The organism is Thalassospira tepidiphila MCCC 1A03514 (assembly GCF_001662875.1).
Classification (GTDB): domain Bacteria; phylum Pseudomonadota; class Alphaproteobacteria; order Rhodospirillales; family Thalassospiraceae; genus Thalassospira; species Thalassospira tepidiphila.
Genome location: NZ_JPVZ01000003.1, coordinates 574,758 through 631,673, shown reverse-complemented (window position 1 = coordinate 631,673; position 56,916 = coordinate 574,758). Strand labels below are relative to the sequence as shown.

At 53.6% G+C, this 56,916-nt stretch carries 58 protein-coding genes, 1 tRNA gene and 1 riboswitch (2 of these 60 running past the window's edge); of the genes, 21 read left to right on the top strand and 38 right to left on the bottom strand.

All coding sequences use genetic code 11. The features are described from left to right. The 5 genes in view from TH4_RS10250 to TH4_RS10230 are tightly spaced (at most 16 nt apart) and all read right to left on the bottom strand, a layout consistent with a single transcriptional unit that may run on beyond the window. Positions 1-367 carry the 5' portion of an energy-coupling factor ABC transporter ATP-binding protein gene (locus TH4_RS10250; protein ID WP_064780983.1) on the bottom strand. The gene continues 341 nt to the left of window position 1, outside the view, so 367 of the gene's 708 nt are visible here — the first part of the coding sequence; the start codon lies at positions 365-367; its stop codon lies off the left edge, out of view. Then, positions 351-1,148 carry a cobalt ECF transporter T component CbiQ gene (gene cbiQ, locus TH4_RS10245; protein WP_064780982.1) on the bottom strand — a complete coding sequence of 266 codons (798 nt, stop codon included), beginning with the start codon at positions 1,146-1,148 and terminating at the stop codon, positions 351-353. Before cbiQ ends, TH4_RS10250 begins: the two co-directional genes overlap by 17 nt. Beyond that, positions 1,145-1,741, bottom strand: a complete 597-nt coding sequence (locus tag TH4_RS10240; RefSeq protein WP_064780981.1) for a DMT family transporter — start codon at positions 1,739-1,741, stop codon at positions 1,145-1,147. Before TH4_RS10240 ends, cbiQ begins: the two co-directional genes overlap by 4 nt. Further along, complete coding sequence (gene cbiM, locus TH4_RS10235; protein ID WP_064780980.1) at positions 1,734-2,411, bottom strand: cobalt transporter CbiM; 678 nt, start codon at positions 2,409-2,411, stop codon at positions 1,734-1,736. Before cbiM ends, TH4_RS10240 begins: the two co-directional genes overlap by 8 nt. 16 nt (positions 2,412-2,427) lie before the next feature. Beyond that, positions 2,428-3,225 (bottom strand): DUF4198 domain-containing protein, encoded by a 798-nt coding sequence (locus TH4_RS10230; RefSeq protein ID WP_064780979.1) that lies wholly within the window; start codon positions 3,223-3,225, stop codon positions 2,428-2,430. A 170-nt stretch (positions 3,226-3,395) separates the two neighbouring features. Further along, positions 3,396-3,592, bottom strand: a riboswitch (cobalamin riboswitch). Between the two features lie 150 nt (positions 3,593-3,742). Between TH4_RS10230 and TH4_RS10225 the strand changes: the two genes are divergently transcribed. Further along, a complete protein-coding gene (locus tag TH4_RS10225; protein WP_064780978.1) occupies positions 3,743-4,285 on the top strand; it encodes a DUF924 family protein in 543 nt (180 codons plus the stop codon). A 60-nt stretch (positions 4,286-4,345) separates the two neighbouring features. On the opposite strand, the gene TH4_RS10220 is transcribed toward TH4_RS10225, so the two are convergent. Together TH4_RS10220 and yaaA are read right to left on the bottom strand one after the other, a co-directional pair. Then, positions 4,346-5,410 carry a glycosyl transferase family protein gene (locus TH4_RS10220; protein ID WP_064780977.1) on the bottom strand — a complete coding sequence of 355 codons (1,065 nt, stop codon included), beginning with the start codon at positions 5,408-5,410 and terminating at the stop codon, positions 4,346-4,348. A gap of 24 nt (positions 5,411-5,434) precedes the next feature. Then, positions 5,435-6,211, bottom strand: coding sequence for a peroxide stress protein YaaA (gene yaaA, locus TH4_RS10215; protein WP_064780976.1), 777 nt, complete (start codon positions 6,209-6,211; stop codon positions 5,435-5,437). Between the two features lie 194 nt (positions 6,212-6,405). Here yaaA and TH4_RS10210 point away from each other — a divergent pair, with 194 nt between their 5' ends. Continuing rightward, positions 6,406-6,726 (top strand): peptidylprolyl isomerase, encoded by a 321-nt coding sequence (locus TH4_RS10210; protein WP_063089685.1) that lies wholly within the window; start codon positions 6,406-6,408, stop codon positions 6,724-6,726. A gap of 77 nt (positions 6,727-6,803) precedes the next feature. Here TH4_RS10210 and TH4_RS10205 read toward each other — a convergent pair whose 3' ends face one another. The 3 genes from TH4_RS10205 to TH4_RS10195 form a co-directional block, all read right to left on the bottom strand. Further along, positions 6,804-7,154 (bottom strand): DUF1491 family protein, encoded by a 351-nt coding sequence (locus TH4_RS10205; protein WP_064780975.1) that lies wholly within the window; start codon positions 7,152-7,154, stop codon positions 6,804-6,806. Then, positions 7,155-7,949 (bottom strand): peptidoglycan DD-metalloendopeptidase family protein, encoded by a 795-nt coding sequence (locus TH4_RS10200; RefSeq protein ID WP_064780974.1) that lies wholly within the window; start codon positions 7,947-7,949, stop codon positions 7,155-7,157. A gap of 85 nt (positions 7,950-8,034) precedes the next feature. After that, positions 8,035-8,520, bottom strand: coding sequence for a hypothetical protein (locus TH4_RS10195; protein ID WP_064780973.1), 486 nt, complete (start codon positions 8,518-8,520; stop codon positions 8,035-8,037). Positions 8,521-8,692: 172 nt separating this feature from the next. On the opposite strand from TH4_RS10195, the gene TH4_RS10190 reads away from it, so the two are divergent. Further along, complete coding sequence (locus TH4_RS10190) at positions 8,693-9,382, top strand: DUF599 domain-containing protein (protein ID WP_083997051.1); 690 nt, start codon at positions 8,693-8,695, stop codon at positions 9,380-9,382. Between the two features lie 64 nt (positions 9,383-9,446). Here the strand turns inward: TH4_RS10190 and TH4_RS10185 are convergent, their stop codons facing one another. Next, a complete protein-coding gene (locus TH4_RS10185; RefSeq protein WP_008890723.1) occupies positions 9,447-10,634 on the bottom strand; it encodes an MFS transporter in 1,188 nt (395 codons plus the stop codon). Between the two features lie 354 nt (positions 10,635-10,988). Between TH4_RS10185 and thrS the strand changes: the two genes are divergently transcribed. Continuing rightward, positions 10,989-12,926: a threonine--tRNA ligase gene (gene thrS / locus TH4_RS10180; protein WP_064780972.1), complete on the top strand. Its 1,938-nt coding sequence runs from the start codon at positions 10,989-10,991 to the stop codon at positions 12,924-12,926. Positions 12,927-13,000: 74 nt separating this feature from the next. On the opposite strand, the gene TH4_RS10175 is transcribed toward thrS, so the two are convergent. After that, positions 13,001-13,726, bottom strand: a complete 726-nt coding sequence (locus TH4_RS10175; protein ID WP_064780971.1) for a DUF4126 domain-containing protein — start codon at positions 13,724-13,726, stop codon at positions 13,001-13,003. Positions 13,727-13,859: 133 nt separating this feature from the next. On the opposite strand from TH4_RS10175, the gene TH4_RS10170 reads away from it, so the two are divergent. Both TH4_RS10170 and TH4_RS10165 read left to right on the top strand, forming a co-directional pair. Next, the gene (locus TH4_RS10170) at positions 13,860-14,327 is read left to right on the top strand and encodes a tetratricopeptide repeat protein (protein ID WP_064780970.1); all 468 of its coding nucleotides are present in this window, start codon (positions 13,860-13,862) and stop codon (positions 14,325-14,327) included. A 109-nt stretch (positions 14,328-14,436) separates the two neighbouring features. Beyond that, the gene (locus TH4_RS10165; RefSeq protein WP_064781050.1) at positions 14,437-14,820 is read left to right on the top strand and encodes a hypothetical protein; all 384 of its coding nucleotides are present in this window, start codon (positions 14,437-14,439) and stop codon (positions 14,818-14,820) included. Positions 14,821-14,920: 100 nt separating this feature from the next. On the opposite strand, the gene TH4_RS10160 is transcribed toward TH4_RS10165, so the two are convergent. Continuing rightward, the gene (locus tag TH4_RS10160; protein ID WP_157097734.1) at positions 14,921-15,262 is read right to left on the bottom strand and encodes a hypothetical protein; all 342 of its coding nucleotides are present in this window, start codon (positions 15,260-15,262) and stop codon (positions 14,921-14,923) included. On the opposite strand from TH4_RS10160, the gene TH4_RS10155 reads away from it, so the two are divergent. Continuing rightward, positions 15,243-16,379 carry an SPOR domain-containing protein gene (locus TH4_RS10155; RefSeq protein ID WP_064780968.1) on the top strand — a complete coding sequence of 379 codons (1,137 nt, stop codon included), beginning with the start codon at positions 15,243-15,245 and terminating at the stop codon, positions 16,377-16,379. The two genes, TH4_RS10160 and TH4_RS10155, sit on opposite strands and share 20 nt — an antisense overlap. On the opposite strand, the gene TH4_RS21030 is transcribed toward TH4_RS10155, so the two are convergent. Beyond that, a complete protein-coding gene (locus TH4_RS21030; protein ID WP_064780967.1) occupies positions 16,369-16,665 on the bottom strand; it encodes a hypothetical protein in 297 nt (98 codons plus the stop codon). The two genes, TH4_RS10155 and TH4_RS21030, sit on opposite strands and share 11 nt — an antisense overlap. Before the next feature lie 205 nt (positions 16,666-16,870). Between TH4_RS21030 and msrA the strand changes: the two genes are divergently transcribed. Further along, entirely contained in the window at positions 16,871-17,515 is a 645-nt protein-coding gene (gene msrA / locus TH4_RS10145) for a peptide-methionine (S)-S-oxide reductase MsrA (protein ID WP_064781049.1), read from the top strand. A 52-nt stretch (positions 17,516-17,567) separates the two neighbouring features. On the opposite strand, the gene TH4_RS10140 is transcribed toward msrA, so the two are convergent. The 5 genes from TH4_RS10140 to moaB all read right to left on the bottom strand — a co-directional run bounded on the left by TH4_RS10140 (position 17,568) and on the right by moaB (position 22,064). Then, the gene (locus tag TH4_RS10140; RefSeq protein ID WP_008890731.1) at positions 17,568-18,329 is read right to left on the bottom strand and encodes an IclR family transcriptional regulator; all 762 of its coding nucleotides are present in this window, start codon (positions 18,327-18,329) and stop codon (positions 17,568-17,570) included. 70 nt (positions 18,330-18,399) lie between these two features. Continuing rightward, positions 18,400-19,212, bottom strand: coding sequence for a hypothetical protein (locus tag TH4_RS10135; protein WP_064780966.1), 813 nt, complete (start codon positions 19,210-19,212; stop codon positions 18,400-18,402). 185 nt (positions 19,213-19,397) lie between these two features. After that, positions 19,398-20,426 (bottom strand): methyl-accepting chemotaxis protein, encoded by a 1,029-nt coding sequence (locus tag TH4_RS20960; RefSeq protein ID WP_064780965.1) that lies wholly within the window; start codon positions 20,424-20,426, stop codon positions 19,398-19,400. 275 nt (positions 20,427-20,701) lie between these two features. Further along, positions 20,702-21,469, bottom strand: a complete 768-nt coding sequence (locus TH4_RS10125; RefSeq protein WP_064780964.1) for a sulfite exporter TauE/SafE family protein — start codon at positions 21,467-21,469, stop codon at positions 20,702-20,704. A 64-nt stretch (positions 21,470-21,533) separates the two neighbouring features. Then, positions 21,534-22,064: a molybdenum cofactor biosynthesis protein B gene (gene moaB, locus TH4_RS10120; protein ID WP_040823811.1), complete on the bottom strand. Its 531-nt coding sequence runs from the start codon at positions 22,062-22,064 to the stop codon at positions 21,534-21,536. A 421-nt stretch (positions 22,065-22,485) separates the two neighbouring features. Here moaB and TH4_RS10115 point away from each other — a divergent pair, with 421 nt between their 5' ends. The 6 genes from TH4_RS10115 (at position 22,486) to TH4_RS10090 (ending at position 30,131) form a co-directional block, all read left to right on the top strand. Then, on the top strand, positions 22,486-24,438 hold the full coding sequence (locus TH4_RS10115) for an acetoacetate--CoA ligase (protein ID WP_064780963.1): 1,953 nt from the start codon (positions 22,486-22,488) through the stop codon (positions 24,436-24,438). Positions 24,439-24,932: 494 nt separating this feature from the next. After that, complete coding sequence (locus TH4_RS10110) at positions 24,933-25,955, top strand: amino acid ABC transporter substrate-binding protein (protein WP_008890737.1); 1,023 nt, start codon at positions 24,933-24,935, stop codon at positions 25,953-25,955. A 117-nt stretch (positions 25,956-26,072) separates the two neighbouring features. Next, on the top strand, positions 26,073-27,269 hold the full coding sequence (locus TH4_RS10105; protein ID WP_064780962.1) for an amino acid ABC transporter permease: 1,197 nt from the start codon (positions 26,073-26,075) through the stop codon (positions 27,267-27,269). 1 nt (position 27,270) lies between these two features. After that, positions 27,271-28,374, top strand: coding sequence for an amino acid ABC transporter permease (locus TH4_RS10100; protein WP_063089713.1), 1,104 nt, complete (start codon positions 27,271-27,273; stop codon positions 28,372-28,374). Positions 28,375-28,391: 17 nt separating this feature from the next. After that, positions 28,392-29,177: an amino acid ABC transporter ATP-binding protein gene (locus tag TH4_RS10095; protein WP_064780961.1), complete on the top strand. Its 786-nt coding sequence runs from the start codon at positions 28,392-28,394 to the stop codon at positions 29,175-29,177. 135 nt (positions 29,178-29,312) lie between these two features. Then, positions 29,313-30,131, top strand: a complete 819-nt coding sequence (locus TH4_RS10090; protein WP_064780960.1) for an ABC transporter ATP-binding protein — start codon at positions 29,313-29,315, stop codon at positions 30,129-30,131. A gap of 29 nt (positions 30,132-30,160) precedes the next feature. Here TH4_RS10090 and TH4_RS10085 read toward each other — a convergent pair whose 3' ends face one another. The 8 genes from TH4_RS10085 to TH4_RS10050 all read right to left on the bottom strand — a co-directional run bounded on the left by TH4_RS10085 (position 30,161) and on the right by TH4_RS10050 (position 38,563). Continuing rightward, a complete protein-coding gene (locus TH4_RS10085; RefSeq protein WP_008890742.1) occupies positions 30,161-30,925 on the bottom strand; it encodes a DeoR/GlpR family DNA-binding transcription regulator in 765 nt (254 codons plus the stop codon). 201 nt (positions 30,926-31,126) lie between these two features. Beyond that, on the bottom strand, positions 31,127-32,467 hold the full coding sequence (deoA, locus tag TH4_RS10080) for a thymidine phosphorylase (protein WP_064780959.1): 1,341 nt from the start codon (positions 32,465-32,467) through the stop codon (positions 31,127-31,129). A gap of 59 nt (positions 32,468-32,526) precedes the next feature. Continuing rightward, a complete protein-coding gene (locus tag TH4_RS10075; protein ID WP_064780958.1) occupies positions 32,527-33,333 on the bottom strand; it encodes a purine-nucleoside phosphorylase in 807 nt (268 codons plus the stop codon). After that, entirely contained in the window at positions 33,330-33,743 is a 414-nt protein-coding gene (locus TH4_RS10070) for a cytidine deaminase (protein WP_064780957.1), read from the bottom strand. The genes TH4_RS10075 and TH4_RS10070 overlap by 4 nt, the downstream gene beginning before the upstream one ends. A gap of 111 nt (positions 33,744-33,854) precedes the next feature. Continuing rightward, positions 33,855-34,826 carry an ABC transporter permease gene (locus tag TH4_RS10065; RefSeq protein WP_008890746.1) on the bottom strand — a complete coding sequence of 324 codons (972 nt, stop codon included), beginning with the start codon at positions 34,824-34,826 and terminating at the stop codon, positions 33,855-33,857. Next, positions 34,826-35,944, bottom strand: coding sequence for an ABC transporter permease (locus TH4_RS10060; protein ID WP_064780956.1), 1,119 nt, complete (start codon positions 35,942-35,944; stop codon positions 34,826-34,828). The genes TH4_RS10065 and TH4_RS10060 overlap by 1 nt, the downstream gene beginning before the upstream one ends. Further along, a complete protein-coding gene (locus TH4_RS10055) occupies positions 35,941-37,524 on the bottom strand; it encodes an ABC transporter ATP-binding protein (RefSeq protein WP_064780955.1) in 1,584 nt (527 codons plus the stop codon). The genes TH4_RS10060 and TH4_RS10055 overlap by 4 nt, the downstream gene beginning before the upstream one ends. 43 nt (positions 37,525-37,567) lie before the next feature. Continuing rightward, a complete protein-coding gene (locus TH4_RS10050) occupies positions 37,568-38,563 on the bottom strand; it encodes a BMP family lipoprotein (protein WP_064781048.1) in 996 nt (331 codons plus the stop codon). A 622-nt stretch (positions 38,564-39,185) separates the two neighbouring features. On the opposite strand from TH4_RS10050, the gene TH4_RS10045 reads away from it, so the two are divergent. The 3 genes from TH4_RS10045 to TH4_RS10035 all read left to right on the top strand — a co-directional run bounded on the left by TH4_RS10045 (position 39,186) and on the right by TH4_RS10035 (position 42,223). Further along, complete coding sequence (locus TH4_RS10045; RefSeq protein WP_064780954.1) at positions 39,186-40,778, top strand: bifunctional metallophosphatase/5'-nucleotidase; 1,593 nt, start codon at positions 39,186-39,188, stop codon at positions 40,776-40,778. A 157-nt stretch (positions 40,779-40,935) separates the two neighbouring features. Continuing rightward, positions 40,936-41,883 carry a carbohydrate kinase family protein gene (locus tag TH4_RS10040; RefSeq protein ID WP_064780953.1) on the top strand — a complete coding sequence of 316 codons (948 nt, stop codon included), beginning with the start codon at positions 40,936-40,938 and terminating at the stop codon, positions 41,881-41,883. 97 nt (positions 41,884-41,980) lie between these two features. After that, positions 41,981-42,223 carry an Lrp/AsnC ligand binding domain-containing protein gene (locus TH4_RS10035; protein WP_063089733.1) on the top strand — a complete coding sequence of 81 codons (243 nt, stop codon included), beginning with the start codon at positions 41,981-41,983 and terminating at the stop codon, positions 42,221-42,223. Between the two features lie 89 nt (positions 42,224-42,312). On the opposite strand, the gene TH4_RS10030 is transcribed toward TH4_RS10035, so the two are convergent. Continuing rightward, positions 42,313-42,798 carry a hypothetical protein gene (locus tag TH4_RS10030; RefSeq protein WP_245227817.1) on the bottom strand — a complete coding sequence of 162 codons (486 nt, stop codon included), beginning with the start codon at positions 42,796-42,798 and terminating at the stop codon, positions 42,313-42,315. Between the two features lie 338 nt (positions 42,799-43,136). Here TH4_RS10030 and TH4_RS10025 point away from each other — a divergent pair, with 338 nt between their 5' ends. Continuing rightward, complete coding sequence (locus TH4_RS10025; protein WP_064780952.1) at positions 43,137-43,916, top strand: GNAT family N-acetyltransferase; 780 nt, start codon at positions 43,137-43,139, stop codon at positions 43,914-43,916. A 65-nt stretch (positions 43,917-43,981) separates the two neighbouring features. Next, positions 43,982-44,794, top strand: coding sequence for a lysophospholipid acyltransferase family protein (locus TH4_RS10020; RefSeq protein WP_083997048.1), 813 nt, complete (start codon positions 43,982-43,984; stop codon positions 44,792-44,794). Between the two features lie 8 nt (positions 44,795-44,802). Here TH4_RS10020 and TH4_RS10015 read toward each other — a convergent pair whose 3' ends face one another. Beyond that, entirely contained in the window at positions 44,803-45,663 is an 861-nt protein-coding gene (locus TH4_RS10015; RefSeq protein WP_064780950.1) for a cupin-like domain-containing protein, read from the bottom strand. Positions 45,664-45,949: 286 nt separating this feature from the next. After that, a tRNA-Ser gene (locus TH4_RS10010) sits at positions 45,950-46,042 on the bottom strand. A 282-nt stretch (positions 46,043-46,324) separates the two neighbouring features. Between TH4_RS10010 and TH4_RS10005 the strand changes: the two genes are divergently transcribed. Continuing rightward, entirely contained in the window at positions 46,325-46,546 is a 222-nt protein-coding gene (locus TH4_RS10005; RefSeq protein WP_008890757.1) for a hypothetical protein, read from the top strand. 157 nt (positions 46,547-46,703) lie between these two features. Here TH4_RS10005 and TH4_RS10000 read toward each other — a convergent pair whose 3' ends face one another. The 7 genes from TH4_RS10000 to TH4_RS09970 all read right to left on the bottom strand — a co-directional run bounded on the left by TH4_RS10000 (position 46,704) and on the right by TH4_RS09970 (position 55,682). Next, positions 46,704-47,882 (bottom strand): MFS transporter, encoded by a 1,179-nt coding sequence (locus TH4_RS10000; RefSeq protein WP_064780949.1) that lies wholly within the window; start codon positions 47,880-47,882, stop codon positions 46,704-46,706. Between the two features lie 49 nt (positions 47,883-47,931). After that, entirely contained in the window at positions 47,932-48,963 is a 1,032-nt protein-coding gene (locus TH4_RS09995) for a GlxA family transcriptional regulator (protein WP_064780948.1), read from the bottom strand. A gap of 135 nt (positions 48,964-49,098) precedes the next feature. Beyond that, positions 49,099-50,787: a hypothetical protein gene (locus tag TH4_RS09990; RefSeq protein WP_063089746.1), complete on the bottom strand. Its 1,689-nt coding sequence runs from the start codon at positions 50,785-50,787 to the stop codon at positions 49,099-49,101. A 254-nt stretch (positions 50,788-51,041) separates the two neighbouring features. Next, positions 51,042-51,638: a PqiC family protein gene (locus TH4_RS09985; protein WP_083997047.1), complete on the bottom strand. Its 597-nt coding sequence runs from the start codon at positions 51,636-51,638 to the stop codon at positions 51,042-51,044. Further along, positions 51,635-53,314, bottom strand: coding sequence for a PqiB family protein (locus TH4_RS09980; protein WP_064780946.1), 1,680 nt, complete (start codon positions 53,312-53,314; stop codon positions 51,635-51,637). The genes TH4_RS09985 and TH4_RS09980 overlap by 4 nt, the downstream gene beginning before the upstream one ends. Beyond that, entirely contained in the window at positions 53,311-54,636 is a 1,326-nt protein-coding gene (locus tag TH4_RS09975; RefSeq protein ID WP_064780945.1) for a paraquat-inducible protein A, read from the bottom strand. Before TH4_RS09975 ends, TH4_RS09980 begins: the two co-directional genes overlap by 4 nt. A 146-nt stretch (positions 54,637-54,782) precedes the next feature. Then, the gene (locus TH4_RS09970) at positions 54,783-55,682 is read right to left on the bottom strand and encodes a LysR family transcriptional regulator ArgP (RefSeq protein WP_083997046.1); all 900 of its coding nucleotides are present in this window, start codon (positions 55,680-55,682) and stop codon (positions 54,783-54,785) included. Positions 55,683-55,784: 102 nt separating this feature from the next. Here TH4_RS09970 and TH4_RS09965 point away from each other — a divergent pair, with 102 nt between their 5' ends. Continuing rightward, complete coding sequence (locus TH4_RS09965; protein ID WP_064780943.1) at positions 55,785-56,411, top strand: LysE/ArgO family amino acid transporter; 627 nt, start codon at positions 55,785-55,787, stop codon at positions 56,409-56,411. Between the two features lie 20 nt (positions 56,412-56,431). Here the strand turns inward: TH4_RS09965 and TH4_RS09960 are convergent, their stop codons facing one another. Continuing rightward, positions 56,432-56,916: the 3' portion of a thymidine kinase gene (locus TH4_RS09960; protein ID WP_064780942.1), read on the bottom strand. The gene runs 94 nt beyond the window's last position; the window shows 485 of its 579 coding nt (coding positions 95-579); its start codon lies off the right edge, out of view; it ends in the stop codon at positions 56,432-56,434.

The following is a 56,916-nucleotide window of genomic DNA, read 5'->3' as shown; positions in this document are numbered from 1 at the left end:
CCTCATCCACGATCGCAAGGGCTTCCTCGCGACTGGCACCCAAGTTTAGCGGGCCAAAGGCGATGTCCTCTATCACGGTCGGGCAGAACAGCTGGTCATCGGGATCCTGCACGATAAAACCAACCCGGCAGCGCAAATCGTGAAATTCTGCATCGGTCACACGCGAGGTGCCAAAGGCACGGATTTCGCCAGCATGCGGTTTAATCAGGCCTACAAGAATACGCAAAAGCGTGCTTTTGCCAGCCCCATTCGGCCCGGCAAGGAACAGACGTTCGCCCGGATCAAGTTTCAGACTGACACGATCAAGCACATTTTGCCCTGCCCGATAACCATAGGAAATATCATTCAGTTCAATAAGCGACGACATACATTCTATCCATCAGGACCAGGGCAATAATCAGGGCAAGGAAGAAAACGGCAAATGCACCGTCCCGACGCTTGAACGCCAGATCATCTATCATCGGGAAATGACCACTAAATCCGCGGCATTTCATGGCTTCAAGCACACGTTCGGCCCGTTCAAGCGATCGAACCACCAACATGCCAAACAAATAGCCGAAAGACCGGTAGGTATGGGCATTGTTCCGTGCCTTAAACCCGCGAAGTTTCATCGCCATCCGAAGACGATGATATTCGTCATGCAGCACAGAAATATAGCGCACCGTAAACATCATCAGATGCACCAGGACCGGCGGACACTTCAAACGATATAGTGTGTGGCCAAGTGTCACCGGCGTCATACCCGAAAGCAGGCTTAGCATCATAAGCACAACCGCATTGGCCCGAATGCCTACAAGGATGGCATGCATCAGGCCTTCCTTGCTGGCCTCTGCCCCAAGGACCGAAAACATCGGTGTGCCGGGGGTCGTAAAGGGCAACATTACCAGCATAACGATAATGAACCCGTCCATTGCCGCCATGCGTTTCAGGGTTACCCGCAGTGGCAGGTCCGTCAGGCTCATGGTAATGGCGGCAAATATCAGGGCACCGAGTGCAAATTCGATCTGATGCAGGGCCACCACGACAATTGCAAAAACACAGGCCGCAACCACCCTTACCCTTGGATCGAACGTTCCGACGAATGACGGTGAATGTCCGCCACGCGCCTGAACGCTCAGAGGTTGGTCATGTCCGAAAAGGTGGCTCATGCGTTGGGTGCTTTTGCTCGTAGCCGTCGCGCAGCGATGTAATAAATGATCCCGAAGGCACCGAATATATAGCCAATGCCGCCCAGAATCGATTGAAGATCATTCTTTTCCTTATAGGCGGTGAGTTCGCGCCTGAGCGGACGCAATTCGTCACGCACGATGGTCGCAATGATTTCTTCCTGTTCGCGGGTAATTACAGGCCCAGCGTTTGATCCTGCCCCTGATGCAGTCGGCGCCTTTGACGATGCTGTTTGTACAGTCTCATCACCCCCCGCCAGATCCGCTATGGCAAATTTTGCCTCGGCAACGTGCCCTGCCCCGAGATCGGCACGAAAACGCAGATCAATCTGTTGGCTTGGTGTGTAGACAAAGAAACCATCACCGTCGGTGGTAACTTCATCAATCTTGTTGCCATCAAGATCAAAGATCTCAACAAGCGTGTTTTCGGCCATGACACCGTTGGAGAAACCGATTTCACCTTCGATGTTTGAACCACTTGGAAACAGGGATGCGATAACCTTGTGCGCCTGTGCAGGTGCTGCGCCGAACACAAGCATACCAAGCGAAAAGACCAGCATGAATGATCTAGCCATTGGATGCCTCGCCCGCCTGCTTTGCACGCAAGGTTGCTGTCGCCTGCATCTCAAAGCCCGACGTCTGATCGGCGGCCTGCAGTAAGGCCGGTTTGACCTTGGCGATCAGATACACCGATGCCGCTGAAACCAGCCCTTCGACCACCATGATCGGAATGTGGGCAAAGAAGACCAGCTTGGCCGCCGGAACAAATGCATCACCACTGAGTGCAAGCGAAATCGCGACAAACACCGTTGTCAGCGCGATGGAAAACGCACCGGCACATCCACCAAGCACGGCCGCCGTGACCGGGCTGCTGCGCGACACCATTCCCCGGAACAAAAGGCCCGCCAGCACAGCCGGAAAGGCGATATTGACCGTATTGACGCCAAGAACCGTCAAACCGCCAAAGCCAAAGAAAACGGCCTGAAGCAAGAGACCGACAAAAAGTGCCGGAAACGCGGTCCAGCCAAGCACCAGCCCGGCAAGACCGCTCATGATCAGATGCACACTGGATGGTCCCACCGGCACATGAATAAGCGAGGCAACAAAGAATGTTGCCGACAAAACCCCGGTTGCGGGAATTTTATCGATTGGCAGTTTCCGCAGTCCAAGGCTAAGCCCGGCAACTGCAAGAACACCCCCGCCAATCAAGACTTCCGGTGCCAGCGCACCATCAACAATATGCATCTGTTTTGTCCCTCGCCTATTTCACATCATAGGCGCGAACCCACAGGACTGCATCCTGTGAAAGTTCCTTGCCCTGAAATTCTTTATCAGGGCCGCTGCCAAGTGCTGCAAATCCCCAAAAGCCTGCTTTGGGAACACCAAAAGTGAAATACCCGTTTTGATCGGAAACGGCCACAACCGCACCACCGGGCATTGGCGATGCCGTTGGCCCTTTGGGTGTGTTACTGGCCATATCGGGCTCTGCGGCCATGTATTCGATTTCGACTTCAACACCGGCCACAGGTTGCCCTTCGCTTAGCACACGGCCAGTAAAGGTCGAACCGGCAATGATGTTGGTTGGTCGATTAAGCGGCAGGATTTCGGTTTTGAGACCTTGCGGTTCCATCCAGTCGGTCGGAATTTCGTTGCGGTTCACGTAGGATTTCGTGATCTGCTGGATGAAAATATCTTCGCTTTCTTCGTAATACGGCGTCGGTACCACCACCATGACGTAATCACCGCTGCGGCGCAGAGTCAAAGTTGCGTCAAAGGCCGCTGCCGAGTTGGCAATTCCGATGAAAGTAATCGGCGAAAGCGTTGATTTCAGATCAAGTTTCTCACCGCGGTTAACCGCATAAAATTCAAGCGGCTCGGCCATATCCATGACATGACCGTTTTCAAACGGGTGCCAGAAAATCAGCTTTACCGGCTGATCCCCGGCCTTGGTCACGTTTACGTCCGGCGTATAGGCCAATTGAAAATGCGCATGGGCCGGCATGGTTGCCGACAGCACGCAGGCGCTTGCAATCGCAAGCCTGCCAAGGGTCTTAAACATATAATCGTCTCTTTCTCAAACGATGCACGCAGGCCAACGGCCCAACGCACAGGGTCAGGACAAAGAACGATAGGATGGCTGGAAGCAAGATTGCGGATCTTCAAAAGACCGTTTGTACCCCTGCAACCTGACGCTCACCCCGGCGTCCAACAGTTTCATACCGGGCAATCAGCACCCGGCAGTCAAAGGCAGGTCTCCTGGCTCACGGTTTGAAAAGCAATGCGCCTTCCCGGTTTGCACCAGTGGCATATGCAATGCTCTGACCGCTTACAGTTGCGGGGGCAGCCGTGGCTTTGTCATGCATGACGCACCACGTTCCCTTTTAAGTTGGTCCAATCGGATCAACACCAAAGACAATGTCATTGTCCACGCCGGACGGATTGCTGTCAACTCCCTGCCCCATGGTCCATGACAATCTTTTTGCGGATGGCTTGACGCGCCTTAAACCGGGCGCGAAGATCACCCGCAATTTTGCCGACGGGCCGCAAAAGCCTGCAATCAGATGGGTGGAAACATTATGAAACCTGAAACGGTTCTTGTTTTCTGGTTCAAGGAACTCGAAGAAAAACAGTGGTTTATCAAGGATGAAGCCCTCGATCGCCATATCGCGGAACGCTTTGCCGATTTTCATGCCGCCGCCACGGCCGGAGAGCTTTTTAACTGGCGCAAAACCGCCCATGGACGACTTGCCGAGATCATCGTTCTTGATCAGTTTTCACGCAATATGTACCGCGATCAGCCACAGTCCTTTGCATCAGATCCAATGGCATTGGTGCTGGCACAGGAAGCTGTTTCCTTGAGGCTGGATCGCAAACTGGTCACACCGCAGGAACAGGCATTTCTGTATATGCCCTACATGCACTCGGAATCAGAAATCATTCATGAAGTGGCGGTTGACCTGTTTTCACAGCCCGGCCTTGAGCACAATTACGAGTTCGAGCTGAAACACAAGAAGATCATTGACCGGTTTGGCCGCTATCCACATCGCAATGAAATATTGGGCCGTCCATCAACGCCAGAGGAAGTGGCGTTTCTCAAAGAACCCGGATCATCGTTCTGAGCATTAAAAAAGGGACGGTTTCCCGTCCCTTTTTATTCGATCGCACTTAGGCGCAGAAAATCAGCCGACATCACGGTCGCGATTGTCCCACCAGCCCTGCACAAGGCTTTCTGCCTCATCCATGTAATCCGCCTTGCCAGCAAGGAAGGCTGCCATGGCGGCACTGCCCTTGATCTTGGCTTCGGCCGGAATTTCTTCCACCTCGCCACGCCAGACAGCCAGGAAGTGCTTTAGCGACACAGGGCTTTGGTCTTCGCCATCCTTTTCGGTTTTCGACAGCAATGCGGGCCAGCGAACATCATTTAGCTCACCATTATCAAGCATGCGCAGATCGACATGCTTGTAAGGCGTTCTTTCGGCTTCGCCACCACCGCCCTTGATCACACCGATGCGTGGAAGTTCCAAAAGCTTGCCGGTTTCACGATGGACATCAAGAAACGCCGGATGAAACACACCAAGGAAGGCTGCGCGCGCATGCAGCGGATTAAGCAAACGCAGTAACGTATTGACAGGACTGCGCAATCCAAGAAGCGGACGCAACCCAATCAGCTCTTGCAGTTTGGGATGCATGTGGCGCAGCGGCAGATATGCAAAGCCCTTCGATGCGATATCAGAACGCGCTTCTTCTGCAGACATGGCAATCGGAAGCTTAAGCGCCTTGATGGCAACTTCTGTGCTGATCCCGTTGACCAGATGCGAGTTATAGCCATGCATCAGCACCGGAACATTATTCTGTGACAGCAAAAGCGCCGACAGCACAAACCAAGGCAGACCACGGGTCCGACCGGCCGCATAGGATGGCCAATCCAGCGCAGGACGCATAAGCGCGTCATCTTTGCTGTCTTCATCCGGTTCAAGGCGCGCAGCCTTGCGAACAGCCTCGATCATGCCGGCCAATTCTTCGGGCGTCTCAGCACGGTAGCGCAACATCAAAAGGAATGCGCCAAGCTGGATCGGTTCGACCTCGTCGCGCAGGATCATCGAGAACGCATCAAATGCCTCCTCGCGGGTCAGACTGCGAGAACGGCCCGGCCCACGGAAAAACGTGCGCAGATAGCCAGAAAACGGATGCGCCTCTGGTAAGACATTCTCATCCTCGAGCTGTTCAAGATGCTCGTCGGTCATATGGTTTCACCGAAATAGTTGGTGTTACTGATCGTGAATACGCGTGAAGACCCACTCTGTCTCGGTCGAGAGGTCATCCTGATAGCGATAGCCATCAACATTAAACTTCTTGAGCTCTTGCGGGTCTTCGAGCCGATTGTCAATCATATAGCGCGCCATCATGCCACGCGCACGCTTTGCCGAGAAGCCGACAACCTTGGCCGAGCCGCCCTTCACTTCCTTAAACACAGGCGTAATTACCGGGCCATCAAGGACCTTGGTCTTGATCGATTTGAAATACTCGTTCGAGGCGAGATTGATCAGACTACGGTCCTTGTGACCTTTGGTAATCGCGTTGATTTCATTTGAAAGCTTATCATCCCAGAACGCGTAAAGGTCCTTGCCCCGCGGGTTGGAAAGGCGCGTTCCCATTTCCAAACGATATGGCTGCATCAAATCGCGCGGCTTCAGAAGGCCATAAAGGCCCGAGAGCATCCGAAAATGGCCCTCTGCCCAGTCGATGTCTTCGGCCTTCATGGTATCGGCATCAAGGCCGACATAGGTATCACCGCGGAATGCAAAGATCGCCGGTTTGGCATTGGTGCGATCAAACGGACGCGAAAAATGCTGAAAACGCTGATAGTTCAGATCGGCGAGGTTTTCGCTGATGCCCATGAGCTTCATCAGATCGCTGCGGCTTTTTTTGCGCGCGACATCAACAAGTTGTTCGGTGTCGTCCAGAAATGCGGGTTGAGAAACAGACATTTCCGGGACGTCTGTTTCGAAATCCAGCTTCTTGGCCGGGGACACAACAGCAAGCATCAATCTGCCTCTTCTCTTTCATCTCGGTTCGATTTGTCGTAACAAGCCACAAGGCATGGGCAATGTCTAGGGTCCAACCCTATGTACAGGAGTATACGGCTGTACATGGATTTGGACCCTTAGCGTTATCCATAAACTTCTAATCTTGCAGAAAATCCGTCGGTTGCAAGTTTTGACGGATGAAAGGACCCATTATGAGTGAACAAGTTCGCGCGTCGCACATTCTTCTGATGTATGCCGGTTCGGCACGTTCGACCGCCACCCGCACCAAAGACGAAGCCCTGACCGAAATCAACGCGCTGAAAGACCAGATCGCAAACGGTTCCGATTTCGCAGAACTGGCAAAAGCCAATTCCGATTGCCCGTCCGGCCAGCAGGGCGGCGACCTTGGCTTCTTTGGCCGTGGCATGATGGTTCCGGAATTCGATGCCGCTGCGTTCAGCATGGAAGTTGGTTCGACGTCTGACGTGGTTGAGACCGATTTCGGTTACCACCTGCTGCAGCGCACCGCATAAGCAATCGCTTGCGAGTGATGCAAAACGTAAAGGCTGGCATTTCATTGCCAGCCTTTTTCTTTTTTCGGGCGCGCCTGTCAGAAATCGACAACCGGGGCATCAAGTTCGTATTGTCCCTTGTGATCTTCGATCTCCAGCACCCAGACATCCGGATCATAGCCAATTTGTTTGCGCCAGTATTCATCGCAGGCAAACTCGGTTTCGCGGCCCCCATCCGGGCCACCGGCCACCAGCATCCAGCCCAGCTCCCCGTCAAGGGTCGTCACCCGTGAATAGACAAAGCACCCTGCATCAAACCGGTTGAGCTTCACAAGCACGGCCCCGGCATCTTCGTTGCCCTTGTGGGCCACCATCGCCGTAATCAGGTTCGACTGGCAAATCGCGATCTGCGCGCGCACCCATAACCCGGCTTTCAGACGCGGTTGCATCTATACCCCTTCCCGTGACGCGGTCACGTTTTCAGGCATTTGCAGGATCAGGTTCGGGTTTGGGCAGATACTTTCCCAGATGTCCCATTCTGACGGCTTGGCGGCACCAAAGAAGTCCCCTTCCCGCCCCAGCATGTCAAAGATGATCTGGAAATGCAGATGGGGGATCCAGTCGCCATTGATCGGGAAATCACCAAACCGACACAGAAGGTCACCCGCCGTGATTTCCTTGCCCTTGTAAAGCCCATCCAGGGATTCGCGGCTGAGATGACCATAGAGCGTATAGAACAGAATCCCATCCGCCGGCTCATGCTGCAAGATAATGGTCGGGCCATAATCCAAATGCAGGTTGTTATCCGCAAAGCTGTGCACAACGCCGTTCAGCGGTGCAAGGACCGGCGTATATGCCGGTGCGAACAGATCGATACCAAGATGCTGACTGCGGGCCTCGCCATCGTTTTTGAACTGTTCGGACTGATAACAAATCCGGTCCTCGCGATAACGCCCAATGCCAACCGGGGCATTGGCATCGGCCAGTTGCTGCCACATGATTTCGGTCTGGCGCGCCGGATCGCTTTCACCACCAATCACCACATCGCCGTTTGAAGAAAAGTCGTAAACGATCTTCGCGCATGTTTTGAGGTCGCATTCCATGACCGAGTGAAAAACATCGCGGTTCTCATCGATCCAGGCACGCAGGTTTGCGGCTTCTGGCATCGGCTCCTCGCCATTTGCAAAGCGGTCCTGATAGGATTTAAGACGTTGGGCAGCAGCAGTCGATCGCAAGGCAGTCACGGTGGTGGCTCCGAAACAGAAAAAGGCAGGGAACGATGCCCTGCCTTTAGCTACATTAATTTTTGCCTGATCGGCAACCCCTGGCTTACCAGTTGGTCACTTCATATTCGCAGGACACATCATCATCATCGGTGTCGGTCAGTGCAACCGTCAGGCGGCGCATCTGCGGATTGAAGCGTTTGATGAAGTTCAACAGCAGCAGGGCTTCTTCGGAGAGCTCGCCGGCGTCTTCGTCTTCTTCATCAATTTCGCAAAGCTCGACCAGTTCTAGGAACAGGGCACCAAGGGCGCGTTTGACGTCTTCGCCACCTTTAAGGCCGCCAGTAAGCTCGCCAAGGGGTGAAAGATCGATTTCGAGTTTACGCAGGTTTTTGCTCATCTGGTCGATGGCATCTTCATCAAGCACCATTTCGGCCGCGATCATGTGCGTGCCGACTTCGTTGATGTTCATGAAACCGATGAACTCGAACAGGTCGTCTTTGGTGCGACCGTCTTCCAGCAGCTTTTCGGTATGGGCTTCGAATTCTTCGAAGTCGATGTCGTCGCCAAGATCGTTTTCAAGATCGCTCATGTCGCTCTCCAATCAAAATTTGCGCTGCTGATACTCTGGATTGCGGGAAAACTCAACCCGGACTGGTGACATGACCATCTGCTATGCATCCATCACATTGCGTGGCAAACAATATTGCGAACGATAGCGCATTATCACTAGGATTAGAATAAATCTGATGGAACGGCTTTGAATGGAACCCGTTATGCCCACCTTCACGCTTCTTGATGTTGTCGCAATTTGTTGGGCGTTTGCCTGGTGGGTTGGTTATACGATTTTTGCCGATGCCAGTTCACGGCGCCGTAACTCCATCTCCGCCCACATGGCACGCAATCGCCATCGCTGGATGGAACAGATGCTTAAACGCGATATCCGGATGGTTGATACATCAATCGCCAGCAACCTGATCACCGGCATCAGTTTCTTTTCCTCTACCACCATTCTGGTCCTGATCGGCCTGATGGCGCTCCTGGGTTATACCGACAAGGCGATTGAAACTGTCTCGGCCCTGCCCTTTGCCGCCGTCACCACGCCGGCTGTCTGGGAATGCAAGGTGGTGTTGCTGATCGTGATCTTTATTTATGCCTTCTTCAAATTCACGTGGGCGTTTCGGTTATCCAACTATTGCTCCATCCTGATCGGTGCCGCCCCGGAAGCCGACGCGCCAGATGCTGCCCGAGCTGCAGCACGTGCATCACGCATGAGCATGATGTCCGCCCACAACTTCAACCGCGGAATTCGCGCCTATTTCTTTGCGCTGTCGGCATTGGGCTGGTTCTATCATCCGCTTGCTTTCATCGTCTGTGCGACCTGGGTGACGCTGGTTCTCTATAATCGGGAATTCCGATCGCACGCGCTCGATATCCTGAACGGTCATCACTGATCGGCACAGCAACGAAAAAGGGCCGCATGTGCGGCCCTTTCCTTTATCTATCAAAGTCCTGCCTTCAGGCCGCTTGTGCCTTGCGGCGGATCGCGAAGGTCGCAACGATCAGCAACACCAGACCAACCGGCAAAGCGGCACTGTACAGCAGCGTCCCCCATCCCGACCCGGCATAGATCGTACCTGCCGACAGCGATGCAATCGCAACCGTGCCAAATACGCAAAATTCGTTGATCGCCTGCACACGTGCCTGTTCGGACGGACGATAGTTTTCGGTCAGGAACGTCGTCGCACCGACAAACATGAAGTTCCAGCCAACACCAAGCAACACAAGGGACACCCAGAAATTGCCAATCAGGTCCTGTCCGGCAAGACCAACCGCAAGACAGGCAAAGTTCAGGATTGCACCGGCCTGGATGACCTTAAGCGCCCCAAATCGTTTGATCAGGTTACCGGTAAAGAAGCCGGGTGCATACATGCCCACCACATGCCACTGAATGATAAAGGCGGCATCACCGAACGCGTAATCGCAATCAAGGATCGCAAGCGGTGTCGCCGTCATCACAAAGCTCATGACCGCATAACCAAGCGCACCGGCAATGATCGCAACGATAACGGCGGGTTGCCCCATCACGGTCGATAACGGGCGTGCCGGTTCAGGATGCTTGTGCCCGCGCATATCGGGCAATCGCAGTTGACCAATGGCGATCACCAACAAGAACTGCAAGCCGATCAGGGCAACGAAGGTGCCAAGAAACGGGATCGTCTCAAACCAGTCCCGCGCAAAGCTTGCCAGGTTCGGCCCGATAAAGGCCGAGGCAAGTCCACCCAGCATGGTGTAGGAAATCGCACGTGCACGAAATTCCACCGGCGCGGCTTCTGCGGCAGCAAAGCGGTACTGCATGGCGATGGCATTCCCAGCACCAATGCAGGCACATGCCACACAAAGCAGCCAGAAATTGGCGTAGTAAACAGCGCCCATACCCGACACTGCCCCCATCATGGCGATGGTCGCCCCCATCCAGAACCCGAATTTCCGGCCCATCTTGGCCATGACAACCGCCGACGGGGCCGTCATCGCCATCATGGCAATCATCATGAAGGCGACTGGCAGGGTTGAAAGGGATTTGTCACTGGCCAGCGAAAAGCCGATCACAGCGGCGACCGTGAAAATCAACGACATCGCGCTGGCAGACAACGCGACGCACAGACTCAAAATCATGATGTTCCGGCGAACTTCCGGGCTCGACATTTGGGGCTCCCTTCGATGGCGTTGGTGGCGCCGTAATAATGCGTTGAACAAAACCTGCCTTTGGCAAAGGCTTGCGTCTTGCTCTACAAGTTTGTCCTGTTATATTAAGTCTTCACCTTACGGGATAGTATCAATGCACGGCTTTGCCGACAAAAAGTTGAATACCGCCAAAAACACTGCATGCCTGATTGGCTTTGCGGCGGTTCGTGCTGTCCCGAAAGTCGCTTTTTTCAAAGAGCGAACTTGACCTCATCCTGAAATTCCTTTTCTTGTGCATTTACCCCGCGTAAACATGCGGGTCCTATATGTGCATTCCTGAATTATGCCCGCAGATAAAGCAGAGTTGAGCCAACCATGATTGCCCTGACCCTTCCCGATGGTGCCGTGCGCGAATTTGACGGCCCGGTATCGGGTTTCGATGTCGCCAAAAGCATCAGTTCTTCGCTGGCAAAGAAGTCCTTTGCCATCATCGTCAACGGTGAAGTGCGCGACCTCGCGCGCGAGATTGACACTGACGCGACTATCGAAATCGTGACCAAGGGCCATGCGGAAGTTCTGCCGCTGATCCGTCACGATTGTGCGCATGTCATGGCCGAAGCCGTCCAGGAACTTTATCCCGATACGCAGGTCACGATTGGCCCGTCGATCGAGAACGGTTTCTATTACGATTTCGCCCGCGAAACGCCGTTTACGCCAGACGATCTGGTCAAGATCGAAAAGCAGATGCACAAGATCATTGAGCGTAACGAACCGATCGTGCGCGAGGTCTGGGATCGCAACGACGCGATCGAGTTCTTCCTTGATAAAGGTGAGAAGTACAAAGCCGAGATCATCCGTGATCTTCCGGAAACCGAGACCATTACGTGCTATCGCCAGGGCGATTTCATCGACCTGTGCCGTGGTCCGCATGCACCGTCGACCGGCAAGATCGGCAAGGCCTTCAAATTGATGAAGGTTGCCGGCGCCTATTGGCGTGGCAATTCGGATAACGAAATGCTGCAGCGTATCTATGGCACCTGCTGGGAAAGCAAGGAAGACCTGGATTCCTATCTGCACATGCTTGAAGAAGCAGAAAAGCGCGATCACCGTCGCCTTGGCCGTGAAATGGACCTCTTCCACATGCAGGAAGAGGCCCAGGGCTCTGTCTTCTGGCATGACAAGGGTCTGAAGCTTTATCGCAAGGTCGAAACCTATATCCGTGATCGCCTCGATGCGGCCGGGTATCAGGAAGTTCGTACGCCGCAGTTGGTTGATCGCGTGCTTTGGGAAAAATCCGGTCACTGGGAAAAGTTCCGCGAGAACATGTTCACCACCACCCCGGATGAAGATGATCCCGAGAAGGTGCTGGCACTTAAGCCGATGAACTGCCCGTGTCACGTGCAGATCTTCCGCCTTGGCAGCAAGTCGTATCGTGACCTGCCGCTGCGTATGGCGGAATTTGGCTGCTGTCACCGCAATGAACCGTCTGGCGGCCTGCATGGCATCATGCGTGTTCGTCAGTTCATTCAGGATGACGCACATATCTTCTGCACCGAAGACCAGATTGTCTCCGAAACCAAGATTTTCTGTGACCTTCTGAAATCGGTCTACAAGGATTTCGGCTTTACCGACATTCTTGTGAAGTTCTCCGACCGTCCGGAAGTGCGTGCGGGTTCTGACGAGATTTGGGACAAGGCCGAAGCAGCCCTTCGCGAAGCGGCGGAAGAAGCAGGTCTGGCACTTGAAGTCAATCCGGGTGAAGGCGCGTTCTATGGGCCGAAGCTTGAGTTCGTGCTTCGGGATGCCATCGGCCGTGACTGGCAGTGCGGCACGCTTCAGGCTGACTTCGTTCTGCCGGAACGTCTTGATGCATCCTATATGGGTGAAGACGGCGAAAAACACCGCCCGGTCATGCTGCACCGTGCGATCCTTGGATCGCTTGAACGCTTTATCGGTATTCTGATCGAAAACTATGCCGGTCGTTTACCGCTGTGGCTGTCACCGGTTCATGCGGTTGTCTGCACTATTACCAATGATGCCGATGATTATGCCCATGAAGTGAAGGCAGCACTTGAAGCCAAGGGCCTGAATGTTGAGCTCGATACCCGTAACGAGAAGATCAACTACAAGGTCCGCGAACACAGCCATGCCAAGGTCCCAATGATCCTTGCACTTGGCAAACGTGAAGCCGAAGAAAAAACCGCTTCGGTCCGTCGCATTGGGTTCAAGCACCAGAAGACCTTTGGCATTGATGAACTTGGTGATGCGATGGCGGCCGAAATCCGCGATCGCGTGATCGAAGCCGACTTCTGATCGACGTTAGAAACACAACCAATAAAGCCCGCAAGTCCGATACTTGCGGGCTTTTCTTTTGGCTAAACACCATCCTATTCAGGTGGGAGTTTAGGCTTATCTGATGGTGGCAAAGCTGAACCGCCTGCCCCGGATAGATTGAGTTTTGGCAGCCCCGTACCGGTGCCTGCTTGTTGCGCACGCGTTTGGGCATAGGCCACGGACGGATGACGTGCATTGCCAAACACCTGTCCAATGAACCGCCAGATCTTTGGCACCAGCCAGACCAGAAGCAGAACAAACAGCGCAAACAACACAAAGAAAACCACCGGATGAAAAGCGACCGTATACAGCGCGCCAAATACGGCGACATCCTCGGCGACTGAGGCAATGCTGTTACTAAACGGTTCAGGCGATGTATTGATTGCCGCGCGGCTGCCGGCCTTTGTAAAGTGGCTCCCAGCCGCAACCGTCCCACCAACCAGCAAGGCAATCGCAGTTTGAAGGCCGTCGCCCATGCCGGTATCAAGGCCGCTCATGGCGCCTGCGGCAAGGAGTGCGCCGGCAGGAATCCTGATGAAGGTATGAATGGCATCCCAGACGCTATCAACGATCGGGATCTTGTCGGCCACAAATTCGATCAGATAAAGGAACATGGCGAGTGCCAGCACCCACCAGCTTCCCAGGACCTGAAGCTCCGGTGGCAAATCAAGCAGCCCTAAATTGTTCAGAAGACCAAGAATAACCACTGTGCCATAGAGGTTTACACCACTGGCCCAGGCCCCGCCCATTCCCAACGCAAGAGTTTCAATTACCCCCACAGATTACGCCCTTTCAAAGCCATAATTCTCACCAACAAGTGAACAGGAAAAACGTTCAGTTGTGATAAATCACACTTTCAGCGCGTCCCGACACACGTATTAATGCCAAATCAGATCACAGAAAGGTACGACGATGGACCGTAACGGTGAAACCCCAAAAATGATCAAGGCATGTGCTGTTATGATGATGCTTGCCGCCCCGCTTCTGGCAGGCAACGCTTTTGCAATGGGCAGTTCGGATAGCTGGAGCTCGGAAGGTACCGACCTTTCCGCTGTTACGGAACTTGTTGATACCGGTATGTACGACATGGCGATCGACAAGATTGAAACCATGCTCGAAGAAGATCCGGAAAATGCCGATCTTTACAATTACCTTGCCTACAGCCAGCGCAAGATGGGTGACTTTGACAGTGCCGCGCAGAACTATGAACGCGTCCTGATGATTGACCCTGAACATGTCGGTGCTCTTGAGTATCAGGGTGAACTTTTCCTCCAGACCGGGAAACCTGAAATGGCTCAGGAAAATCTTGCGCGACTGGAACAGCTTTGTGGCATGGACTGCGAAGAGTACAAAACGCTGGCCAGCAGCATTACGAACTGATCTCTCCCGTTTGACCGCCAAGAGAACCTATTCTTTAGGATAGGTTCTCATTTTTGCGCGAACACGCCATATGTCTGTCAAAGTTGTACACGAAAAAACAGGAATAAAGATGACCGACGCGGCACTTAGCAAAAGTTATACTGTGGTTTGCCTGCGCAAGACCGGGAACCTGATGGAGCTCGAACCGGTATCGGACTACAGCGCGGCCCTGAAGACCGCCAAGGATGCGATCAGCAGCAAAGGCAATTCTGAAGTACGGATCGTTGAAAACAAGTATGACCAAGAAACCCGCAAGGAAAAGAAGCAGGTCATCAAGATTTTGACGTCCGAGAACGCGGGCGGTGCGATGGGTGCCTCGGGCAGATCTTCTCAAAGCCGTGGCATGACGCGTGAAACGGCAAACAAGGCAACAAAAGGCATCATAAATATCGTCATCGCCGTAACCGTGCTGATTCTGCTTATCGGGATCATGGTTCCATTGGCCATGCGGTGATTATATCTGCCTGCGGTTCCGCCCTTCCGAAGGCTATACCGCTTGCCGTCGAATTTGCTATCTCCCTGATTTCCAAAGACAGCTGATCATCATCGTTGCATTAGCAGGAGTTGTTTTTGCTGGCGATGAAAGATATAACTTTCTGCAATACAGCGATGATCAGGTGAAGCGTGAAAATCAGGTTTGCGACAACAAACACTCCCCTTCGACGCAACTGGGGAAGAATAACTGCCGCAGCTCTCTTGCCGCTCCTGACTGCTTGCAGCACTTCTGATTTTTCGGGCCTTTGGTTCGGTTCATCCACTGCCTCGCAAGAACTAAGTTCTCCATCGAACGAACAATTGCCTGCGGCGGAAAAAACAAGCTTTAACCGGGCCGCCTGTGGTTTGTTTTTCGGCCACACGGCTTCCACCGGCACCGGAATGGCGAAGGATGGCTCCACCCCATCCGAACCGATTTCACTTGATCGAAGCCCCGAGGATAACTTCCTGCAGGCAATTTCTTATGACATGGACGGCAACTATGAAAGTGCGCGCAAACTTTATGTTTGGCTGACCGCGACGCCGCCCGACGCCAAGATCGATCTTGATTGCGGCCAAGATGTGCGGCTTTCAGGCAGCATCAACAGCCTCGCCCAACGACGCCTTGTCACGCTTGATGCGTCTTCTCCGAAATATGCGCGATCCAAAGAAATAGATGCAGTTGTCGCATCCGCCACTGTTGCACCAGGTCCAGAATTACCAAACCCGCCAAAGGTCGAACGTGACCGCCGGTTTTATGAAACCGGTGGCGTGGTAGAGGCAGAACCCGAAGCGCCTACCAGTCCCGTGGTTCGGATGGAGATGGAAGTCAGCGAAAACACGGCGCGACTGACGCGTGTTGACCGACAGGCCGCTGCACCCAATGCGACGCCAGAAGCGACGCCCGTCCCCGCAGCTGAGCTAACCGATGGGCCGGCGAGCAGTGGAACGGAAACGGCAGTGTCGAAACTTGCCCCGGTTGCAGCCCCTGCGCCGGTGCCCAGTCAGTCAGTGCAATCCGCGGCACCGGTACCCGTCATTGCTGCGCCGACGATTGCCGGCGACGCAGCATCAACAGAACATAAGGGTGCAATGGTCACCTCAAACGCGCGCCCGACCGAACAGGGTGAACTTGATATTGTTGATCCTAAACCCGGTGCACCCATGATCGAACTTCCGATCACCTCGACAGAGCCGGTAGCAACACAAAACGCGATGGCGCCATCAACCGAAAACTCGGCGCCAGCGCAAACTGCCGGTAGCCAAACCGCACAAAGTGATAGCCCCTACTACGCTGTTCAGCTTGCAGCGTATCGTTCGCGCGGACGTGCGGAAGATGCATGGACGAAGTTCCAAAGCGCATCGCATGGCATGCTGGCGGCCGCAGACCATGAAGTCGTCAGCATCGCGATTGAAGGCAAAGGTTTGTTCTTCCGCCTGCTGACCGGAATGTATGCTTCCTCTGGCGAGGCAACGCAGGCTTGCAACAGCTTGAAATCTGCCGGGACGGATTGCCTGGTTCGACGCGTTAGTCCTTAGACCGTTGTCTGGCGGATGCCGCCATCTTTTCAGACCGCATCAAGCCATCCGGGCGGGTTTTCCGACCGTGTCTTCGAACGAAACCGGGCATCTTTGCCAAAAAAAATTCGATCTTAGTGTTGTGCCGGTAATACCGCCAACGCAGATGCTGGATAAATCGCCGCGTTCGTTTTGATCCGGCTGCCAACAATGGAATACCAAGCGCAATAAACACCATGCCAAAAAATGGTGGTGGCAATGGCAGGAACAAAAGCCCGACCAGCAAACTGAACGCCCCCAACAGCATCAAAGCTGTCGATTTCAAATGCTTGAACCTGTGCAAAGCCATTCCATCATGCAGTTCCATGAACTTTGGGTGCGGATTATCCGCGTGATCGCGGGTGCCGCCAAAAGAATGTTCAAAGACATTTGATCAAGACGGGAATTGCTATTGTGCGCTTCTGGAGTACATTGCAGGCATGAACGCAAATTCTTCTTCGGGAAATCAAGACATGTTCTCCGTGCTGAAATCAGACAAACCCAAAATGCCAACCGCTGACACCGCGCTTCCGGGACGCGAAGAAGCACTGCCGGTTGCCGATGCCAATATCGTCACAGGCAATCCGATGAAGGGCCCCTTCCCGGGTCATCTGGAAATTGCCGTCTTTGGCATGGGATGCTTCTGGGGGGCGGAACGCCTGTTCTGGAAAGCTGAAGGCGTTTACAGCACTGCTGTTGGCTATGCTGGTGGCTTCACCAAGAACCCGACCTATCGCGAAGTTTGCAGCGGTATGACAGGTCATGCCGAAGTGGTGTTGGTCGTCTTTGATCCTGCTATGACGTCCTATTCAGCGCTTTTGAAGCTGTTTTGGGAAAACCACGACCCGACTCAGGGGATGCGTCAGGGCAATGACATCGGCACCCAGTACAGGTCCGTCATCTACACCTTTACGCCTGAACAACAGCAAGCGGCCGTTCAGTCACGTCAGGACTACAACGCTGCACTGAAAGAAGCAGGTCAAGCCGACGTGACAACCGAAGTCACCGGGGCACCGGAATTCTTTTATGCCGAGGACTTCCATCAGCAATACCTTCACAAGAATCCTGATGGCTATTGCGGGCTCGGCGGCACTGGCGTTTCCTGCCCGGGTATGTAAACAGCAATCCGACTGAGCAGGATCGCTTTGGTCCGTGGAAGAACGCCGGTCTTTAGACCGGCTTTCCTCCATATTCACGGCTCAGGTCGGCGCAGACACGGCGTATTTTAAGCCCCAATTGCTCGATATGGTCGTTTGGAATACGGGCCGCGGGCCCCGAAAGTGATAATGCCGCGATTGGCAAACCCGTTTCATCACGGACAACGCCCGCAACACAACGCAGACCAACCGCGTGCTCTTCATCATCAAGGGCATAGCCACGCTGACGGCAACGCTCCAGATCCTTTTCAAGAGCTTCCTGGGTTATCAGGGTTCGTTCGGTAATCTTTGGCAACCCGTGCTTTGCGACGACCGAATGCAGTTCTTCTTCCGGCAAAAAGGCAAGCAAGGCCTTGCCAACGCCCGAGCAGTGCATCAAGGCCCGACGACCGGGTGTGACGAGCGCACGCATCATTTTGCGGCATTCGACCTGCGACAGGAAGATGACCTCCCCACCGTCTGCGACAGCAAGATTGACCGTTTCACCGCTGTCTTCCATGAGTGCGCGCATATAGGGCCGCGCAATCTGGCTGAGGTTACGATTCTTGGTAAATGAATTGCCAACGCTGAAAGCCTGAACCCCGACGAACCACAGGGTGCGCTCCCCCTCAAACGATACATATCGTTCGTGCTGCATGGTGGTCAGCAACCTGTGCGCTGTCGAGGGTGGTAATTTCACCTGATGTGAAATTTCGGTCAGGGTCATCCCGTCTTCGCTTTCGGCAAGCGCGTTGAGGATACTTAACGCCCGTACCAGTGACTGGACTTGCTGCATTCAGCGACTACTCCCTGTGTGCGGTCGATTTGACCGACCATCATTGTCGTGTTGTCTGAATGTTAGGAGATCATTGCGCTGCTTGCACGGACTTTTGGCGGACCCAGACGAAAGTGGTGTACCCGACCAGATAGACCGTGGCTGCCCCAAAGGCACACAGTGTGCCCAAGCCAAGACCAAGAACAGGGTAACCAAGGGTCACGGCAAGGATATAAACCCATAATGCCCCCATTCCCCTTGGAAAGTTTCGAATAACCGTATGCACCGGTTCTGCCCCATAGGTGAAATGAAGGATCAACATCATGGGATAGAGTGTTACGGGGAAACCTGACAATAATCCTGCCCAGCGTGGACCAATCCACGCCGCCATGCCACTGATGACCAGAACGATGATTGCCGCCAGTGAAGCGCGAAGCAAAACAACCCGCTTGGTCAGGCGAACCCGATTGAGAATACGGACATTCTCGATCTTGCGGAAAAGGATGAGTGCGACAACGATCGCAACCAGCAAAATCACCGCCGCCTGCGTCAAGCTCATCGGTGCGAGCTGAAACAGCCATGAGACCGACAGATAAGTGACAAACGCCCCGAGCGAACTGAGAAGAATCTGTGGGAAGACAGGCAGGCGAACGCATTGGCGCGACACAATGAAATAGGCATAGAGGAAGGTTAAGGTCGCAATCAGGCCGGGCAAAGCGTACACCGCGCTTTCACTTGCGAAGGCAACACCTTGCTCGACTGCAATGAAATACAAAAGGATTGCCGTTCCCAGCGGGTAACCTGACAACACGCCGGCGACACGTGGCCCTGCCCGTTCTGCAAGCATCGAAAGCCCCAGCACCGTTCCGATAGACACGGCAATTTTGGCAAGGATCAGTTCCAACAGCTTTCATCCTTCAAGGCAGACACGATGACACTTTATCAATAAAGTGACAGCATCGTTATCTCTTTTCATGCCAAGGGGCAAGCGCAAACACCTGAGCACAAAACAAAAGAAGACGAGCACCAACACAAGGTGCCCGTCTTCTTTTAGCAGATAGATATCGTGGCTCGCCTAGACGTCTACAGTTAGGCGACGGCATTTTCCGCTCGTGGTGTTTGCACGATAACCCCACGCCAGCCAAGCCCTTGATAGGTTTCGTAACCTGGCGTCAAGGCGTAGGCCACAAGGGATCCATCTTCAAGCAGATAGGCCCCGCGGGCAGGATCATCGACCCGCAGATTAAATGTTTCGCTGAGCACGCCGTGGTCATCGGAAGCAGCAAGAACCCGATTTTTTGCGTCGATCAACATCACCCGGGTACGTTCACGTTCTTCCGCGTTGAAGTTCAGCGATTTGACGATCATCGGTGCTTGGCTTTCCCAGTCAAAAAAGACGCCCAAAACACCGATCACATCGCCATCGACGGCACCGCCCCGGCGTACGGCGGTCGCATAAGTCGGGGATGCGGCGTTGTTTAGCAGTGAATTGGCTGCCACATCCGCGACGGCATAGTGTCCGCCATCGCGACAGCGCATTGCTTCCTGAAACCAGCCCTGATCAGAAACATTTTTCCCCATCACGCGATAGGAGTCCGGGCGTCCGTTGGCAATAACGTTGCCGTTCCGGTCAGCCACCCAAAGATCGAGATACACGGTATAGGAATCAAGGATCACGCCGAGCCGTTCCGAAGCACGTAATGCAAACGCAGGGTCTTGGAGATTTTCACAAACATCGACCACGGCTGCGTCGGTTGCCCACCAGCGCACATCGCAAGATCGTTCGTACAGGTTGCGGTCCATCAATTCGACAGAATAACGGGCAAGGTCGGCAAAACGATCACCACGAACCGTCTGCGCTGTTTTCTCCAGATCGGAGGCAAGCGTCAGAAACATGTCTTCAAGTTCTTCGGTAATGACGTTCACACGTTGCGAGATTTCCTTGACCTCGTTGGCAACAACACCAAACCCACGGCCCACTTCGCCTGCGCGTGCGGCCTCGATCAACGCATTCAGTGCAAGGGTTCGTGTTGCCCGTGTAACGGCCTTGATTTCGGTAATTTTATCATTGGCTTGCCCGGAAATTGCTGTCGCAACCTGCAGAATTCTTTCTGGCATTTAAATAAAGCTCCCATATGCGCATCAGGTTTCCTCCTGGCTGCTGATCGCGTGCTTTTATTCGCCATCCATTCTGCTTGTCTTTGCAGCACTGATATCTAATAAGCCACTTATACCATTACGTAAATACAGGATTATACCCGGACCACGCGGCTATCTCATTGGCGTATGCCATTTCTACCATAAAGAGAGTGGATACATCACATTAAAACCATTGATCGAAACGCCAACAGTTAGTGTGGTGCTGTAAAGTACCGCGCAAACCGATGCGATGTTCAGGCTGTAAATTCGAGGATCGAATCCGCAAACAGCTTAATCCCTGTCAGGAACAACAGGCTGTAGCAAACCCGGTAGAACAATTTGACACTGACTTTGTCATGCGCCCACAAGCCCAGCCATGTCCCGAACAGCGCGACCGGCACGAACAAAAGTGATGTTCCAAGGTTGGATGCATCGAATTGCCCAAGCAGAGCATACGGGATCAGTTTGACGTAATTGACGACAATGAAGAACATGACTGTCGTACCGACAAAGATCGATTTATCCATTCGCTGCGGCAGCAGATAAACCGACACCGGTGGCCCGCCCGCGTGGGCGACGAAACTGGTGAAACCTGCCAGTGCGCCAAGAACTGTACCCTTGCCAATCGTTGCCCTGCCCGGTGCACCGGTTTCCTTCCGGCCACGAAGCCAATGATCAAGGGTAAAGATGATCGCGATCATCGCGATGATCAGTTTGACGGCTGCCTCATTCAGGTAGCTGAAAGACAATGTCCCGACAAGAATGCCCAGCAGTGCGGCCGGCACGAGGATTTTCATGTTCCGACTGTCCCAGCGATTGCGATAGGCCCAGACATTTGCAAGGTCCATCAGGCACAAAATGGGAAGCATGATCGCCGCGGCGGCCTGTGGCGATACCGCCAACGCCATCAGAGGCACAGCCACAACACCGAGCCCGCCGCCAAAGCCGCTTTTTGAAACACCGGCGATCAAGACGGCGGGAATGCCGACAACATAGAAAAACGGATCCGAGATAAATTCCATCGGAAGTCCTTGTTAATTGGGGAATTCAGGGATCGCGAGCAATGGATATGGACGGCGTGCGCCCCTATTCTTCAAGAAGACGCGGCATGAGCTCGACGAAGTTGCACGGCCGATGGCGGATATCGAGCTGATAGGTCAGAATTTCGTCCCAGGCATCTTTGCATGCCCCGGTCGATCCGGGTAACGCAAACATATAGGTTCCCATACACACCCCTGCAGTCGCCCGTGATTGCACCGTGGATGTGCCAATTTTCTGATATGATATCCAGCGGAACAGTTCGCCGAAGCCCGGTATTTCCTTTTCGTAGATTGCCCGGTGGGCTTCTACCGTCACGTCGCGCCCGGTAACACCTGTGCCGCCCGTGGTAATGATGACATCGACATCCGGGTTTGAGCACCAAGCACCGAGCTGCTTGCGCAAGGCCAATTGATCGTCTTTCAGGATTTTGCGTTCATAAACGTGATGGCCCTTGGCGATGATGCGTTCACAAAGAACCTCGCCCGAGGTGTCGTTATGGAGATCGCGCGTATCGCTGACGGTCAATACGGCAATATTGATCGATACAAAGGGTTGGCTTTCGTCAATGCCTGCCACGGTTATCTCCATGTCTCGTGAAATGCTGTGTCAACCTAATATGCCCAGACAGGCGTGCAAGCGTTTTCACGTGCAAGACACAGCTGCATCGCAACCCAACGAATCACGATAGAACAAAAACCGGCCGCCATTTGATACTTTATTAGCTTCTCGGGCTATTGTTTAACTCCAACCCGCAATATTTTTGAGCATTACAATTTCGGATATTTATAACTTTTAAACAGACACTTATGAAGATAATTTCACTTGATATATGATGAAAAATACAGCAATTGGTATTACCAATTTAGACCATCTGCGTTACTTCACTTGCTGGTCCGCATTTTTACGCCTAGAAAAGCGGTAAAGGACTACCAATTTGGCGCCCTCAAAGGATGCGCCGACGAGATCGAAACGTTCGGCAGGAAACAGAGGACTCATGATGAGCGACTTTCTTTGGCAACCGACGAAAGAACGCGTTGAAAATGCAAACGTCACCCGCTTTCGCGACTGGGTGAATGAAAAGCATGCGCTTAACCTTCAGAGTTTCACCGAACTCTATGACTGGTCCGTTGCCGAGATTGAACGTTTCTGGCCTGCTCTTATCGAATATGCCGATCTGAAAGCGGAAACATGGGGCGACCGTGTCCTGATCGACGGCAACAAAATGCCGGGCGCCCAGTTCTTCCCGGATGCGCGTCTGAACTTTGCCGAGAATCTTCTGGTCCGTGATGACGACACCGACGCGCTGATTTTCTGGGGTGAAGACAAGGTCAAAAGCCGCCTATCCTGGGCGGAACTTAATATTGCGGTATCGAAATTCTCGCAGGCCCTTCGCGCAGAGGGCGTTGGCAAGGGTGATCGCGTGTGCGGCTATATGCCAAATATGTCTGAAACCGTGATTGCGATGCTGGCAACGGCAGCCATCGGGGCAACCTGGTCCTCCGCCTCGCCGGACTTCGGCGTTCAGGGTGTTGTAGACCGCTTTGGCCAGATCGAACCAACCGTGATGATCACCGTTGACGGTTATCACTATAACGGCAAGCAACACGACATCCGCGAAAAGGTTCACGATGTTGTCGAGCGGATCGACAGCCTTAAAAAGGTCGTCATCGTGCCCTATGCCTTTGACGGCGCCAACACGACGGATATCCGCAGCGCCGTCACCTATGACGACTTCATTGCCCCCTTCCGGACCGAGAAAATCGTCTTTGAGCAAGTCGAGTTCAATCACCCGCTTTATGTAATGTTCTCGTCTGGGACGACGGGCAAGCCGAAATGCATTGTTCACGGCACGGGCGGAACGCTGCTGAAACAGGTTTCGGAACATATCCTGCATTGTGATGTCGCGCCCGGTGATCGCGTTTTCTATTTCACCACTTGTGGCTGGATGATGTGGAACTGGTTGATGGCGGGCCTTGCGGCCGGTGCAACCCTTCTGCTTTATGATGGCTCGCCCTTCTATCCGAGTGGCAATATCCTGTTTGATTATGCCGATGCAGAAGGCATGACGCTGTTTGGCACATCTGCCAAATATATTGATGCGTTGGCCAAGGCCGAACTCAAACCGCGAGAAACACACGATCTGTCCACTGTGCGTGCGATGACGTCAACCGGCTCGCCGCTTGCACCGGAAAGCTTCGATTACGTTTATCGCGACATCAAAGAAGACATCCATCTGGCGTCCATCTCAGGCGGCACAGATATCCTTGGCTGTTTTGTGCTTGCGTGCCCTGTCCTGCCGGTCAAACGTGGCGTCATCCAGACCCGTGCCCTTGGTGTTGCTGTCGACGTGTTTGATGACGATGGCAACTCCTTGCGGAACGAAAAAGGTGAACTGGTCTGCACCAAACCATTCCCATCGATGCCGGTCGGCTTCTGGAACGACCCGGATGGTTCGCGGTATCACAGCGCCTATTTTGACCGGTTTGATAACATCTGGTGCCATGGTGACTATGTCGAGCTTGATGATGATGGCGGCATGGTCATTTATGGCCGCTCGGATGCGACCCTTAACCCCGGCGGCGTTCGTATCGGCACGGCAGAGATTTATCGGCAGGTAGAAAAACTACCTGAAATTCAGGAATCGATTGTGATCGGCCAGGACTGGGATAACGACGTTCGGGTGATCCTGTTTGTTGTGCTCCGCGACAATTACGAATTGGATACCGCACTGATCGACAAGATCAAGAAGCAGATCCGCAACAACTGCACCCCGCGCCACGTCCCTGCCAAGGTACTTGCGGTTGCCGATATCCCGCGGACAAAATCGGGGAAAATTACCGAACTTGCAGTTCGTGATGTTGTCCACGGACGGCCGGTAAAAAATCAGGAAGCCTTGGCCAACCCAACAGCATTGGAACTGTTTTCCAACCTGTCGGAACTGAAAACCTGATCAAGACAAGCCCCGCATCCCGAAGCGGGGCTTTTTCATGTCGATCCGGTTTTGCAAGATGCTCGGCCGAGCTGCTTAAAGAATGCCGCCTCCGATTCCGCAGTGCGGTGATGCATATTTTTTAAACAGTGTGAACTGATGCACTTTTTTTGATCATGACCGATTGTTTGATGAAAAAAAGTTCGTGCAATTTTCGGTCTTGCCGGTGATCAGAATGAAACTACCGCTAGGTTATTGAATATATGAGACAAACAAAGTTTTGTATATCTTATCTAATCGTATCTCCGCACGATATAACCGCAGAAAAAGCCTCAATTTTTAGCCAGCACCGCCGGTTCTAATGTTGCCAAATTTTTTTCACACTTGACACAAGGCGGCCTAAAATTTCTTAATTTGGCGGTCCGATCTTCTTCGGACAGATGGATATGCGGCTGTGCATATCCAGGGTGGCACAAAAGCTAAAAACAATGCTTTGCTAACAAGGGAGCTATCTTATGAAAATCCAGACGATCCTTGCCGCTGGCGCAATGACCGTTGCAGCCGTTGCCGCACAGAACGCACAGGCAGGTGCCGTGCTTGACGGCATCAAGGCCAAAGGTTTCGTTCAGTGCGGCGTGAACACCGGTCTTCCTGGTTTCTCCGCTGCCAATGCCGAAGGTAAATGGGAAGGTATTGACGTTGACGTCTGCCGTGCAGCAGCTGCTGCAGTTTTTGGTGACGCGAACGCCGTTCAGTACACCCCGCTGACCGCAGCACAGCGCTTCACGGCTCTGCAGTCCGGTGAAATCGACATCCTGTCGCGTAACACCACTGCAACCACCACCCGTGATGCGAAACTGGGTCTGACCTTTGTCGGCATCAACTACTATGACGGTCAGGGCTTCCTGATCCCGAAAGCTCTCGGCGTTTCCAGCGCAACCGAGCTTGACGGTGCGACCGTCTGCGTTGAGCCGGGCACCACGACCGAGCTGAACCTCGCTGACTACTTCCGCGCCAAAGGCATGTCCTTCGAGCCGGTCGTTATTGAGAACATCAACGAAGCAACCGCTGCCTTCTTCTCTGGTCGTTGCGACGTTTACACCACCGATGCTTCGGGTCTTGCTTCCATCCGTACCCAGATGGCTGAAAATCCGGCTGACTACGTGATCCTTCCGGAAATCATCTCCAAAGAGCCGCTCGGCCCGGTTGTCGCCCAGGGCGACGAACAGTGGTCGGACGTTGTTCGCTGGGCTTTTGCTGCAATGGTTGAAGCAGAAGAGTATGGCGTCACCATGGAAAATGTTGACGACATGAAAGCAAACAGCACCAACCCGGGCATCCAGCGTCTTCTCGGCGTTTCGCCGGGCATGGGTGAAGCTCTTGGTCTTGACGAAGCTTGGGCATACAACATCGTCAAGCAGGTCGGTAACTATGGCGAAAGCTATGAGAAAAACGTTACCGCCAAGCTCGGTCTTGAGCGTGGTCTGAACGCTCTGTGGACCGATGGTGGCCTGCAGTACGCATGGCCGGTTCGCTAATCGCTAGCAAACCGACTGCCTAAACCTACGAAGCTCCGCCCCACTGCCTGAACGCATGGGCGGAGCTTTTCGTTAGGTGCTTGCTGATTTTGGATACAATCTACACCTGAGGGTCATATGAGTAAGCCTCAAAATGCCCCGGGGGATGTTCGTTCCAAGGGCCTCGTTGATTATCTCAATGACGAAAACGTCCGTGCGGTGCTTTATCAAGTCGTCGCAATTGGACTGATCGTTCTTGCGGGCTGGTACCTGGTGTCCAACACCTTGTACAACCTTGAACAACAGAACATCTCAACCGGTTACGGGTTCCTTGATCTTGAAGCTTCCTTCGAGATCAGTGAAACCATGATCGACTACAGCGCCCAAAGCGACTATGCGACGGCGTTGATGGTCGGTCTTCTGAACACTGTGAAGGTGTCACTGCTTGGGATCATTTTGTGTACGATTATCGGGACAATCTTTGGCGTTGCGCGCCTGTCCTCGAACTGGATCGTTCGCAAACTTGCGACTGTGTATGTTGAAACGTTCCGGAACATTCCGGTCCTGTTGCAACTGTTCTTCTGGTACGCACTTATTCCAAGCGCTTTCCCGCATCCACGCGACGCGCTGGAGCCTCTGCCCGGTGTTTTGCTGACGTCGCGCGGTATGTATTTGCCGGTGCCGGAACCGGATAACGCCTATACCCTTATGACCATTGCGGCCGTGATTTCCTGCGTTGTGATCTATTTTGTCAAGAAATGGGCCAAGAAACGCCAGGACGCCACAGGTCAGCCCTTCCCGATGCTTCTTGCCGGGATCGGTATTTTTGTCGGTCTCGTCCTTGCTGCCTATCTGGCAGGTGGCGCACCGACCGACATGAGCATGCCAGCCCTCAAAGGCTTTAACATTCAGGGTGGCTACAACATTTCGCCTGAATTCATGGCGGTTCTGATCGGGCTTACGGTTTACACCTCGACCTATGTTGCCGAGGTTGTTCGCTCCGGTATTCAGGCTGTTCCGAATGGCCAGTGGGAAGCGGCCGACAGTTTGGGCATTCGCCGTTCTATTGCGCTTCGCAAGGTGATCTTGCCGCAATCCATGCGTGTTGCGATCCCGCCTCTGACCAACCAGTATCTCAACCTGACCAAGAACAGCTCTTTGGCTGTTGCCGTCGGTTATCCGGATCTGGTTTCTGTTTCCAACACGACCATGAACCAGACAGGTCAGGCGATCGAGGCCATCTCGATCTTCATGTCGATCTATCTTGGTTTGTCCTTGTTGACCTCGCTCTTTATGAACTGGTTCAACAAGAAAATGGCACTGGTGGAGAGGTAACATGTCAGAAAACGCAAAATTACCTCCTCTTCCGACCGGCACTTTTTCCGAGCGTGCCGTGGCATGGTCGAAGAAGAACCTGTTTGATGGATGGTTCAATACCCTCCTGACCCTTGGTTCGATTGCATTCCTCGTTTGGCTGATCCCGCCAATCGTCGAGTGGGCCATCATCAATGCGACGTTGGCGCCATCAATTGAGGCCTGCGCGGAAGCGACAGGTGCCTGCTGGGGGTTCGTTAATGCCAATTTACGACTGATCCTGTTTGGCACCTACCCGTTTGAAGAACAGTGGCGGCCGCTTCTTGCCATGATCCTTCTGATGGGCATCATTTGCGGCAGTCTGGGTGCGGTTAAGTATCCAAGCCTGCGCAAGGCAATCATCCCGATGTGGGTCATTGGTGTGCCGATTATTGCCATCCTCATGTGGGGTGGTGTGTTTGGCCTTACCTATGTCCAGAACAGCTATTGGGGTGGCTTGCCGCTGACCCTGATCCTGTCCTCGATCGGTGTGATCTTTGCCTTCCCGTTCGGGCTGCTGCTGGCACTTGGTCGTCAGTCGCACATGCCGGCCATCAAAACCGTTTCCGTGGTTTACATCGAAGTCATTCGTGGTGTGCCGCTGATTACGGTTCTGTTCATGGCATCGGTTATGTTCCCGCTGTTCCTGCCAGATGGGGTTACCATCGACAAGCTGCTGCGTGCGCAGATCGGTATCATCCTGTTTACCGCCGCCTACCTCGCCGAGGTATTCCGTGGTGGTCTGCAGGCCGTTCCGCGTGGTCAGTTTGAGGCTGGTGACAGTCTTGCGCTGTCTTACTGGCAGTCAATGCGTCTGATCATTTTGCCGCAGGCACTGCGTCTGGTGATCCCGCCGACCGTTAACAGCTTTATCTCCATGTTCAAGGACACCACACTGGTCGTGATTATCGGCCTGTTTGACTTCCTTGGCACGGTGAAGCTGGCACTGCGCAGTGACCCGGCCTGGACCAAATATTACGTCGAAGGTTACGCCTTCGCCGCGGCAATATTCTTCCTGATCTGTTTCTCGATGGCGAAATATTCCGCCTATCTTGAAAAAGAGCTTCGCAAAGGCGAACAAAGGTAAGGAGTGAGGAAAAAACAATGACTGTAGCAACTGAACCCACTACCGGCGCTGTGCCTCCTCCGTCCAAAGAGGATGTCATCACCGTCAACAAGATGAACAAATGGTATGGCAATTTCCATGTTCTTCAGGATATTGACCTGTCTGTTCGCAAAGGTGAGCGTATTGTTATCTGCGGCCCGTCCGGCTCAGGTAAATCGACGCTGATCCGCACCCTGAACCGCCTTGAAACCTATCAAAGCGGTGAAGTTTACGTCGACAGCATCTTGCTTGGCGACGATGTCAAAAACATCGAAGCCGTGCGCCGCGAAGTCTGCATGGTGTTCCAGCACTTCAACCTTTTCCCGCACATGACCGTGCTGGAAAACCTGACGCTGGCCCCGATCTGGGTTCGCAAGATGCCCAAGAAGCAAGCCAACGAACTGGCCATGCATTACCTTGAGCGTGTGCGAATTGCCGAGCAGGCCCACAAATTCCCGGGTCAGCTTTCCGGCGGTCAGCAGCAGCGTGTGGCGATTGCCCGTTCGCTCTGCATGCAGCCGAAAATCATGCTGTTTGATGAACCTACCTCGGCGCTTGACCCGGAAATGGTCAAGGAAGTTCTCGACGTGATGGTCGAACTCGCCAAGGAAGGTATGACCATGCTTTGCGTGACCCACGAGATGGGCTTCGCCAAAGAGGTTGCTGACCGTGTGATCTTTATGGATGCAGGCCAGATCGTCGAAATGGCTGGTCCGAAGGAGTTCTTTGATAACCCGAAAAGCGATCGTACAAAGCTGTTCCTCAGCCAGATCCTGTCGCATTAATCGGCTATCAAGTACCCGATCTTTGCAAAACGGCCCCCATTTGCGGGGCCGTTTTCATTTTTGTAAAAATGATCCTTGCCCAGACCCGCTCAATTGCCGAAACTCGGCCCAACACGTTCATCATCCGGATTGCCAATGACCACGCCTGAAACCAGCTCCGCGACCCATCCGGCCTTTATCTCGGTTGAAAATCTCAGCAAACGGTTTGGCGACAAGCTTGCCCTTGATGATGTCAGCTTGCATCTTCCCAAGGGCGAAACCATGGCCATTATTGGTCCTTCTGCCGCAGGCAAAAGTGTTCTGATGAAATGTCTGGTTGGGATTTACGGGGCCGATACTGGCAAGATCCTGTTGGATGGCGATGATGTCAGTCAAACCAATGCGCCGAAACGCGCCGAATGGGCGGAACGCATTGGCATGCTATTTCAACAGAATGCCCTGTTTGACAGTCTGAAGGTTTGGGAAAATATCTGCTTTCGTCAGATCGAAACCGGCACTCTTAGCCGCAAGGAGGCCCGGGAACGAGCCTTTGATCTATTGGGCCTTGTCGGTCTGGCATCGGAAAGTGCGGATCTGACGCCAAGTGATCTGTCTGGCGGCATGCAAAAACGCGTTGGTGTCGCACGGGCGATTTCCACCGATCCGGCGATCCTGTTGCTGGACAATCCGACAGCCGGACTTGATCCGGTTCTGTCGAACCATATCGAACGCATGATTGGCAAGATTGCAGAACAACGCGGGACCACGGTGATATCAATCACCAACGATATGCACATTGCCCGCACCCGCTATCAGAACCTGATGATGATGCATGACGGTAAAGTCTATTGGGCAGGTAAAACCAAAGATATCGATGACGCACATAATGCGCATCTGACCCAGATGCTGAACGGATCGTCACAGGGCCCGATCACCATGCGAACCGGCAAACGCGAAGACCACGTCTATAGCTAACGGCACAAACACCCTGCCCCGCGCCGGATCTAGTTGGCTGTATAGACCGAAACGTCGGCTTCGCGAATCACATCGGCCCAAACCGGCCCCGGATGACGGTCGGTAAACAGAGCGTCGATTTCGGAAAGATGTCCTAGGCGCACCATCGCACGACGACCAAACTTCGATGCATCCGTGCACAGGAATGTTTGGCGAGCGTTGGAAATAATCGCCCGCGCGACGCGCACTTCACGATAATCGAAATCCATCAGGCTGCCATCCTCATCGACGCCGGATATCCCGACGATCGCGTAATCGACCTTGAACTGGTTGATGAAATCAATGGTGGCCTCGCCGATGACACCGAAATCGCGCTGTCGCACAACGCCGCCGGCAATGATCACTTCAAAGCCCTGATTGGCGGCACAGATTTCTGCAACATGCAGGTTATTGGTAATGATCTTAAGGCTTTTATGGCCGAGAAGCGCATGTGCAACTTCTTCGTTGGTTGTTCCGATATTGATAAACAGAGACGCGCCTTCGGGGATATGTTGCGCCACCAGCTTTGCGATCTCGCGCTTGCTGCCAAGGTTTAGAACCTGACGGTCGGTATAGGCGGTATTTTCGGTGGTCGAGACACTGGCAGCCCCGCCGTGATATCGGGCAATCAGGCCTTCTTCGGCCATTTCATTGATGTCGCGTCGGATGGTTTGTGGCGTGACAGAAAAATGTTCGGCAAGGGTATCAATGGTCATAAAGCTGTTGGAGGCGACAAGCTCCAAAATCTCTCTACGACGCCGATCCAGTTTCCCCATGCCTCTCTCCTTCTGTTTTCAATTTTCATCTTTATTGGAAAATTTTCATTCCTGATCAAAATGCTTTCTCTTGAGCCATTTGGCAAGCCTTGTCCGCCGAAAGCGAAATGCTCGCATAATGCTGACGGCGAACTTCGATAAGCGCAGAAAACAAAAAAGCCGGGTTTCATTCCCGGCTTTTTGCTTTTGACTTGGTGCCTATCACCCCTTTTTGCGTGCCACGATCCGTTCCCGTACAGCTGGTTCGGTGCCTGTCGGATCGACATCCCCCTCGCCAATCACAATCGCTTCACGCAGCAAGGCGGTTGCCTCTTCAAGCTGTGCCTCGTCACGGGTATGGGCCAGGCAAATTGGTGTCTCGGCCGACACCGGTTGTCCGACTTTGACGAAATCGGTAAAGCCGACCGCAAAATCGATCTTCTGATCTGCCCGCGTGCGCCCGCCTTTAAGCGACACCAGCGCAAGACCGACCTTTCTGGCATCCATCGAAAGAACACGGCCGGTCTTGGCGGCCGTTACCGTGTTTATCATCGGGGCGGCTTCAAGATACTTGTTGGTGTTTTCAACAAAGTCCGTAGGACCACCAAGACTTGATACCATCTTGCCAAAGGTCTCGGCAGCCTTGCCGTTTTCAAGCGCCTCTGTTGCCATACGCAGGCCATCGGAAACATCCGCCGCCACACCACTAACGGTCAGCATTTCTGCCGCCAGCGCCATGGTGACGTCATAGACGCGTTGTTCCTGGTGCTTGCCGGTCAGGAAGTCGATCGCTTCCTGCATTTCGAGTGCATTGCCAACTGTGTCCCCGAGCACCTGTTCCATATCCGTCAGAAGTGCGACCGTGGGAACACCGTTGCGGGTGGCAACTTCGGTGATGCTTTCGGCCAGTTCACGGGCGCGCTCATACTCGTTCATAAAGGCGCCAGAGCCGAATTTCACATCCATGACAAGGCTATCAAGCCCGGCTGCCAGTTTCTTTGATAGGATGGACGCCGTGATCAACGGGATGCTTTCAACCGTCGCGGTCACGTCGCGAATGCCATAAAACCGTTTGTCCGCCGGTGCCAGATCGGCTGTCTGGCCGATAATGGCACAGCCAACTTCACGGGTGACCTTGGCGAATTCGTCAAGACTTGGTGTGGTGCGATAGCCCGGAATGGAATCAAACTTGTCCAGCGTCCCACCCGTATGGCCAAGGCCACGGCCGGAAATCATCGGCACGAACGCCCCGCAGGCGCCAACAATCGGGCCCAGCATCAGGCTTACCTTGTCACCAACGCCACCGGTTGAATGCTTGTCTACCACCGGTCCATCAAGGCCAAGCGCCTTCCAGTCCAAAACCGTACCGCTATCGCGCATGTTGCGCGTAAGGTCCGCGCGCTCGTCCATGGTCATGCCGTTAAAGAACACAGCCATGGCAAGGGCGGCAACCTGCCCTTCGCTGATGCTGTTATCGGTGATGCCCTTGACGAAAAAGGCGATCTCAGCGTCTGTCAGAACTTCGCCTTCGCGTTTACGGCGAATGATTTCTTGGGGCAGCATGTGCTGTCTCCTGCGCACGTGTCGTTAATTCAAATAAGACGCTTTGAAGTCACACGACTTCAGGAAGCGCTTGAAAAATATTGCAGCAATATCTTGATAAGATTGGCCGAACCGGCTTTCGACATTTCCAATGTCTGCTCGTGGCTAAGCGGTGTCGCGCTCATGCCAGCGGCCAGATTGGTGATGTTTGAAACCGCGGCCACCTTGAATCCAAGACGGCGGGCCAGAATGTTTTCCGGCACGGTCGACATGCCGACCGCATCCGCGCCAAGAATCTTGAGTGCGCGGATTTCCGCTGGCGTCTCAAAGCTTGGCCCGGTGCACCAGCAATAGGTTCCCTCGAACAGTTTGATGCCCAGCTTGGCCGCCGCACCATGCAGCCCAGACCCGATTTCAGGATCATAAGGCACATCCATGCCGACGAAACGGTCATTACCGTGATAGCCGATCAACGGATTGGGACCAAACAGGCTGATATGATCAGTAATCAGCATCAGACTGCCCGGTACGGCCTCAGGGATCAGTGAACCCGCAGCATTGGTCAAAAGCAGACGTTCTGCGCCAAGTTCGCGCAGAATTTCAAGCGGTTCGGCCATCAGATCCGATCGGCCATGCTCGTAATAATGCGCCCGCCCCTGCATTACAGCAACGGACACACCGCCAATACGGCCAAGAACAAGTGTCCCGCCATGTCCGACCACGGTCGGGCGCGGGAACCCCGGCAATTCTTCGTAGGCAATGCTGATTGCATCACTTACGGCGTCAACCACACCACCAAGTCCGCTGCCCAGAACCAACGCAACTTCGGCCTTGAAACCCGGCGCCTTGGCGGCAATGACGTCAAGCGCTGCTTTTACATTGCTCATTTGAGGTTCTCCGGCCCGAAGGAATGGGGAATAAGTTCTTCACGGCTAAGCGTCAGAAGCGTTTCACCGGCATCATTGATGATGAAGATGGTCGCATCGGGACCGGTAAATTCGCGAATCTTCTGGCGGCACCCGCCACACGGGGTACAGGCGATATCGCCCAGCCCGACAACGACGATCTCGTCAAAACGGGTTTCCCCTGACAGTACCATTGCCGAAATCGCGCCGGCCTCTGCACAGACGCCTTCGGGATATGCCGCATTTTCAACATTGCAGCCCGAAACGATCTTGCCCTCAGTCGTGCGCAACGCAGCACCGACAAAGAAGTTCGAGTAAGGCGCATATGCCTTGTCACGAGCCGCAAGAGCCGCGTCAATCAGATCGCGCGGAGCCTGTTTATGAGCAACCATTTGTTTGATCCTGTTTTGATTACCTATCGCGCCTGACCAAAGCGCATATTTTTGGAAAAATGTGGTTCGGGACTGCCTGTATCATAGGTCGAGACCCGAACCACGAAAAGCTCAGCGTTCCTTGACGTATGCCCGACCAAGCGCCTTTGGCGGAATGGCCCGGCCAATAAACCCAGCCAGAAGAATGACCGTCAGGATATAGGGCAATGCCTGCACCAACTGGACCGGCACTTCGCCGATACCGGGCAGAACGACACCCTGCAAACGTGTGGCTGCCGCATCAAGGAAGCCAAACAGCAGACAGGCTGCCAATGCCGGGAACGGACGCCACTTGCCAAACACCATGGCCGCCAGCGCGATATAGCCTTTGCCTGCGGTCATGTCCTGGAGGAATGATGCGCCTTGCGCAGTCGAAAGATACGCTCCTGACATGCCAACAAGCACGCCACTGCAAATCACGGCGCGATAGCGCATCGCAACAACGCCAATGCCGGCCGTATCAACTGCGCCCGGGTTTTCACCAACCGCGCGCAGACGCAAGCCAAACCGGGTGCGATACATCACCCACCAGGCTGCCGGAACGGCAAGGAAGGCGACATAAACCAGAATGTTATGACCGCTCAGCAGTTCCGAATAAATCAGGCCCAGAACCGGAACGTCCTGAACGGCGTCGGCACCCGGGAACGTGATCGGCTGGAAACGCGATCCTTTATCAAGTGCTGGCGTTTTGCCGCCCTGTGCGAAAAGTGCAATCCCGACAAGGGCGGTCAGACCCGACATCAGGATATTGATCGCCATGCCCGAAACCACTTGGTTGCCCTTGTGCGTGATGCAGGCAAACCCATGCAGAAGCGAAAGCGCAATCGTGGTTGCAATCGCGGCCAGAAGCCCGACCCACGGGCTTCCGACATAGAAGGCAACCGCAGCAGCCGAAAACGCCCCGCCCAGCATCATGCCTTCAAGGGCAAGGTTAATCGTCCCGGACCGTTCGGAAAACATGCCCGCAAGGGCCGCAAGAATAAGCGGTGTCGAGGTCCGCAGCGTTGCATCAAGCAACAGGATAATCAGCTGAAATGTATCCATTATGCGGCCTCCCCGGCATCCTGGTGCAGACGCCAGGCTGTATAGATCTTTGTCACGCGCGGACGGAACATGTGTTCCATCGCCCCGGTAAACAGGATGACAAGCCCCTGAATAACCACGACCATGTCATTCGAGATGGTCGGAATTTCAAATGAAAGCTCCGCCCCGCCCTGATAGAGCATCCCGAATAGCAAAGCCGCAAGGAAGATGCCAAACGGATGGTTGCGCCCCATCAGCGCCACAGCAATGCCGACAAAGCCATATCCGGCGGTGAAATCAATCAGCAGGCGGTGTTGAACACCCATGACTTCGTTTAGCGCCACGAAGGATGACAGCGCACCTGAGATCATCATCGCGATGATGATAAAACGCCCGGGCTCAAGCCCGGCATAGGTTGCCGCCACAGCATTGGCACCGACTGTCCGGATGGCATAGCCCCAACGGGTGTGCCAGATAAACAGCCAGACCATGACGCTGATGACGATTGCATAAACAAATGACAGGTTCAGCGGGCTTGAGGCCATCTCAATGCCAAGCGCGCCTGCAATGTCATGAATAAATGGCAATCGCAAATGTTCGGCGATCTGTTCGCTTTCGGGCGTCATCGAGCCTTCCGGACGAAGCACATTGACCAGCAGATACACCATCAGCGATGAGGCGATGAAGTTGAACATGATCGTCGTGATCACGACGTGCGATCCGCGACGCGCCTGCAAGTAGGCCGGGATATATGCCCACGCCGCGCCAAAAATCATCGCCGCCAACATCGCCACAACCAGCATGATCGGGAATGGCAGGAAATCGAGATAAAGGGCGGCCAACGTTACACCAAGGCCACCGATATAGGCCTGCCCTTCGGCGCCGATGTTAAACAAGCCGCAATGGAACGCGACGGCAAAGGCAAGGCCGGTAAAGATGAAGTTGGTGGTGTAATAAAGCGTATAACCCCATGCCTCTTCATAGCCAAATGCGCCATAAAGCAGGATTTCAACCACCTGAATCGGGTTTTCACCAATCGCCAGAACCACAAGCCCGGACACAACAAGGGCCAACAGCAGGTTCAGCAAAGGCAAGGCGCCCACATCAATCCAGCGCGGCAGTTCGACAGTCTTGCTCATGCCTGCCCCTCCGCTGCCTTGGCTTCATTTGGGTCAACGCCCGCCATCATTAGACCAAGCACGCGTTCATTTGCCTCGGATGCGGCAACTTCACCAATGATGGCCCCATCGCACATCACCAGAATGCGGTCGGCAAGCGACATAATCTCGTCAAGCTCCACTGACACCAAAAGGACGGCTTTGCCAGCATCCCGCATGGCGACAATACGTTTGTGAATGAATTCAATGGCACCGATATCGACACCACGGGTCGGCTGGCCCACCAGAAGCAATTCCGGATCACGCATGATTTCACGCGCCAGAACAAGCTTCTGCTGATTACCGCCCGAGAAATTGGCAGCTTTCAAGTCCGGATTGTCCGGACGAACGTCAAATTCTGACATCATATTGGCTGTGGCAGCTGAAATAGCATCCCAATCCAGAAGCCCACCCTTTTGATAGGCTGGATCATCTTCATAGCCAAGAATGGCCGCCTCTTTGGCTGAAAAGGCCGTGACCATCGCCATGCGATGGCGATCCTCGGGCACATGCGCGACACCGCGACGACGAAGCTCTGCGGCATCAACACCTTTGCCCGGCGTTACATCCTGCCCGTTTAGTTCCACGGTCCCTTCGCTGGCAGATCTGATTCCACCAAGCGCTTCAAGCAGCTCACTCTGCCCATTGCCGGATACCCCGGCAATGCCGACAATTTCGCCTGCGCGCACGGTAAAGGTCGCATTTTTGACCTTGCGAACGCCCTGGGCATTATCAACACAAAGATTATCAACTTTCAGCACTGTCGCAGCCGGTTTGGCTTCACCTTTTTCAAGGCGTAGCAATACCTTACGGCCGACCATTAATTCCGATAGTTCTTCCGGGCTGGTTTCGGCTGTCTTGCGATGTGCCACCATTGCGCCCTGGCGCATGACAGAAACATTGTCCGTTGCGGCCATGATTTCGCGCAGTTTATGGGTAATCAGAACAACCGTCTTGCCCTGTTCTTTAAGGGTATCAAGAATTCTGAAAAGGTGGTCTGCTTCTTGGGGTGTCAGAACACCGGTCGGCTCATCCAGAATAAGAATTTCCGCCCCGCGATAGAGCGCTTTTAGGATTTCCACACGTTGCTGGAGCCCAACCGATAGATCACCCACGATGGCATCCGGATCGATGTTGAGCGAATATTCGCGTTCTAGACGTTTGAGTTCTTCGCGTGCCTTTTCAACACCATCGCGCAGAACAGCACCGCCTTCGACGCCAAGAATAACGTTTTCAAGCACCGAGAACGTCTCAACCAACATGAAATGCTGGTGAACCATCCCGATCCCGACCGCGATCGCGTCTTCTGATCCGTTGATTTCACAGAGCTTGCCATCGACGTGAATGGTTCCTGCATCGGCCTGATAAAAGCCGTACAGAATACTCATCAGGGTCGATTTACCAGCCCCATTTTCGCCCACGATTCCGTGGATAGTTCCTTTGTCGACCTTAAGGTCGATTTCTTTATTGGCATGTACCGCACCGAACCGCTTGTCTATACCGCGCAGTTCAATAGCGGGTTGCACGGCACCGGTTTCCCCGGCGCCGTGCATTTGATGCATCGTATCCGACACGACAAATCCCCGATTTGCTTTGACGTCTGCCTTACATTGGGCAGGCGCTATCGCTCATGTAATCGTGTACTTCAAGGTTCCCGGAAATGATTGCTTCCTTGGCCTCGGCAACGGCTGCTTTCATCTCGTCGGTGACCAGGCTTTCGTTGTTTTCATCAAGTGCCCAATCAACGCCGCCTTCTGCAAGACCCAGAATGGTCAGGCCCGGCTCCCAGGTATCGTTGGCAGCAGCCTCGAAAGCTTCGTAAACAGCAACGTCAACGCGTTTCAGCATAGACGTCAGAACCGAACCCGGATGCAGGCCGTTCTGGTTGGAGTCCACACCAATGCCGAGTTTACCGGCATCTGCAGCAGCCTGAAGCACACCAACGCCAGTACCACCTGCAGCATGGTAAACAACATCCGCGCCGCGGTCGAACTGCGATTTCGCAAGTTCACCACCCTTTACCGGATCGTTCCAGGCCGCACCGGTAGTGCCAGTCATGTTCTGGAAGACTTCGGCGTCACCGTTCGAATATTTTACGCCCTGTGCGTAACCGCAGGCGAATTTGCGGATAAGCGGAATGTCCATACCACCAACGAAACCGACTTTGCCGGTTTCAGATGCCATAGCCGCAAGAACACCGACAAGGAACGAACCTTCATGTTCCTTGAAAACCACCGACTGAACGTTCGGCAGGTCTACAACCATGTCAACAATGGTGAATTTGGTTTCAGGGAATTCTTTTGCGACTTTTTCAAGTGCAGAAGCCTGGGAAAAACCAATCGCAACAATCGGATTCATGCCGCGGCGCGCAAAGTTGCGCATTGCCTGCTCGCGCTGTGAATCGTTCTGGATTTCGAAGTCACGATACTCAGTACCGGTGTCTTCCTTGTACTTCTCGGCACCCGTGTATGCCGCTTGGTTGAATGAGCGGTCAAAACGACCACCAAGATCGTAAACCACAGCCGGATTGATTTCTGCAGCCGAAGCAACGCCTGCATAGCAAGCAACAGCCGCGACCACCGAGGTCAGAAGCTTTTTCATTCCGATGCCCTTCTTTGTTTGAATTCTGATTATCTTTCCGCCAATGCCCATCTTGTTTGGCGGAACTCCCTCATCGAAAACACATGTCTCGCAACATAAGCAAAGCGGCGTTGGTCAAGGACCAATGCAGCGCGGTTTGGCATGCTGCGAATGCTCATGGTAACTACAAAATATAGTGCCCTGTAAATAGCTGAGCACGCAACACGTTGCAGAGACCTGTCCACTTGGTCAGCACCAATGCACTACAACCGGAACTTCAAATCGCATATCTGCGGGGTTTCCCTTAGTTTCGGGCCGATCAGGCTCAAACCTGAACCAAACTTTTCTGCACGGTAATTTATCTTTGTCGATACGCGTAAATGGCACCAAATCGGGACCATTGAACCTCGAATGATTGAAATTGGTGCGTTTCCGATTCTTCCCGACATAAATGAACCGGTGCGGACCTACGACCACAACCGATGTGTAATTTTAACCACACCGTCAACAACCGGACATACCGTTCGCGAGAGTTTGGTGCTAGCATTCCGCGGGGCAAAGATTTTCCGACCCACAGATTTGCATTTTCATACTTTCCCTCCCGATCGGGACAGGAAGAGTGGATTATTGTTGGAGAACAGGAATGAAAAGAACAATTGCAGGGCTGCTGTCGGCCTGCACCATGCTCAGCCTTGGTGCCGGAAGCGCGTTGGCCGATTATGATTTGCGTCTGATCCATACCAATGACGTCCATGACCGCGTTGAATCGGTCACAAAATACAATAACACCTGCAGTGCCGAGGATGATGCCGAAGGCAAGTGCTTTGGCGGCTATGGCCGTCTTGCCACGGCCATTCGTGACGCCCGTGCCGAAGGCGGCAATGTTCTGGTTGTCGATGCAGGTGATCAGTTCCAGGGGTCCCTTTACTATTCGACTTACAAGGGTTCGCTGACGGCGGAGCTGATGAACCTTGTTGATTATGATGCAATGGCGGTTGGCAACCACGAGTTTGATGACGGCCCGGACGTCCTGGCAAGCTTCATCAAAAAAAGCCTTACCCCTATTCTGTCGGCCAACATCGAAGCGACCACTGATGGGCTGAACGAACTGATCAAGCCTGAAACCATCATCACGGTTGGCGGTGAACGCATTGGTATCGTCGGGCTGACAACACCGGAAACGGCCGATATTTCAAGTGCGGGTCCGAACGTCAAGTTCAACGACCTTGCACAATCGCTGCAAAACTCGGTCGATCGCTTGACCGCCCAGGGCATCAACAAAATTGTCGCTCTCAGCCATTCGGGCTCATACGCCGATTTTGAGTATGTCAGCGATGTGACTGGTGTTGACGTAATTGTCGGCGGTCATGACCATCTTCTGTTTTCCAATAGTGATGACAAGGCATCCCATCCCTACCCGGTCGTCAAAAATGGTGCCGATGGCAAACCTGTTCTGATCGTCCAAGCCTATGCCTACAGCCGTTACCTTGGCGACCTGAACGTCACATTTGATGATGCCGGTGTGGCAACCTCATGGTCGGGTGATCCGATTGCCCTTGATGCCAGCATCAAACCGGCCGAGGACGTTCTTGCCGTTATCTCTGAAGCCAGCGGTCAGGTTGATGCCGTTCGCACCCTTGAAGTTGGCAGCTTCACGGCACCTGCAGATGGATCGCGCGAGATCTGCCGCAAGATGGAATGTTCCATGGGTTCGTTGGTTGCTGATGCGATGCTTTGGAAAGCTGGTGATGACTATCAGATCGCCATTCAGAATGGCGGCGGTGTGCGTGCAAGCATCGATGAAGGCACGGTTACCATGGGTGAAGTCCTGACGGTTCTTCCGTTCCAGAACGCCTTGGCAACCTTCAAGCTTTCCGGTGCGGATATCGTTGCGTCGCTTGAACATGGTGTATCGCTTGTCGAGGAAGGCAAAGGCCAGTTTCCGCAGGTTGCGGGCCTGAAATTTGACCTTGATCTTTCGCAACCTGCCGGATCGCGTGTTTCAAACGTCATGGTTGCCGATGGTAACGGCTTCGTGCCGATCGAGACCGGCAAAATGTATGGCGTTGTTTCCAACGACTTCATGCGCAATGGCGGTGATGGCTACGCCCTGTTCCGGGATAATGCCACCGATGTTTATGACTTCGGACCGAACCTTGAACAGGCTGTTGCCGACTATATCGGGCTTAATTCGCCACTGACCCCGACGACCAAGGGTCGCATCAACCTGAAATAAACAGGTTTTCTGCGTGAACAAGTGACCGAAAGGCAGTCTGTAACGGACTGCCTTTTTGTTTTCCTTGCCTTCATGCGCGCTTGAGGCTTATCAACATCGCTTACAGCACATGACCGTCACCTGCGTGACGTCCCACGACAAAGAGCACCCGTTCTCTATGACGCCTAATGCCAACATTCTTTGCTTTGGTGCCGCCCATTTCGACCGCACCCTGCAATGTACCGAGACTTTTGTCCCCGCTGCCTCGAACCCGGTTCGGACCTTGCATCGCAAACCTGGCGGTGTCAGCCGCAACATTGCGGTGCATCTGAGGCTTCTGGGCAATAATGTCGCAATGCTTGGTGCTGTCGGGGACGACGGTGACGGCGATCAGGTGATCGAGGCGCTGTCCGAACTTGGGATCGATACCCGCCATCTGATGAAGATCAGTGGCATGGCAACGGCCGGTTACACGGCCCTTCTTGATGAAACCGGCGAACTCGCGCTCGGCATGATGAATGCCGAGGTCTATGACCTGCTGACCATTGATCGCCTTGAACCGCATCTGGCAAACCTTCTGGCACGGCCCTGGTGGTTGGTTGATGCGAACCTGCCAACCGAAAGCATCATGTGGCTTGCCGAAAACAAACAGACGACAAAATTCTGCGCAGCCACTGTTTCCCCCAGCAAGGCAGTAAGGTTCAAGCCGGTGCTTGATAAACTGGACCTGCTGATTGCCAACCGCGCAGAAACACGCATTCTGACCGGCATCGAGATCAACGATCTTGCGCAGGCGAAAGTCGCGGTCGAGCTTTTGCGCGGCAAGGGTATCCCGGATATCGTGATCACGCTTGGTGCCCAAGGGGTTGTGTCCTCGTCGGCATCGGGGACGGCGTTCTGGCATCCGTTGCCCACCAAGGTCAAGGACGTCAATGGTGCGGGTGATGCCTTCTATTCCGGTTTTCTGTCGGCTTACTCGAAACCACATACGAGCTTTGACGATGCAATGGCATCGGGCCTTGCGATGGCAAGCCTGACGGCAGAAACCGAGGGCACCACTGTTTGGGATCTGACGCTGGACGCAGTCACGGAACGCGCAGCAAAGGCCGAAAGAAAAGTCCTTTGACCCAAAGGGGCCAAACCAAGATCCTGCTTGATGATTGCATGGATCATGCAACGCAGGTAGCTTGTCCTGAATTCAACTTCAAACCGGAGCCGATCCGATGCATCCATTTTTCATCTTTGTGAAATGTGAACTTGGCAAAGCCTATGACGTCGCAGCAGCGCTTGTTGAAGAAGTCGAAGGCGTTTCCGAAGTCTATTCCATCTCCGGCCCGTTTGAATTGTTGGTCAAGGTATATATTGATGACGGACAGGATATTGGGCGCTATGTGAACGAAAGTATCCACAAGCTGCCTCATATCAAGGATACCCAGACCATCATTACCTTTAACGCCTTCACCTGAGGGCCAAACGGCCGAAAAACACGCTTGCATAACAAAAAGCGGTGCCAAACAGGCGCCGCTTTCTTTCTGTCGGATGCAGGCAATACCACTTAGTTCCCGGCAACATCCCGGATCACATCAAGAATGATCTCGGTCCCCTTTTCGATCAGCACGACATCGTCGCCAACGATCTGACGCAGCGCACCGTCCGTGCGCGCAGGAAGTCGTGAAATCAGGTTATCGGGCAAATCGCGCTTGGCAATGCCGGGTGGCAAGGTACCGCCGCGCTCAAGCTTCATGGCAATACCGGGCGGCAAACCTTTGTTGCCTTTACCCTTGTTACCCTTGTTCTTTTTGTCGCTATCTTGGTCAGTCTGCCCGGTCGCGATATCAAGCACATCGTGAATAATACGCCGTTCTTCATCACTGAAAATACCGCCACCTTGGGCAAGTTCGACGACAGTGTGATCATGTTCCTGATTGGCCGGATGTGACTGTACAGGTGCTGTCAGGGCAAGACTGGCACCGACAAGAACAAAACCGGTCGTAATTGCTTTGACCCAACTGGTTGTGAACGGCATGGCGACCTCTGTCATCGTGAAAAACATCCAAACTCATGTGGGAACTTTGCCCAAAATTGCGACAAGCCCAGTAAGGATAACGTTTCACCAGCCACCTTTATGCCATACAGCAGAGAATATTTTTCTGGATTGGTCACCGGGCAGATCACGGCAATACCAGATGACGCATTTGACCTTGTCATCAATACGCCTTGGGCTTTTCAATCCGCGATGATGTTCGACCGAAAACACTGGTCGATTTAACGCTATCATATTGTTTTCATAGACAGTTCATTATGTGATACAAATCACTCTGTCATCGCGAAAAGCGACGGCAACCAAGTTTCATTAGAACAACAGAATTAATTTCCAATATGGCATCCGGTAGATTTTCTGTTCATCTCGCCAAGACCAAACAAGACCTGAAAGCGGCGCAAGAACTTCGCTTTGAGGTCTTCTTTGGCGAATTTCACGCCAAAGCCATGACCGAGCAACACTCGGCCGGCCTTGATAGCGATAAATTCGACGCGTTCTGCGAACACCTGCTGGTCGTGGATAATGAAAATGACAAGAAAGTCATCGCCACCACCAGATTGCTGCTTTCGCAACAGAAACCCGCAGATCTGTCATACATCGCGCAGGAAGAGTTCTCCATTCCCCTGCTTGACGCCGTGAAAGACAACTGCATGGAAGTCGGCCGATCCTGTGTTCACAAGGATTATCGCGATGGCAAGGCCATTCAGCTTCTGTGGCGCGGCATCACCAAACTGATCTTCAATCATGACATTCGCTATCTGTTCGGCTGCGCAAGCTTCCATGCGACCGATATCGACAAGATCGCCTACGAACTGTCATACCTGCATCACTACCGGCTGGATGATGAACCTCATATTGCGCACGCACTCGATTATCAGTCGATGGAACGCATGGCAAAAGACGACATTGATCCGGACGAGGCTCTTGCGAAATTACCCCCCCTGATCAAAGCCTATTTGTCGCTGGGTGGCGTTGTTGGCGATGGCGTCGCACTTGATCCTGATTTCAAGACGCTTGATGTATTGATTACGGTCGATGTCGCCAAGGTCCCCGACCAATACTACAGATTCTACAAAAAACAGGCTGATCGCCTTGATCTCACACCTCTAAACGCGTGAGTGCGATTACTGTTAAAAGAAACATCCGTGACGTCAAACAAGGGTTTTCAAGCGCTTTGGACCAGATGGCAACACCCCACATCACTGCACCGATAACACCAGCACAGCACGTGAAGGCAGGGCTCAAATTCACGACGCTAATGGTGTGGCTGTTTGCGATGCTGATCCCTTTCCTGATCCTTGAAGGTCTCAAGCTCCGGGCCAGTTCCCAGATTGTCCGCATCTGGCATCTTGGTGCCCGCAAGATCACAGGCATCAAGGTCGAAGTCACCGGATCGCCAAGCGAAACCCTTCCACTGCTGCTGTTGGGGAACCATACGTCTTACCTCGACATTCCGGTGATCAATGCGCTGTTCACCGTAAATTTCATCGCCAAGTCCGAAGTTCGCAGTTGGCCGGGGATCGGGTTCCTTGCGCGCTGTTGCCAAACCATTTTCGTTGAACGTCGGGCCATCAAATCCCACGAACAGATCAAGATCCTGCGCGACAAGATCCTGCCCGACCGTCGGCTGGTTCTGTTTGCCGAAGGGACAAGCACGGATGGCAGTGTCGTACTGCCGTTCAAATCGTCGCTGATGGAATTTGTGTTTGATGAAAAGATCGCTGAAGTTTGCCACGTTCAGCCGATAACCGTTTTATGCCTGAAAGACAGCGCGAGTGCATCTTCGCCAGAACCGGAAACGGTTCTTTACCCCTGGTTTGACGACACGACCCTTGCCTTCCATTTCTGGCGGTTCATGGCAACGTCGGGCTGTACCGTCAAAGTCCATTTCAGCCCAAGCCGTCCGGTATCCGAATTTGATAACCGCAAGGAACTGACGCGATGGGCCCATGCCGGGGTTCAAAACGGCTATGACATCATCCTGAAAAAGGCTTGAGGCGAGCCTCAAGCCTTTCGCGCCCGGGCGTGTGCCCAGTCTTCTTTCATCTGATACCACTTCTTCTCGCCAATCATCTTGCCGACATACTGGTCAATGACCTTGAGCTTGAAGATGCTGGCAAGACCGGCCGCACGCGCAGGCCAGGTTTCAGGCAAGGCACGTAATGTCAGGCTGATGCCAGCCGAGCTGTATTCGATAAAATGCCACCAGCGGCTGGGGATAAAGATGGTATCCCCCGGCTCCAGAATGCATTCATAACCGTGAATATCCTTAAGCTTGGGATAGCGTTCCAGATCCGGGTTTCGAAAATCGATATTGCACGAAACAGTCAGCGGATGCTGATACAGGTGCCGTCCGTTTTCGCTTCCATACAGGATCACACGTTTGGTGCCGGTCATCTGCGTCAGGAAAACATGACTGTGATCAAGGTCGTAATGAATATCGACATAGGCGTCCTGACCACCAACAAACAGGAATGGATGATTTTTCAGGAACGTGACGCCAAGGTCAGGATATGAAAAATCCTCGCGCAGTTGTGGCATATGCTTGAACACATTGAACAAAAACATGCGAAGCGGTGTCGGCCCCGCCTGAATAAGATCAAGATATTCGCCAAAGGGCATGCTTTGGGTTGAATCGAGATAGTCGTTGTCCGAGTTCGCAAATGCCTCGCTGTAAAGCGGCACCTCGACATCGCCACAGCCCTGCTTCAGATAGTCATAAGACCACTTTTCCAATGCAGGCCAGTTTGCGGCGAAACTGCGCATGATGACGGGACGTTTGGGCTTAAGATACTGGTCAATAAACTCTTCTCTGCTCAGATTATCTCGGCGATCAATGCTCAGATAGCTTAACTGGCTCGTCATTCCGGCCCCGTCTGTTTTCTTGTTTTACTGCACACCAGAACGCTCAAGCCTTTTTTCTGTTCCACCTTCAGCTTGGAGCTTGTCAGATAGATCATAGGAAACAGATGAAATCAAGCTGGCTGCGCCGGTGGCACTATGTACTAAACAGTTGTAATTTTTGATCTCTTGCGATGAGCGAACGTGATTTGGGAACGGATCTGGCCTCACCATGATCAATCGCGTCGGCCACGGCCCAAATGCGCGGGCTCGAAACGAAAAAAGCACCCTTTTGGGGTGCTTTAATCAATGGCGGGCAAGGAGGGATTCGAACCCTCGATAGGGCTTTTGACCCTATACTCCCTTAGCAGGGGAGCGCCTTCAGCCACTCGGCCACTTGCCCTTTATGTCCTTGGTGTTCCCTGCGGAACGACGCCTTTCTTAAACATCGCCATGGCGCATGTCAATGCCCGAAACCGGCGTTAAGGTCGTTTTCTTTTTAACAGTCCTGCTAAATAAAACCAGCAGCTTTTTGACTGCATTGCTCACTGCATTTCCCGGTTGATTGGGAAAAGAGTCTTCAAACCATCACACGGCTGTCATCGGACAGAAAAAAACAGCTGTCATAACGGTGTGGTCGATTGGTTTTTCACCGTCTTTTGACGTAAATGCTGGTTGGAGAAAAATGCGTACGATCTATCAAAGCACGGATGATCTCGGTCATACCCTTCGCGCCCTCAAGATGACCAAGGAAGGTCATAACGACCCTGTTTACATGGGGCTGGTCATTCAGGACCGCGAAGTCCTGTTCCGTACCCGCGAAAACAGTTCACGCGATTTCGTTTTGCAGAAGATCAAGGAATTCGTCGCAGGCAACGCGACAAGTTTGGTATCCCAACCGGCCTGATGGCCGGTTTTTTATTGCCTTTACGCACGCACCCTACCCGTTCTCGTCCATCCCGAACGGCTTGGGATGCAAGCGATTTCAGTCGCGCCGGGGCGACGATCCCCGTTCGCCCTGCAACTTCACCGCCGGTCGTCTTGACCGGCGGTTTCTTTTGGTTTCAGACGTCTGCGGTCGCTTGCTTTGCGGCATATCCTCGCCACATCAAAATCAATGCAACACCCAAAACCGGCAACACACCAAAGTTGATCAGGCTCCAGCCGGCACCGGCGATCAATGCCCCGCTGGCAATTGTGGCGACTGTCGCCGTCCCACTGTTGCCAAGCTCCATCAGGCTTTGAGCATACCCGCGTTCCGCCGCATCATGCCCCTCGCCCAGCATCGTCGTCCCCGCCAACAGCATCATGTTCCAGCCAATCCCCAGAAGGAACGAACTGATCAGAAAAGCGGCAACCGAAATGCCCGAGACGGCAACGCCAACACTTATTGCCAGTGCAACCGCCCCGAATGATGCGACCCGGCGTGGACCGAACCGGTCGATCATTGGCCCGGCGACGAAGGCTGGCAAGAACATCCCGATCAAATGCCAGCGGATCACGTTGGCCGACACATCCACATCAAAGCCACAATATTTCATCGCAAGCGGTGTCGCTGTCATGACCAGGACCATAATCCCCTGCCCGGCGGCACTGATGGCGATTGCGCCGCGAATGACTGGGCGGCGCAACAGATCGGACATAACCGCCCGGCTCGACCCGGCACGTTGCGGAATGCCACCATCTGGCAACATGATCATCAAGGACGCGCCCAAGGCCGCCATGCCTGCCAGTGCCACGTAGGCCCCGGCAAACGGAACCGGGAACATGCCTTGGCTCCCAACAGCAATCTCAGGGGCGATTAGCGCGGCTAGAACACCCCCGCCCAGAACGAGGGCGGCAGCACGCCCCTTTTCGGATGGCGCGACAGTTTCCAGCGCCGCGTAACGATAATACATAGCCGACGCCTGATAGGTGCCGATCAGTGCGGCGGAAAACGTGACCAGCCAGAACGAACCGATATAAATGCCGTAAGCCACCATCAGGCCCCCCAAGACCCCAAAGAGTGCCCCGACAAACAACCCGACACGTCGGCCACGACGCTGCATCAACATGGCAAGCGGATGAACAGATACGAGATTGCCGACCATAAGCATTCCAAGTGGCAAAGTTGCCATGGATGGCGCGGGGGCGAGCGATACACCGACAAGCGATGTCAGGGTAATGCCGATCAGTGAACAGGACCAATACAGCGCCTGCGCGAAGAAAAGCAGACGCAATGATCCATTGGTCAGCAACAACATGTTCCCAACTCCTGAAATTCAAACTGTGATGAAAGCCGTCAAACCGTCGCTAGTTTGCGGTGACAAGTGATTTGCGGGCAAAGCGCTCCGCATATTCCTGGGGACTGACAGAAAGATGTCGCTGAAACGCCCGGCGCAGCGTTTCCGGATGCCGGAATCCACACAACTCGGCAACTTGCCCAATCGCAAGGGCCTCGTCCTGCAACAGCGCACGGGCGGCTTCTACACGAACCCGTTCGACGTAACGCGCCGGGCTCATCCCCAGATCACGCGCAAACACCCGTGAAAAAGTGCGCGGTGTCATCCCCGCACGTTCGGCCAGTGTTTCAAGTGACAAATCCTTGGCGATATTGCCGGGTAACCATTCAAGCAGATTTGCAAGCCGCGCTGTGGCGCCTGTTTCAGGGATAAGATAGGCGCTGAACTGTGCCTGCCCGCCGGGCCGTTTGAGGAACATCACAAGCCGGCGCGCAACGGACAAGGCCAAGGCACGACCAAAATCGGCCTCCACAATCGCCAGCGCCAGATCAATCCCGGCGGTGACGCCAGCTGATGTGAAAACATGCGGATCGCCATCCAGTCCTACGGGATCATAGCTATGCAGCCGGTCCCCCATCATTTGGATTGCCGGGTAATCCCGTGCCATTTGTTCGCAGCGCGACCAGTGGGTTGTGGCCATTTTGCCATCAAGCACTCCGGCCTCGGCCAGGACAAGTGCACCTGAACAGATCGAGCCTAGCCGTGGTACGATGCCTTCGGCCTTTCTGACCCAATCAAGGATTTGAGGTTCTTTGCATTCTGTCAGAACACCGACACCACCTGGCACCAGCAGAGTATCGACCGTGTCCAGATCAAGGTCACGCCACGCCATATCGGCATATATTCGCACACCACAGGATGTCCGTACCGGCCCACTCGCCCCGGCGACAACGATCCCTTCGTATCCTTGTGGCCGTCCTAGCGCGGAAAGCTCGTCATTTGCCGAACCGAACACCTGAAGCGGTCCGATGACATCAAGGCTCATGACACCATCAAAGGCATGGCAGACGACTAATTTTGGGGTGTGGGGTGAGTTGGACATCTTCGTAGCTCCTTGTCAGAGATACATCATGCCCAATCCCGAATGTGGCAACAATGACAAACACCCCACGAATCTCGCCAACCGGCTTTCGCGGGGTGTTTTCATCATTCAACGCCCAAAAAGGATGTATTCGGGTCAGAACCCGCTTCGTTGCAACAATGCATAGAAATCGCGGATCGTGCCTTCCTTGGTCGTCATGTCCTTGATGTCATCGACCAATTTGTCGGTAAAGTTGGGCTGTTTCAGATACCCGACCACCCTTTTACGGGCCATGGCAGCCGATTTGCCCTCAATCAGAACACCGCTTGAACAGAATTGAACCAGCATATAGGCCCGTTTGCGCAAATGCAGAGACGGATTATCAATGCGTTCAATCACCTTCTCGCGGACAAGATACTCTGCCAGTCCGTCATCAAGCTTGGCGCCGATTTCGGCCTTCTGCTCATCAGGAACGTTTGATGCCGCAAGCACGTCGTTCATATGTTTGACGGTCGCCATTTTGTCGCGTGGCTTGGCGTCCGGCTCACAGAACGCGCGCAAAGCACGCATATCACCGACAGCGTCGCGCATCATCTCATAGAGTTCGTCGGCAAAGTCTTCGACGATCCCGCTATTGGCAACCGCGATAAGCCAGGTCAGCTTCCGGAAGTTGGGGATCAGGCGACTGTTGATTTCTGCAACACCTTCGATCAGCGCCCTTGGGCCGCCAACATTGCGCAACCGAGCACCACGTTCGGCAATCGCGCTGACCATCGGCGTGCCATAAATCACGCCCTGCTCTGTGATCAGGCGTTCAAGGATACCGTCAAGCGGATCCGGATCGCTTTCGTGGCGTTGCAGGCTATTGGCACTGCGCAGTTCACGAACGATGTAATCAAACATCGCTTCCTGACTGTTGGCCAAAAGACCGGACCCAAACAGCGGGTTCAGAAGTTCAAGAATGTCATCAGCAGCACCGCGATTTCCCTTTGCACGGCCAAGTGCGAGGTCAATGTGCAGGGTCACCGCTTCGCCAAAGCTGCGGGAACCGCCAAGCAGTTCCTTGAGTGCGACGGGAGAACCGAGAATATCGGCAATCACGTCATCAATCATCTTGCGGGCGGCTTCGTCCTTTTCATCGCCCTTGACCTTAAGCGCAAGGTCAAGCTTCCCGACCCAGTTACGGGTCGAGGACAGCACGCGCGTCAGCGCAACCATGGTCAGGAAGTCGGTATCTTCCGCAAGGTTGAGGCGTCGGATTTCGTCACGCACTTCCGAAATGGTGGCGTCTTCGAATGCCGGCAGATCGACTTTTTCAACTTCGCGGGCGCGCGCAGATAGCTGCTCAATCGCGCCATGAAGGTTGTTCATCGCCTCAATGTGATCACCATCCGTCGCCTTGGCATGAAGCCCGGCCACCTTGTCAACCGCGGTCGGCATCAAGGTGTCATGGAACATCAACTTGCGCAGGTTCTGGTAATTGTACATTACCTCGCAAGGCGTCAGAATTTCCTGTTCGAAATATTTGCGCAGCAACCGGTTGATGGTCGCGCGGCTTTCTTTCTGCAAAAGGTCATTATCCGTCTCGCACAACGGCGCTTCGTCGATCGAAGTTACCCGAACGTCATCGTCCTGGTCCTCGCCCGCACCTTGTTTTTCGAGAAGTACCTTTTCAATATGACGACCGTCGCCGCGTTCCCAGTTACGAATAACGCGCACGGCAGAGATCTTGGTTTTCACAAGCTTTTCAGCTTCTGTAACCGCCTCCTGTTCGACATCAAATGTCGAATGGATTATCCAGCGATCCCCACGCTGGACCATAACTTCAAATGTCGTATCCGACATGACGCGCTCTGGCTCCCTAACTTCCTGTTTGGGCGGCATAAGTCTGCCGTTTAACTAGTCAGGCGCGTGTCCCAATTTTTATATTTATTCTTACTTATACTGCTAATCGGGATCCTAAAACAATAGTTCGATGCAGATGTTTTATATACTTTCGGGTATTTCTTTAGAATTTCCTGAATTCCCCTGCCCTTGGAGCTGGGAAATTCTGACAATCGAACTGCGTATTTGGCCGTGAACCGTCATTTTCCGACGAATCACGGTATCCGCGCCGCAATTTCGGCCGTCAAATCGGCTAGCAGACTGCTCATGGCGATAACGGTGTTATCGAGTGTTTGATCGACTGGTGTGCTGACCTTGTCATACTTGGCTGCTGTGACGATTTCCCCACTTTGGAAATACACAAGCTTCCAACGGGCTGTCAGGTTAACATTGCCATCGGCCTGCCGTTCAAAACGGTCAATATCGACAACCACCTGCCATTCCACCATGTCCCGTGAGTTCCAGGGAAAGACTTCCAGCCGTGCGGCAACCCCGGTCCTGTCGAGGTTATCCATAAGAACACGATTGATATTCTCGCCCAGCGGTTCGGCCCAGCGGTATCCGGAATTGACCTCCGGCCGATTGGCGGCACTGCGCGTGACGATCGTCGATCGGTCGAGATAGCTCGGAATTGTCACCGGCCCAACACCAATGACCGTCGTTTCACCGGGTGCTGGCGACACCGGCTGCACCATTGGTGACAGCAAATAATATTGGTCAGGAACCGAGGGTGACGCGCAGGCGGCCAATAGTGGTGCGACCAGCAGCACCCCCCATCTGGAGATCATTTTTCGGACTGTCTGTCGCATCATTTATTCTCCTCCGGGCCGCTCTTGCCAAGGATAAGGGCACTCGGGTTCTGTTCGAGGAAATCGGTCAGTTCACGCAGGGAACGCGCCGTTGCTCCGAGTTCTTTCAGGGCCTGTTCAAGGTTGTAACGCACAGGTGACGTTGGCGCGGTGACATCGCGAACACCGCCAAGTGCCTCGCGTGCTGCATCCAGCGCGGTCTGGGTTGCAGGTAACACACTCGCATCCAGATTGGTGACAAGCGTATTTATGCCCGCTGCGGCCTGTTGCAGGCTGATCATCCCGTTATTCAATGCTGGCGACGTGACGATATTCTCCATGCCCTCCACGGTCCCAAGCAGGCGAATTCCGATTTCTTCAATCGGGAAGGTTTCGACCTTTTCAAGAAGACTGGTTAGCGAATTGGCAATTTCGTCCAGCTTTTGCGGCAATGTCGGAAGTTCCGGCAAATTGCCCTCTTGATTGCCAAGATAGCGCGCCGGGGAAACCGGATGCATAGACAGGTCGACAAACAACTGACCTGTAATGAAACTTCCTGTCTTGAGGCGGGCGCGCAGGCCATTATCAATCAGGGTTTCTATGGTTTCCTGCGGGTCAACATCCCCGAGGCGCCCACCAACGATGCTTACGCGTTCGGGTTCAAGTGTGACCTCAACCGGCACACGGAAGGCGTGCTGTGTAACGACATATTCCAGGTCGACACTTTCGACTGTCCCGACACGGATACCGTTAAATTCCACAGGCGCACCGCGCGAAAGTCCGCGAACCGAAGAGTCGAAATAAAGCATGTAGCGCTGACTGTATCCCTCAGCAAGCAACTCGGCCTTCTCAAGGCTTTCATGCAGGCGGAATACCGTATCTGCGGTCGCCATTTCGTCGTTTTCATTTGCGGGCGGCGTATAAAAGTTGATCCCGCCCGCCAAAACAGAGCGAACAGACTGCGCGCGCACAGAAAAGCCTTCGGCATTCAGATCAAGGGCAATCCCGCTTGAATCCCAAAATCTGGTTTGGCGTTTAACAAGGGCATCGAAAGGTTTGCGGATAAATACGGGGATTGAAACACCATCCGCATTGGCATCCAGTTCGGTATCAAGCACCTCTCCGACCTCGATCCCGCGCAGCAGGACCGGTGTCCCCTCACCCAGGGAACCGAGTTCTTCTGCGGTCAGGACAAAACGCGTGCCGTTTTCTTCATCAGGTATAAATTGCGGCTCCTCCTCGCCAACAAATTGGCGTGCTTTTTCCCCCGACTTGTCCGGTATTACTTCAATGTAGGCGCCGGAAACAATGGTTTCCAAGCCGGTAATACCGCGCGCACTCACGCGTGGACGCACAACCCAGAACCGCGTTTTATCTGTCAGGTAATCGCTGAAATCCGCGTTCATCCGGATCGTCAGAATAACATGTTCCATATCGTCGGCAAGATTGATGGCTGTTACCTGACCGACATCGACATCGCGATAACGCACGGCTGTCTTACCGGCAGACAGACCTTCTGCCGCTTCAAACGTAACGGTGATTTCAGGACCCTTTGAGACGATATCACGCCACAACAGCCAACCACCGACGATCAAGGCCACCAGCGGCACCAGCCAGATAATTGAAAAACGGCCCCAACCTGTTCGGATGTCTGGCTTTTCCGGCTGTTGATCCGGTTCTGAACTTTTCGCGTCACTCATGACGGAATCCCCTGATTTTCAACGCGGTCATGATCTGTCTTCACACTTGCCAATCTTGGTCGTTTGACCGTTTGCATACCGGCGCGATCCCAAATCAAACGCGGATCAAAGGCCATGGCCGACAGCATTGTCAAAATAACCACCCCACAAAATGCAACCGCCCCGAAACCGGGTTGAACTGTTGCGATATTTCCAAGTTTTACCAGTGCGGCAAGGATCGATACCATAAACACATCAACCATCGACCATCGCCCGATCAGCTCCGTAATACGATAAATCAATGTGCGCTCCTTGAGTGGACCAGACAACCCCAAGGCGGTTGCAATATACACCCACCCCAACAGCAGGATTTTGATGATTGGCACCAGAATGCTTGCGGTAAAGACAACGATGGCAATTGGCCACTCTCCGGCCCGGACCAGCGCGCTGACCCCGGAAAGTATTGTGTCGGCCTCTGCCCGGCCAAGATACGTCACGGTCATGATCGGAAAGACATTTGCCGGCACGTACAAAATGACAGCAGCCAGCAACAACGCCCATGAACGCGACAGGCTACGTGGCTTCCGGTGATGCACCATCGCACCACAGCGCGGACAACGCACATTTTCATGCCCGCCGCCCAGAACAACCATGGAGCATGTGTGACAGGTCAGAAGTGTTCTGTCTTGCTGATCTGAACCTTGTTGGTCGCCAATATCTTCAGATGTCGGATAACGCAGGTTTGCCGGCGCCAACCGCCGCCAAACATAGCGCGGATCAAGCGTGATATTCATCAGAAGAACCGTCGGGATCAGGCAGCAAATCGCAAAAAACGCAGGACCGGCAATGACGTCAGCAAAATCCGTAAGCTTGGTCAAAGCCACCAGCAACCCTATCAGGAAGACATCCAGCATCGACCAGGGCCGGATGATCGCCAGAATGCGCCAGACCTGCTGCATGCCGGGCACTTGCCGGTTCAAGCTGATCGGCAGCAATACATAGATGTGCGCCAGAATCAGGACCAGCGGTGCCAGCACAGATGTGACGGCGACCATAATGGCCAAAAACGGAAACCCTTCGCGCCAGAACGTCAGCACACCACTGCTTAGTGTGTTGGTCTCAACCCGGCCTTCCATGGCAAAGGTCAAAACCGGATAGCTGTTGGCAATCAAGAACAACAGAAAGGCCGTAACAGCCAGTGCCAACGGTTTGTCAAAGCGCACCTGTGCCGCGCGGTACAACGGCGATCCACATCGAACGCAATATGCGACACTGCCCGTCGGGATTTCTTCCTCGACATGGAGATAGTCGCAATTTTCACAGGCGATCAGTCGATGAGACATTGTTTTCCTGTTTTTACAATCCGTTATACGGACTGGTTCGCACATCAAAGTAAGCGACACTTTTGCATGCAAGTCAAATCGGGGCACTTGGCAGCGGTGAATGTCCTTGGCAAATAAGACAAAACAATGTTCAGAGAGACATGATTTTACTGCGGAATTTCCGGCAGATGACGGCGTGCCTCAGACAGGACGATATCGTTGACCTGATCAAGAAGCCGACTGTTGATGGTTTTATGATGCCAATATAATGGGCGATCAATTTCAAACGGACACGGACGAACCAGCTTTCCGGTACGAAGCCCCTCTTCCGCCTGATGCTGTTCAACGACGGCGTAGGCCACACCCTGTTCAGCAAGGGTCACGAAACCCTGTGAACTTGGAACAGTATGAGCGGGGAATTCCCCGGGGTTTAGTCCGAAGTATTGATGAATGAACTGATTTTGCAGTTCATCATGTTCGGAAAAATTCACCGCCGGACAATCGCGCAAGGCATCCGCCGTTACCCCATCCTTGAAATAGCGTTCCTGAAATTCTGGTGAAACCACCATAAAGTAACGCATGGAGCCCAGCGGTCGTACCCGACATCCCTGAATGGGTGTATCGCGCAAACTGACCGCACCCAGCACGTTTCCTTCCTGCAAGGATTGATAATTTAGCGATTCATCATCGACGACCAAATGCACCAGAACGCCAAGTTTCTCAAACAGAAGCTTGGGCACATCAACAAACCAGGTCGCCAGACTGTCGGCATTAACCGCAAGGGTTACCTGACCAAATTCGCCCTCGGCGCGCACCTCCGGCAGTTCCGCCCCAAGATCTTGTTCAAGCAATCGCACACTCTGATAATGCGCAAGCAACCTTTGGCCTGCCACGGTCGGGACAATCGGCTTGGCGCGCACCAACACTGGCTGACCAAGTCGTTCCTCCATCAGCTTGACCCGCTGGGATATTGCAGACTGAGTTAGTCCCAGCGCCCGGGCCGCCTTCTCAAAGCTTCCGAAACGGATAACCTCCGCACAGGCCTCAACCAATTTGTAATCGAGCATGAACAACCATCAATTTTACTAATCCATGTTTAGTATAATTCGATTTTCTTAAAGGACAAAGGTGCTATCAACGGCGGAGGACAGTACAAGGGATACCAGAGAATGCTTTTAACCTATGCCACCGGATTTGGTCTTGGCGGCGGACTGATCATTGCGATTGGCGCGCAGAATGCCTTTGTTCTCGGTCAGGGATTGCGGCGCAATCATCCGGTGATGGTGGCCTTCGTCTGCGCCTTGTGTGATGCCGTTTTGATTGCAGCGGGCGTCGCAGGGCTTGGAACGCTGATTGCCGCCTACCCGCTCCTCACAAAGGTTGCGGCCTGGGGCGGCGGTTTATTCCTGATCTGGTATGGGTTTGGTGCGCTAAGGCGGTTGTTTGAAACCGAAACACTGTCGGAAAAGGCGATCTCGAAAACTGGCTGGAAAGCGGTTCTTGGGACCACACTGGCCGTCACGCTTTTGAACCCGCATGTCTATCTTGATACGGTTGTCATGCTGGGTGGTATTGGCGGGCAATATCCAGCGGACGAAAGACTTGGCTTTGCTCTGGGTGCCATGAGTGCCAGTTTTGTCTGGTTCTTTGCCATTGCACTGGGGGCTGCATGGCTTGCCCCCTATGTCGCACGCCCAATCACCTGGAAGATCATTGATGGCGTAACCTGTGGCGTTATGTGGCTGGTGGCCTATAGCCTGCTGGCACCCGAAATACGGGCGCTCATCGGGAACTAGGAAGCCAAATCGAGTGCACCCTACTCGTCCATCGCTTCCTTGAAATGGCGACGACAAACCGGGACATAACGGTCATTCCCACCGATTTCGACCTGTGCCCCTTCGCGGACAGGTTTGCCATCTTGATCAACCCGCAAAACCATGCCGGCCTTGCGACCGCAGTGGCAGATGGTTTTGAGCTCATTAAGCTTGTCCGCCCACGCCAGCAGCCATTTGGAACCTTCAAACAGCTGCCCCTGGAAATCGGTGCGGATGCCATAGCACAACACAGGAATGCCATGGATGTCGGCGATATCGGAAAGTTGCCAAACCTGGTCTTTAGACAGGAACTGTGCCTCGTCAATCAGGACACAATCGACTTTGCCCTTTTCGACCTGCTCAAGGATCAGGGCCGTCATATCGGTATTGGCATCAAACAGCAGTGCTGGTGCTTCAAGACCAATGCGCGACGCAATCTTGCCTTCGCCAAAGCGGTTATCAAACGCCACTGTCATCAGCAACGTTT

Bases quoted from the DNA above. Each gene is read 5' to 3' on its own strand.
- TH4_RS10100 (WP_063089713.1), top strand. From the start codon at position 27,271: ATGTCAGAAAACGCAAAATTACCTCCTCTTCCGACCGGCACTTTTTCC.
- TH4_RS10165 (WP_064781050.1), top strand. From the start codon at position 14,437: ATGACCGACGCGGCACTTAGCAAAAGTTATACTGTGGTTTGCCTGCGC.
- TH4_RS10225 (WP_064780978.1), top strand. From the start codon at position 3,743: ATGAAACCTGAAACGGTTCTTGTTTTCTGGTTCAAGGAACTCGAAGAA.
- TH4_RS10195 (WP_064780973.1), bottom strand. From the start codon at position 8,520: ATGAGCGATCTTGAAAACGATCTTGGCGACGACATCGACTTCGAAGAA.
- TH4_RS10105 (WP_064780962.1), top strand. From the start codon at position 26,073: ATGAGTAAGCCTCAAAATGCCCCGGGGGATGTTCGTTCCAAGGGCCTC.
- TH4_RS10205 (WP_064780975.1), bottom strand. From the start codon at position 7,154: ATGCAACCGCGTCTGAAAGCCGGGTTATGGGTGCGCGCGCAGATCGCG.
- TH4_RS10040 (WP_064780953.1), top strand. From the start codon at position 40,936: ATGACGCCTAATGCCAACATTCTTTGCTTTGGTGCCGCCCATTTCGAC.
- TH4_RS10075 (WP_064780958.1), bottom strand. From the start codon at position 33,333: ATGAGCAATGTAAAAGCAGCGCTTGACGTCATTGCCGCCAAGGCGCCG.
- thrS (WP_064780972.1), top strand. From the start codon at position 10,989: ATGATTGCCCTGACCCTTCCCGATGGTGCCGTGCGCGAATTTGACGGC.
- TH4_RS10030 (WP_245227817.1), bottom strand. From the start codon at position 42,798: ATGACAGAGGTCGCCATGCCGTTCACAACCAGTTGGGTCAAAGCAATT.
- TH4_RS10115 (WP_064780963.1), top strand. From the start codon at position 22,486: ATGAGCGACTTTCTTTGGCAACCGACGAAAGAACGCGTTGAAAATGCA.
- TH4_RS09995 (WP_064780948.1), bottom strand. From the start codon at position 48,963: ATGTCCAACTCACCCCACACCCCAAAATTAGTCGTCTGCCATGCCTTT.
- TH4_RS09965 (WP_064780943.1), top strand. From the start codon at position 55,785: ATGCTTTTAACCTATGCCACCGGATTTGGTCTTGGCGGCGGACTGATC.
- TH4_RS10190 (WP_083997051.1), top strand. From the start codon at position 8,693: ATGGAACCCGTTATGCCCACCTTCACGCTTCTTGATGTTGTCGCAATT.
- TH4_RS10140 (WP_008890731.1), bottom strand. From the start codon at position 18,329: ATGCAGCAAGTCCAGTCACTGGTACGGGCGTTAAGTATCCTCAACGCG.
- TH4_RS10210 (WP_063089685.1), top strand. From the start codon at position 6,406: ATGAGTGAACAAGTTCGCGCGTCGCACATTCTTCTGATGTATGCCGGT.
- TH4_RS10085 (WP_008890742.1), bottom strand. From the start codon at position 30,925: ATGGGGAAACTGGATCGGCGTCGTAGAGAGATTTTGGAGCTTGTCGCC.
- TH4_RS21030 (WP_064780967.1), bottom strand. From the start codon at position 16,665: ATGCTGTTGGGGGCGTTCAGTTTGCTGGTCGGGCTTTTGTTCCTGCCA.
- TH4_RS10025 (WP_064780952.1), top strand. From the start codon at position 43,137: ATGGCATCCGGTAGATTTTCTGTTCATCTCGCCAAGACCAAACAAGAC.
- yaaA (WP_064780976.1), bottom strand. From the start codon at position 6,211: ATGCTTGCTGTTGTGTCCCCGGCCAAGAAGCTGGATTTCGAAACAGAC.
- TH4_RS10015 (WP_064780950.1), bottom strand. From the start codon at position 45,663: ATGACGAGCCAGTTAAGCTATCTGAGCATTGATCGCCGAGATAATCTG.
- cbiQ (WP_064780982.1), bottom strand. From the start codon at position 1,148: ATGAGCCACCTTTTCGGACATGACCAACCTCTGAGCGTTCAGGCGCGT.
- TH4_RS10000 (WP_064780949.1), bottom strand. From the start codon at position 47,882: ATGTTGTTGCTGACCAATGGATCATTGCGTCTGCTTTTCTTCGCGCAG.
- TH4_RS10060 (WP_064780956.1), bottom strand. From the start codon at position 35,944: ATGAGCAAGACTGTCGAACTGCCGCGCTGGATTGATGTGGGCGCCTTG.
- TH4_RS09985 (WP_083997047.1), bottom strand. From the start codon at position 51,638: ATGATGCGACAGACAGTCCGAAAAATGATCTCCAGATGGGGGGTGCTG.
- cbiM (WP_064780980.1), bottom strand. From the start codon at position 2,411: ATGCATATTGTTGATGGTGCGCTGGCACCGGAAGTCTTGATTGGCGGG.
- TH4_RS10020 (WP_083997048.1), top strand. From the start codon at position 43,982: ATGGCAACACCCCACATCACTGCACCGATAACACCAGCACAGCACGTG.
- TH4_RS09980 (WP_064780946.1), bottom strand. From the start codon at position 53,314: ATGAGTGACGCGAAAAGTTCAGAACCGGATCAACAGCCGGAAAAGCCA.
- TH4_RS10090 (WP_064780960.1), top strand. From the start codon at position 29,313: ATGACCACGCCTGAAACCAGCTCCGCGACCCATCCGGCCTTTATCTCG.
- TH4_RS10065 (WP_008890746.1), bottom strand. From the start codon at position 34,826: ATGGATACATTTCAGCTGATTATCCTGTTGCTTGATGCAACGCTGCGG.
- TH4_RS10110 (WP_008890737.1), top strand. From the start codon at position 24,933: ATGAAAATCCAGACGATCCTTGCCGCTGGCGCAATGACCGTTGCAGCC.
- TH4_RS09990 (WP_063089746.1), bottom strand. From the start codon at position 50,787: ATGTCGGATACGACATTTGAAGTTATGGTCCAGCGTGGGGATCGCTGG.
- TH4_RS20960 (WP_064780965.1), bottom strand. From the start codon at position 20,426: ATGCCAGAAAGAATTCTGCAGGTTGCGACAGCAATTTCCGGGCAAGCC.
- TH4_RS09975 (WP_064780945.1), bottom strand. From the start codon at position 54,636: ATGTCTCATCGACTGATCGCCTGTGAAAATTGCGACTATCTCCATGTC.
- TH4_RS10220 (WP_064780977.1), bottom strand. From the start codon at position 5,410: ATGACCGACGAGCATCTTGAACAGCTCGAGGATGAGAATGTCTTACCA.
- deoA (WP_064780959.1), bottom strand. From the start codon at position 32,467: ATGCTGCCCCAAGAAATCATTCGCCGTAAACGCGAAGGCGAAGTTCTG.
- TH4_RS10230 (WP_064780979.1), bottom strand. From the start codon at position 3,225: ATGTTTAAGACCCTTGGCAGGCTTGCGATTGCAAGCGCCTGCGTGCTG.
- TH4_RS10070 (WP_064780957.1), bottom strand. From the start codon at position 33,743: ATGGTTGCTCATAAACAGGCTCCGCGCGATCTGATTGACGCGGCTCTT.
- TH4_RS10095 (WP_064780961.1), top strand. From the start codon at position 28,392: ATGACTGTAGCAACTGAACCCACTACCGGCGCTGTGCCTCCTCCGTCC.
- TH4_RS10170 (WP_064780970.1), top strand. From the start codon at position 13,860: ATGGACCGTAACGGTGAAACCCCAAAAATGATCAAGGCATGTGCTGTT.
- TH4_RS10185 (WP_008890723.1), bottom strand. From the start codon at position 10,634: ATGTCGAGCCCGGAAGTTCGCCGGAACATCATGATTTTGAGTCTGTGC.
- TH4_RS10050 (WP_064781048.1), bottom strand. From the start codon at position 38,563: ATGAAAAAGCTTCTGACCTCGGTGGTCGCGGCTGTTGCTTGCTATGCA.
- TH4_RS09970 (WP_083997046.1), bottom strand. From the start codon at position 55,682: ATGCTCGATTACAAATTGGTTGAGGCCTGTGCGGAGGTTATCCGTTTC.
- msrA (WP_064781049.1), top strand. From the start codon at position 16,871: ATGTTCTCCGTGCTGAAATCAGACAAACCCAAAATGCCAACCGCTGAC.
- TH4_RS10045 (WP_064780954.1), top strand. From the start codon at position 39,186: ATGAAAAGAACAATTGCAGGGCTGCTGTCGGCCTGCACCATGCTCAGC.
- TH4_RS10155 (WP_064780968.1), top strand. From the start codon at position 15,243: ATGGCGAAGGATGGCTCCACCCCATCCGAACCGATTTCACTTGATCGA.
- TH4_RS10055 (WP_064780955.1), bottom strand. From the start codon at position 37,524: ATGCATCAAATGCACGGCGCCGGGGAAACCGGTGCCGTGCAACCCGCT.
- TH4_RS10240 (WP_064780981.1), bottom strand. From the start codon at position 1,741: ATGGCTAGATCATTCATGCTGGTCTTTTCGCTTGGTATGCTTGTGTTC.
- TH4_RS10035 (WP_063089733.1), top strand. From the start codon at position 41,981: ATGCATCCATTTTTCATCTTTGTGAAATGTGAACTTGGCAAAGCCTAT.
- TH4_RS10005 (WP_008890757.1), top strand. From the start codon at position 46,325: ATGCGTACGATCTATCAAAGCACGGATGATCTCGGTCATACCCTTCGC.
- TH4_RS10125 (WP_064780964.1), bottom strand. From the start codon at position 21,469: ATGGAATTTATCTCGGATCCGTTTTTCTATGTTGTCGGCATTCCCGCC.